Below are 57671 nucleotides of genomic sequence, written 5' to 3'. Positions count from 1 at the left end.
TCACCAGCGGCAACTTCGTCACCGCGCGGCCGATCGGCGTGGTCGATGGCGTCGATTACCACCACACCGGCGAAGTGCGGCGCATCGACCGCAAGGGCATCAATCGCCAGCTGGATGAGCGCAGCATCGTGCTGCTGTCGCCGCTGGGCTATTCGCCCACCGGGGAAATCTTCAACCTGGCCTGCGAAGACGTCGCCACCCGCGCCGCCATCGACCTGGACGCCGACAAGCTGCTGCTGTTCGGGGCCGAGAGCGGCCTGCTCGACGAGAACGGCCGCCTGGTCCGCGAGCTGCGCCCACAGCAGGTACCGCAGCACCTGCTGCGCCTGGGCAGCAGCTACCAGGGCGAACTGCTCGACGCCGCCGCCGAAGCCTGCAAGGCCGGGGTGCGCCGCAGCCATATCGTCAGCTATGCCGAGGACGGCGCGCTGCTCAGCGAACTGTTCACCCGTGCAGGCAACGGCACTCTGGTGGCCCAGGAGCAGTTCGAGTCCTTGCGCGAGGCGACCATCGAGGACGTCGGCGGCCTGATGGAACTGATCACCCCGCTGGAAGACCAGGGCATTCTGGTGCGCCGCTCGCGGGAGGTGCTGGAGCGCGAGATCGAACAGTTCAGCATCGTCGAACGCGAAGGCCTGATCATCGCCTGCGCCGCGCTGTACCAGATTGCCGACTCGGACTTCGGCGAGCTGGCCTGCCTGGCGGTCAACCCGTCTTACCGCCATGGCGGTCGCGGCGACGAATTGCTCGAACGCATCGAGGATCGAGCCCGGGACCAAGGCCTGAAGACCCTGTTCGTCCTCACCACCCGTACCGCCCACTGGTTCCGCGAGCGCGGCTTCGTGCCGAGCAGCGTCGATCGCCTGCCGGCCGCCCGCGCCTCGCTGTACAACTACCAGCGCAACTCCCAGGTGTTTGAAAAGGCGCTTTAACACTCGAGATTGCAAGAGCGGGCTGGCCCGCGCTGGCTTAACCCTGATCGCGGCCAAGGCGGAGTGCCGCCCAACCGCTCCTACAGGGTATGCGTCAGGCTTTACCCTAGAACCCCCTCTAGGGAATCTGCTCCTGCTGCTCCTCGGGCAGCTGCGGGTCGACCTGCAGCCAGGGCAAACCGCTCTGCACCCAGATATGTCGATCCGCCGGGGCCTGCTCCGGGTGGTCGAGGGTGGCGACGGTTACATCCAGGGTCTGTGGGCTGAGGCGGGTGAACAGGGTCAGGTGCGCACCACAGGTCGGACAGAAACTGCGCGTGCAGGTGGCCGACGAGGCGTACTCGGTCGGCGTGCCGGCCAGCCACTGGAAGCTCGCCAGAGGCACCGTGATCCAGGTGGTGAGGATGCCGCCGCTGCTGCGCCGGCAGACCGAACAGTGGCAGTGGGCGATATCCGTCAGGGGCGCGGCGAAGCGATAACGCAGGCGGCCACAGTGGCAACCGCCGCTGTGCAATAAACTCATGGTTTTATCCTCCCTCTTCCGCCTGCTGCTTGCGTCGCCCGCCCGGGCTGCTCAAGATGGGCCCCTTGTGCCTTAACAGGTAGTTTTTCATAGGGCTGTTAGACGGGGATTGTCGTGCTCGAATTGCTGCTGGCCTTATGGCCCTTGTTCGCCCTGATAGTCGCCGGTTATCTGCTGCGCCGCCAGGCCTTTCCCAACGAGGCGTTCTGGCCCGGTGCCGAACGGCTGAACTACTTCATCCTGTTTCCCGCCCTGCTGCTAAACAGCCTGGCCACCGCTCCGCTGGATAATCCCGCGCTACCGCGGCTGGCCCTGGCGGTCATGCTGGGCCTGGGCCTGGCCTGGCTGGCCCTGCTGCTGGTGCGCCGGGTGCGGGGCTGGCCGGCGGGGCGTTTCGGGGCCTTCAGCCAGGGCACCCTGCGCTTCAATACCTACCTGGGCCTGGCCGCAGTGGGCAGCCTGTTCGGCCAACAAGGCCTGACTATGGCCGCGCTGATGCTGGCCCTGATGGTACCCACGGTAAACGTGCTGTCGGTCTGGTCGCTGACCGCCGAGCGCGGCGTCAGCGCGCGCAGCCTGCTGCTGCCGATCCTGAAGAATCCGCTGATTCTCGCCTGCCTGGCCGGAGCCCTGATCAACCTCAGCGGCCTCGGCCTGCCTGGCGGCAGCGAGCGCCTGCTCTGCCTGCTGGCCGCCGCCAGCCTGCCGCTGGGCCTGCTCTGCGTAGGCGCGGCATTGAAGCCCGAACAGTTGAGCGGCGAAGTTTCGGCCCTGTTCTGCAACAGCCTGCTGCGTCTGCTGGGCATGCCGCTGCTGGCCTGGGCGGTGGCCTATGGGCTGCAGTTGCCCGCGATGGAGAGCACCCTGCTGGTGCTGTTCTTCGCCCTGCCGACTGCCCCTACCGCCTATGTGCTGACCCGCCAGCTGGGCGGCGACAGCCAGCTGATGGCGGGCATCATCACCCTGCAGACGCTGTTGGCGGCCGCCAGCTTGCCGCTGTTACTGCTGCTGCTCGGTTAAGGCGGCGTCTCTGGCCTGCAGATAACTGTCGAGCAGCTGCTGGTAGTGGCCGCTGCCCTGCAGGGTACGCAGGCCCAGGTCGAACTGCTCGATCAGCCACGCCCCCTGCGGGTGGTTGCGCGGCACTATCAGGTGCAGAGTGCTGTTGTTGATCGCACTGACGGAGCGGCGGAACCGGCTCGGATCGGCACCGGTCAGCTGCAACGCGGTTTCCCCCAGGTGCCGGTCGGAGATAAAGAAATCATCCCGCCCGAGCAGCAGCAGGCGTGCGCACTCCTTGAGACCGATTGGCGAATGGCGAGTCAGCAAGCCCTGGTCGAGCAGCGCCTGAAGAACTCTCGGCGGTTCCCAACCCAGGGGATAACAAAAGCGCAGGCCCTGCAGGCTGCCCGGATCGTCCAGCTCGATGGGCTCGGCGGCGCGGCTGAAGATATGCTGATTGGCAAGAAACAGGGCGGCGGAATACAGGTATTCCCGCTCCCGCTGCGGCGTACGGACATAGGGGTAGGTGGCGTCGTATTCGCCCTGCAGGGTCCTCAGGTAGCCGCGGTTCCAGGGCCGCCAGTCCAGGCTGTGGGTGAGGCCGCGTTCGCTCAGCACCGCCGCCACCACCTGGGTCAGCATGCCGCCCCCCGGCAGCGCCTGGCCGGTAAAGGGCGCATAGTCGTCGCCGGTGACCAGGCGCAGGTTGTCGGCCTGGGCGCAGAGGCACAGGCTCGACAACAGGTAGACCAGCACACGCTGCAGCATCAGGCCAAGATCCAGGTGCTATGGCTTTATTCGAGGGTAAACCACTGTACCTCGACCCGGCGGTTCTGTTCACTGTCCTGGCCCAGGGGTTCTTCCCAGCCGCGCCCGACCAGTTCGATGCGATCGTCGGCGATGCCCGGGTGACGGGCCCGCAACGCCGTCTTGACCGCCAGGGTACGCTGGCGGGACAGCTCCATGGCCTTCAGCGCCATGCTGCGCACCAGCGCCGAACCGCCCTGGCGTTCGAAGTCGGCGACCATGGCGTTATCCACATGGCCGCGCAACAGGACGATGGAGCCGGGGCTGACCTGGAGAAACTGCTTGATGGTGTCCAGGTAGGCCTGATTGTCCTTGGCCTGGTTGTCCAGGGCCGCCGAGTTGGCCTCGAAGAAGAAGCGGATGTCCTTGCTCAGCAGCGCGTCGCCTTCCAGAGCGACCTTGCCGCTGGTGCGGATCGGTGCGATGGCAATGCTCTGGCCCTGGAACTGACCGTCCTGCTGCAGCGCCTTGAGGTGCGTCAGGTCGGAAAAGCGCTCCGGGTCGGCGGGGTTGCGGATCAGCGCCCCATAGGCCAGTACCGAGGACTGGAAAATGCCCTGGAAGGAGCCGGCCGAGTCGATGCTGCCGTCGAAGAACGCCAGGTTCTCCGGCAGGTTGCTCAGGTGCACCTTGCTCAGCTCGTCGAGGGTTTCCTCCTCGGTCCAGCCGAATGCCTGGGCGACCACCCCGGCGTGGCTCTTGGGATCGTCGCGTAGCAGGCGGTTGCCTTCCAGCAGGCCATGCACCAGGCCTTTGACGATCTGCGGGTGGGCGTTGGCGAAGCCCTTGTTGACCACCAGAATATCGGCCACCACCAGCAGGTTGCGGTTGGACACCAGCATCTTCGCCGCGCCGGCGGATTCGGCCACGGCCTGGTCGGTGCGCGGCGACCAGCCGACGCAGCCATTCAGGCGCTGCTCGCCGGCCAGTTCGGCGACATAGGCATCGCAGGCGATAAAGGCATCCTCGTAGAATACCAGGCCCAGCTCGTTGGGCCCCGGACGGGCCTCGAGATCGCGCAGCACCTTGACCGCCACGCCGGCCTCGCTGGCCAGGTAGCGAATAAAGAACTCGCTTTCATTGAACTGGGTGGCGGCCAGCACCTTGCCCTTGAGCTGGTTGACGCTGGCGATGCTGCTGTCCACCACCACCTGGTCGGCCCCGCGAGAGAAGGCGATCTGCGCCGGTACCGTGACCTCGAACTGGCGGCCGAGCACCGCCAGCACATCGGCGGTGGTGGCGACAGCGGCCATCTGGCCGTTGTTCAGCGCCGACCATTCCTCGCTTTCGCCCTTGCTCAGGCGCAGCTGAAAGCCATATTTCTTGGCGAAGAAGGAGTCGGGGTTGGGCGCGAGACCACCGTTGGCGACGATCAGGCCGCCGTAACCGGCGTACTCGCTCATGTCGACATCGATGATGTTGTTCTTCATCTCGTAGGGTGCGGCCGATTGCAGGGTCGGTGTGCCGCTGACCGGCTCGATCGGCTCGGGCCCGGTGCTGCCGCCTAGGCTCGCGGGCAGGCCGCCAAGCAGGCTGCCGCCGTCTTCTTCGAGCATATCCTTGCTGACCAGCCAGGCTCCCAGCCCCAACAGGCCGATCACCAGCAAGATGGTCAGCAGCTTGCCGGCGGCGTTGCCGCACTGGCGCTGCCCGGGTGTGGATAGATACATGACGCTTCTCCCTGTCGGATGCGAGCCAGCGGCTCGCCTATCAAAAGTGTTCACAGCCTGGACCGCTTCCCGGATTGCATCCGGGCTACGGTCTGCGACCACGTAGGGTGGATGACGCCTTTTTCATCCACCATCGTCGATGGTGGATGGATGAAGCGTCATCCACCCTACCCGGATCCGTGACCCGGATAAGCCTGGGTGCAGCAGCCCATCAGTGGCGAAGCGACTGGCCTTGCGTCGGCTGGTCGCCCTGGCCCTGCAAGACATAGCGCGGCAAGGCCTGGTGTTCGGTGAGTTCGAGCACGCCGAGCAGGTCGCGCTGGCTGTTGAGCCAACGGCTGGCCTCGTTGAATGAGCTGGTCAGGGCATTCAGTGCCACGCCGATCTGCTCCTCATCGGTGGCCAGCAGGGTCTGCTCGCGGATCAAGGCAATCTGCTGCTCGATACGCTGCAATTCGGCGTCCACATGCTCCTTGCGCCGCAGGCCTTCGACATGGGCCGCCTGGCGCGCGTCAATCACCTGCTTCTGCTGCTCCAGGCTACGCCGCAGCTCGTCGTTCAGTTCGCTGGCGGCCAGGCGCGCGTCGATCTGGTCTTCCTGCTGTTGCAGCTCGGTGCTGTCCCGGGCGGCGGTATCCACCACCCCATTCAGTGCCTGGCCGGCGACCAGCAGGCGCAGGTTGAGCCACACCAGCTGCTCCAGGCTGGAAGCATGGGAGGCCATCAACGGCGAGCGCGCGAGCAGCTGCAGCACCTCGCGGGCCCGCGCCTCGACCGCCTGCTGGCGGCCGCGCTGGCTGGCATCGAGCAGGGCCAGGGTGGCCTCGTAGCGCTGGCTGGCGGGATCGGCCGGCTGCGCCTGCTCGGCGTCCACCGTGCGGCGAAACCGCGCGCTACCGCTCAACAGCAGCAGATAGCCCAGTTCCAGGCCGGCCCCCAGCACCCAGAACCCCGGGCTGACAAAGGCCCCGAGCAGGCCGAACGCGGCCAGGCCAAACCAGTTCGGCGGCAGCGGCATGCCCAGGGGACGGGCGTTGAAGGCGGCCCAGAGATAACGCCCGGCGCTCATGGACTGGTGATCTCCTCGCCAAGATGGCGCAGGGATTCGGGCACGAAGGCCATATCGGTGGCCTCGCGAATGGCGATACTCATCTGCAGGCGCAGCACCTGCTCGGCCACCGGTGGCTGATAACCCTGCAGGCAGTGTTCGAGTGCCGCCAGGGGTTCCATCTGCGCGGTGCGTACCTGGCGGTAGACCTTGACCGCCAGGGCCTCGGCCGCGCCCGGGGTAAGCAGCAACGGCAACGGCAGTTTCACCAGCGCCTTGCTTTCCAGCTTGAGTTCGAAGCGTTTGAGCAGGGCCTTGAGCAGCGCCGCGCTTTCCGCGACCGTGGTGGTCGGCAGCAGCGGGATCTTCACGTCGACCCGGCCCGGACGCTTGAGGTCCACCTCAATCAGATCGGGGCGCGAGGAGGCGAGAATCCAGATCACCTTGCCGCGGTTGTCGGCGTCGCCCATTTCCTGGGCGATCATCGAGTACAGGCGTCCGGACAGGCCGCTGTCGCCGCTGCCGCCGTCGCGCTTGCCGAGGCTCTGGTCGGCCTCGTCGATAAACACGATGCAGCGGCCGAGGCCGCGGATCAGGCGGAAGATCTTCTCCAGATTGCCTTCGCTGGAGCCGACCCAGCGGTCGCGGAAGTTCTTCAGCTTGACCACCGGCACCCCGGCCTCGCCGGCCAGGCACTCGACCAGGTAGGTCTTGCCGGTGCCCACCGGGCCACAAAAGATATAGCCCTTGGGCAGTGCGCGCAGGTCGGCGGCCTGCCACAGCGCCATGTCCTGACGCAGCCAGACCTTCAGCGCGTCCTGGGCGTGGTAGTCGTCCAGGGTGCGTTTCGACTCGATAAATTCCACCAGGCCGGCGCTGTCGATTTCCACCAGCGCCTTCTTCGCTTCGGCCCAGTCCCGGGCACCGAGCACCCGGCCCTCATGGGCGCGGCGCTTGACCAGGCTGGCCAGGGCGCTGAGGCTGACCCCGGCCAGGGCCTGCACCGTGCCGTTGTCTTCGTCGGCAAAGGCAGCGGGATGGTCCAGGCGCAATTGCGCCAGGCACTGCCCCAGGCTGTCGGCGTCCGGCAGCGGCACCTGCACCCGGTCGATGCGCGGGTTACCCGCCACCAGCGGGTGCAGGTCGTTGAGGTTGTCGGCGATCAGCAGGCTGGCGAAGGCCATATCGGCGAACGGCGGCTCGGCGGCCCAGTCGCGCACCAGGCTGGCCAGGCTGGCGCTGGCGAAATCGCCCTGGCGGCTGGCCGGCAGGACCAGCTCGGCACCGCGCAAGATCACCGCCACATGCTCGCTGTCGCCACGGCCGAGGGCCTGCAGGTTGGCGCGGTAGCGCAGGTAGCGGCTGATCAGCTGCACCGCCTCGCGCGGGTCCAGCGGCCATTGGCTCTGCGCCGCGGCTGGCCACTGGGCAAAACGCTCGCCGCCGCGCAGCAGGCTGAGGCCGTTGCCGGGGTCGTAGAGAAAGACGATATCGAAGGTGCCAAGCAGCTTGGCTTCGAGGTAACGGGTCAGGCTGACCAGGCGACCGTCCAGGGGGAAACGGTCGGCGACGTTGCCGTACAGCACAAACTGGCCGTGTGCGGCGCTTTCATAGGCCAGGCGCAGTTCGGCGACCCAGGCCGGTACAGGCGATTGCCCGGCCATGGTTTATTGACTTTCCGACTGCGGATTACCGCCCATGCTGCGGTTGGCCGCCGGGGCCTCGCTGGCCTCCTGACCGGGCAGGCTGATGCCTTCCTTGGCAGCGAAGTCGGCCAGGGCCTGATCGGCCAGGGCGTCCATCTCGGCTTCCTTGAGGTTCACTTCGCTCATGTCCATCGAATCGCGGGCCATGCGCGCACGGCCGGCGGCCTGGGTGCGCTCTTCCTCGACCATCTCGTGCAGACGGTTGAGGGTGTCGCCGGAGCCGCCGATGGTGCTGACCATGCCGGCGGCCATCTCGTTCATCTCGGCCATGGCGGTCTTCATGCGCAGGTCGTTGATCGCCCCCTTGAGCGCCTCGATCTTGCTGCGCGCGGCGGCCACCGCCACTTCGCGAGCCTTGGTCAGGTTCTGGTAGGTCTCTTCGGCCTGGGCCAGCTGGCGGCGGTTCTCTTCCAGCTCGCGGGCCAGGTTCTGCAGACGCAGAGCGTTCTGCGCGGCGGCCGCCTTGTTGCCGGCGCGCAGGTGGGCGGTGGTGCGCGCGTGCAGTTCGCGCTCCTCGGTCTCCTGCTTGCGCACCTGGCTCATCAGGCGCTCGGCCAGGCCGGCGTGGGCGGCCAGGCCCTGGTTGAAGTTGGCGATCTGCTTGCGCAGGTTCTCCTGCTCCAGCTCCAGCAACGCCTCCGGGTTCTTGCGCTCGATGTCCTTGATAAACAGCGACAGCATGCCTTTAAGGATATTGGTCAGACGGGCGAACATGGTGTCTCCTTGCGCTAAGCGGGCAATCCATCGGTTACCGGCGCAATGCCGGGCAGGCTTGGCGCATTCTTGGCGAGCGCGCTCCGGGATGCAACCGTCGGTCGGCTATTGCGCCAGCGGACGTGAGCCCGTTGGCCATTTTGTGAACTGTCAGAATAGATCGAGTTGCCCAACCGGGTTGGCCTCGGGCGCTGGCGGGCGCGGCATGCCGACCCGTTGCAGACGCTGGGCCAGGCCCGCCGCCCGTTCGGCGCGGGTCGCCACCGCTTCGCCGAGGCGCGGCGGCAGGGCCCAGATTTCCACCTGGTGCTTGGCCCGGGTGATGCCGGTGTAGAACAGGCTGCGGCTCAGCAGCGGGCTGGGTTGTTCGGGCAGCACCAGCAGCACTTCGCTGAACTCCGAGCCCTGGCTCTTGTGCACGGTCATGGCGAAGGCGCTGTCGTGGCTGGGCAGGCGCGCCGGGGCGAAGGGCCGGTAGCCGTCCTCGCCCTCGAAGAACACGCGCAGCCCGTATTCGGTGTGCAGGCAGATGCCGATATCGCCATTGAACAGGCCCAGGGCGTAGTCGTTCTGCCGCACCATTACCGGCCGCCCGACGTACCAGCGCTCGCGGCTGGGCACCTGGCTGCGGCGCTTGATCCGCGCCTCCAGCGCTTCGTTGATGCCGGCCACGCCCCACACGCCTTCGCGCTGGGCGCAGAGCACGCGGAAGGCGTTAAAGGCGGCGAACGCGGTAGCCGGTTCGGCGCTTTTGGCGGCGGCGATAAAGGGCGCGTAGCCCTGGTCCAGGCGCTCCAGCAGGTCGCTGGGCGTCGGCGCGGCATTCCAGGCCAGGTCGCTGCGGTCTTCCTTGAGCAGATTAAGCGTGCCGCTGACATCGCCGCCGTTGATCCGCCGCGCCAGCTCGCCGATGCCGCTGTCGCCGGCGAACCTATGGCTATGGGTCAGCAACACCACGGCATCGCCCAGCTGCGAGGCGGGTTGGCCGACCGCCACCTGCTGGCCGGTGATGCGTTGCAGGTCGCCGGCGGCCTGGGCGTCGAAACCACGGCCCTCGCACAGTTCGGCGAATACCGCGCCGGCTTCCACGGCGCACAGCTGGTCCTTGTCACCGAGCAGAATCAGCCGCGCACTGGGCGGCAGGGCGTCGAGCAGTTTGGCCATCAGCGCCAGGTCGACCATCGAGGCTTCGTCCACCACCAGCACATCCAGGGCCAGTGGGTTGGCCGCGTGATGCCGCACCTGCGGGCTGTCGCCCCGGCTGCCGAGCAGGCGGTGCAAGGTGCGCGCCTCATCCGGCAGCGCCGCCTTGATCGCCTCACTGACCGGCAGCGCGGCCTTGGCATTGCGGATCGCTTCGGCCATCCGCGCGGCGGCCTTGCCCGTCGGCGCGGCCAGACCGATGGCCAGATGCTCACAACCGGGTTGTTCCAGCAGGGCCGCCAGCAGGCGCACCACGGTGGTGGTCTTGCCGGTGCCGGGGCCGCCGGAGATCACCGCCAGCTTGCGCCGTACCGCCTGAGCGGCGGCCAGGCGCTGCCAGTCCGGCTGTTGCTGGTTAAAGGCGAACAACCGGCCCAGGCTTTCACTGAGCTGCGCCTCGTCGACCTCGGGCAGGTCGGCGGCGCGCTGCAGCAGCTGGGTTGCCAACTGACGCTCGTAGGCCTGGTAGCGGGCCAGGTAGAGACGGCCACCGTCGAGAATCAACGGGGTGAACGCGCCATCCGCGCCGACCAGGGCCGAGGCTTGCAGCTGCGCCTGCCAGTCGGCCAGCGCCGGCACGCGGAACTCGTGCTCGGGCCAGGGTCGCTGCCCGGCCAGCCGCGCCAGGGGCAGGCACACATCGCCCTGGTCCAGGGCCATGCAGAGCAGCGCCGCCGACGCCAGCAGCACCGGCGATGCCGCCGGTTCGAGGCGCTGCAGGCTGTCGACCAGGGCACGCTCCAGCGGGCCAAGGGGCAAGTCAGCAAGATTCATATTGCCCTCCCGTACGGTGGATGACGCTTCACCCATCCACCGTTAACAGTGGTGGATGAAAAGAGCGTCATCCACCCTACACAGACAATCCCTGTCGATCCCGTAGCCCGGATGCAATCCGGGGCATGAGTCAGACGGCGCGAAAACCTTTCCCGGATTGCATCCGGGCTACCAGGCAACATCATCTGCCCTCCGCGAACAACGCATCCAGCGCATCCAGCAGGCCATCGTCGGGCCGCGAAAAATACACCCCGGCGGCCGGCATACCGCGCAGAAACAGGTAATAGGCCCCACCCAGCTGGTGATTCTGGAAGTCGTCCAGACGCTGACGGAGGAAACGCCGCAGCGCCACCAGATAGATCAGGTACTGCAGGTAATAGTGCTCGGCGGCCAGGGCCTGCAGCAGGCGTTCGCCGCCGTAGTAGCTGGCGTCCGGGCCGAGCCAGTTGGACTTGTAGTCGGCGATATACCAGCGCCCGTCGTGCTCGAAGGTCAGGTCGATAAAGCCCTTGAGGAAGCCCTTGAGGCTGTCGAACTCCAGACGCGCCGCCGCCTCGCGCATGGGCGCGGCCAGGCCATGGGCCGGGTCGCAGAGAATCCCCCGCAGGCGCTGCACATCCAGCCCGGCGAGGGGGAAGGTAAAGCCCAGTTCGGGCAAGCGCCGGGTTGGATTTAGGCCAGCCAATGTCAGGCCCTGGCCATCCAGATTGGCGTCGATCACCTGCTGCAGCTGCTCAAGCGCCACGGCGCTCCAGTCGCTGCTAATGCCATGGCCGCTTAGCCCTGGTTCGATCAGCTCGGCCAGACCCGCCTTGCCTCTGGCCCAGTCTTCGAGGATCGCATGCAGGCAGGTACCGGCCCGTGCGCCGCGGGGGAAGGCGAAGAAACCCGTGCCCGGTTCGCTGGCATCCGGCATAACCAGACCGTCGCGGTCCGGGGCTTCCATATGCATGCCGGCGGCCAGCCCTGAGAAGCTGCCGATACGCCAGGCGCTGTGCAAGCTGCGTTGCAGGCTGGCGAGCTGATGCGGGGCCGGCGCGCGCTGCTCGCCGGCGGCGCTGACCTCGCCTTCACGCAACGGCTGGATGACCATCTGGCCCTGGCTGCTGGCGATCAGCTGCTCGACCTCCGCCCGCAAGCCCTGTGGGCTCAAGCTCTGCAGATGGCCGGCGAGCTCGGCCAGGGCATCCTCACCCGGCAACTGGCGGCCGTGCAGCAGCCAGGCCAGGGCGCTGCTGTGCAGGCCGCTGTCGCCGAGGCTGCCGTCCTTTCTGGGTTTGCAGTCCACTGGCCCCCAGTGCAGCCAGAGACGGTCACGGGCGCGGGTCAGGGCCACGTAGGTCAGCCGCAGTTTCTCGGCGAAGCGCTCATGGCGGGCGCGCTCGCGGTGCGCGTCGAACTGCTCGCCGCCCAGGTCCAGCAGCGGCGTGCCGTCGTCGGCGTGGCAGCTGATGTCCTCAAACTGGCGCAGCAGCGCGCCGTCCCACAGGTAGGGGCAGAACACCAGGGGGTATTCCAGGCCCTTGGAGGTGTGGATGGTGACGATCTGCACCCGCTCGGCATCGCTTTCCAGGCGCAACAGGGCGTCCTCGCCATGGGCTTCGGCGCTGCGCTGGGCGTTGAACCAGGCGAGCAACTGCTCCAGGCCGGGGCGCTGCAGGCTCTCGGTCTGCAGCAGTTCGGCCAGGTGCAGCAGGTTGGTCAGGCGGCGCTCGCCATCGACCAGGGCCAGCAGGCGCGGGGCGACCTGCTGCTCGTCCAGCCAGGCGCGAAAGGCGCGCATAAAGCCCTGTTGCTGCCACAGCTGGTGATAGCGCTCGGCGTCTTCGCGCTCACGGTCCCAGGCCTGGGCATCCTCGGCGCAGGCGGCCAGCACCTGCGCGCTGCGGCCCAGCAGGCGGCTGGCCAGGGCATAGCGCAACGCGCCTTCGCGGCCCGGCTCGGCATAGGCGGCCAGCACCGCGGCCAACTCGGCGGCCTCTTCGCTGTGCCAGACATTTTCCTTGCCGCGGCGCACGCTGGGCACGCCACGGGCGGCCAGTTCCGCGGCCACCTCGCCGGCCTGACGGTGGCTGGCGACCAATACGGCAATATCGCCGCCTTTTAGCGGTGTACGTGTGCCGCCCTGTTCGCCGCCTTTATTTTCAAAATACGCCTGGCCCTGACTGCTGGCGCTAAGCACCGCAGCGATACGTCGCGCCGTATCGCGCGCCACCAGGCTGCCGGCTTCGCCCTTGCCCAGATGGTCGTTATCCAGCCAGACCAGCGCCAGCGGTGCGTCGGCTTCGCCCTCAAGCGTCGGCAGCACCAGCTGCGGGCGCGGGCGCTCGCTGGCCCCGACCTGCTGATAGGCCAGGCCCGGTTCGGCAAAGGGCATAGGCCGGTCGAACAGCTGGTTCAGTGCGGCGATCAGCTCGGGGGTGGAGCGGTGGTTGGTGGCCAGGCTGTATTGCCGCGCGGCTTCGCTGCGGGCTTTGAGGTAGGTCGCCAGGTCGGCACCGCGAAACGCATAGATGGCCTGCTTGGGGTCGCCGACAAAACACAGGTCCCCATTGTCTTGGTAGATCCGGTGAAACACCCGGTACTGCACCGGGTCGGTGTCCTGAAACTCGTCGATCAACGCCACCGGGTACTGCGCGCGCAGGGTTGTCGCCAGGTGTTCGCCGCCCTCGCCCTGCAGCGCCTGCTGCAGCTTGTTGAGCAGATCGTCGAAGGCCAGCAGGCGCTGCGCCGCCTTGCGCGCCGGCAGTTGCTCGTTGAGCTGACCGATCAGCCGTACCTGCAGGTCAATCAGCCGTTGCTCGGCCTCGGGCTGCGCCGTATCCAGCGCATCGCAGAGTTCCTGCAATGCAGCGGCCAGCGGATTGGCCGGCGCTTCGCAGCCCTTCTTGCTGGCCTTGTTCAGGCCCTCGCGGGCCAAGCGGCGGTGCGCCTCGGTTTTGCTGAACAGCGCCGCGGCATCGCTGAAATAACCATCCAGCTCGGCCTGCCAGACACTCAGCTTGGCCGGGTTGCACATATTGCTCTTGAAGCCGTCGAAGGCCTTGAGCTGCGCCAGCCAGGCCGCGCTTTCACTTAGCCAACTGTCGCGCGCCTGCTGCCAGGCGGCGCGCAATGCGCTCATCTCGCTGCTGGCACCGGGTTGCGGCTCGATACGCAGATAGGGCTTGCCCAGGTGATTGCGCAGACGCTTGCGCAGGCTCTGCGGGGTGATCTTCTGCTGCACCAGAAAGGCCGCCCATTCCGGTTCGGCGGCGGCCAGCTCATGCCGCCAGAGGTCGGCGAGCAGGGCATCGATAATCTCACGGTCGTCATGGGTCAGCTCGTTGTCGAAATCGCCACCGGCCTCGAATGCGGCGTCCTGCAGCGCGCGCTGGCAGAAACCGTGGATGGTGAAGATCGCCGCCTCATCGAAGCCGTGCACCGCCAACAGCAAACGCCGATGGCTGGCCGGATCCGGATATTGGGCATGCAGATCGTTGAGCAACTGATCATCGCTGGCAACCCCGTCGTACACCGCCAGCAACTCGGCCAGCCGTTTGCGGATGCGCTCGCGCAGCTCGGCAGTGGCGGCGGTGGTAAAGGTCACCACCAGAATCTGGCTGACGCCGAGCTGTTTCTCCAGCAGCAGACGGGCATACAGCGCGGTCAGGGTCCAGGTCTTGCCGGTGCCGGCGCTGGCCTCGATCAGCGAGCGGCCGCTGAAGCTGTCCTGCAGCAGGTTAAGGCTGGCGCTGCTCATGCTTCGTCCTCGTCACTGCCGTGCAGGGCATCCAGGGCCGGGCCGTAGAGCTGCTCGGCGAGGGCCTCGAAGCGTTCGTCCAGCGCATCTATATCGCGGAAGGCCAGGGCGTTCCAGGGGTCCTGACCTTCGCCGGTCATATGGTCGTTGCCCTGCCACATCAGCCGCGCTTCGCTGCGGGCGGCGTCAATCGGCTCCTTGCGGCCCGGTTTGCGCCATTTGCGGGCGAAGCCGTGGCTGCATTTGGCAAACAGCGGCAGGGGTTCGCAGAGGGCACTCTTGTAGGCTTCCAGCCAGGGCAACAGCAGCCCACGGGCGTCGGCCAGCGGACCGAGTCGCCATTCGCTTTTCGGCGACAGCAGGCGGCTGTCGCGGCTGATGCCGGGCGTGGCGACGCAGCTAAGCAGCAAATGGCGCAACCAGAAGGGGGCCAGCTCCCAGGCCCCCAGATCGCGCAGGCGATAGTCGAACAAGCCTGCACTGGTCACGCCATCGAGCCAGCCATGGATGCGCACGCCGGCCAGTTGCAGATCCACCAGCAGCGGCTGCGGCGTATCCTCCGGGCGCTCGTCGAACAGGGTCGGGGCGAAGGCGCGGATCGGCCCGCGAATCTGCCCCCAGTGCGCCTGACCCAGCTCGCCCACCGGCAGCCAGCCGGAGGCGGCGGCCACCGCACGTTCCTGACGCTCGCTCCAGCCCTGCTCGATGGCCTGCAACGCCAGCTGGCGCAGGCCGTGCTGGCTGGTCCACTCGACGCTGAACGGCTCGTCGCCGGCCAGGGTTTCCTCTGCCTGCGCCAGACGCAGACCGAGGCGTTGTTCCAGCAGGTAGCGCGCCGGGTGCTTGAAGCAGTGGATCAACTGGCTCGGCTCGATGCTTAGCGGAGCGCCGCCCGGCCAGTCCTTGTCCGGCTCATCGAGCTTGCTAGCGAAGGGCGCAGGGGCCTCGACAGCCTGGCTTAGGCGCTGCGCGGCGCGGAACCAGGGCGCGGCAAAGCCGGCATGGCGGTTGCCGGCGAAGTTGCCTGGGGCGAAGGGCTGCAGCGGGTGCTGGTGGGTGATACGCGCGCTGGCTTTTTGCTCTGCGGTTGTCACTGCGGTGAGGTCGATCACATCCAGCAGCTCGCTGACCAGCACCGAGGGCGGCAGTTCGGCGTTGCTGCGCGGGTCGCGACCGACATAGCTGAGGTACAGGCCGCCACGGGCCGAGAGCAGGGTTTCCAGCAACAGGTAGCGGTCGTCCAGGCGGCGGGCGCGGTCACCGCGCCGGGGTTTCTGGCCGATCAGGTCGAAGCCGGCTGCCGGGGTGCGGCGTGGCAGCGCGCCGTCGTCCAGGCCGAGCAGGCAGACCAGGCGAAACGGCAGGCTGCGCATCGGCACCATGGTGCAGAAGGTCACCGCGCCGGTGAGAAAGCCGGAGGCGGCGCTGCCCTGCTCCAAGGCGGCGGTCAGCTGCTGGCGAATCAGCGCCAGCTCGATCGGCCGCTCGACCCCGGACGCATCGGCCTGCTCCTTGAGCGCGGCGCAGGCTTTGGACAACAGCAACAGGGTGTCGCCGGCCTCGCGCTCGTCGAACAGCTGGTCGACCAGCTGTTGCAGGCTTTGCGCCCATTCACTCAGCGGCCGTTGCCGTTGCAGACCCTGCGCCAGGGCGGCCAGGCGCTCGACAAAGCCGGCCAGGCGACCGAGCAGTTGCGCACGACCGCCTTCCAAAGCATCCAGCGGCCAGCTGGCCCCCAGCAGCGGCGCGCCCAGGCCGGCAAGCTGCGGCGGCGCGGCAAAGCCCAGCAGCAGGCGATCCAGGCCCTGCCGCCAGGTAAACGCGGCATCGGCCGGCAGGCCCAGCTGCTCGCGGTGCGCGCCGTCACGCCCCCAGCGCACCCCGGCTTCGCGCAGCCAGTCGCGCAACAGGGGTAAATCTTCGGCTTCGATACCGGCGCGGCGGGCGATGGCCGGCTGCTCCAGCCAGGCGAGAATTTCCTCGGCGGCGAAGCGGCTGTCCGGCAGCGCCAGCAGGTTGAGAAAGGCTTCGATCAGGGGGATTTCCGCGCGCAGGCTGCGGTCGGCCAGGCTGAAGGGGATTCGTGGCACGCCTTCGCGCGGGGCAAACACCGCTTCGATATAGGGCGCGTAACGCTCGATATCAGGGGTCAGCACCACCACCTGATCCGGGGTCAGGCCGGGGTCGGCGGCAAAGCGCGCCAGCAGCTGGTCATGGAGGATTTCCACCTCGCGCAGCGGCGAGTGGGCGATATGCAGCTCCAGCGAGCGGTCGTCCTCACGCAGCACCAAGCGCTCTTCGGCAGTGCGGGTGCGCAGGCGCAGAATATCGTTCTGCAGCGCCTGCAGCAGGCTGGCGTCGTGCAGGTCGTCATCCTCGGAATACAGGCCGATTTCCTGGCTGCCTTCACTGGAAGCCAGGCTGAACAGGCTGTCGAAGAAGTCGCGGCCCTGCTTACCCAGGCTCGCCAGTAGCGGGTGGCCGACATCCAGATACCAGTCCTCGGGGCTGGCCTCGGGTTGCCGCGCCAGCTCACGGATATCGCGAATCTCGCCCCAGGCCTCGCGGCACGGGTTGAGGGCGAAGATGATCACGTCCGTATGCCGCGCCAGGCCTTCCAGCACGCGCATATGGTGCGGCGGCAGCGAGCTGATGCCGAACACCACTACTCGCTCGGGCAAACCGGCGATGGGCTCGGGCTGATGCAGACGGGCGAGCAGCTCCTCGAGCAAACGGGCACGGTGCGGATGGCCGTCGCGGGTCAGCTCGCGCCAGAGCAGCGCCTGCCAGGCTTCGTCCGGGCCGAGGTCCTGCAGCTCGTTGCGTTCCCAAGCGGCCAGCCAGTCGTCGCGATACAGCAGGTATTGGTCGAATACGTCGGCGATCTTCACGGCAAGCGACAGCCTTCGCCGCTCATCGCCACCTTGCAGATAATGCGCCAGGCGTGGTGCCTCGGCCAGATTGGCTGGCTCGCACAGCCAGTCATACAGCCGCCAGCTCAGGCTGCTGGGACTAAAGGCCGATTGCTCCGGCAGCTGACCCAGGGCCAGGCGCGACATATCCCAGACGAACTTGGCCGGCAGTTGCACCTCCAGCTGCATGGCGATGCCCTGCTTGCGCGCCAGCTCCAGGGTCAGCCAGCGCCCCATGCCCTGACTCGGCACCACCACCAGTGCCGGCGCAAAGGGCTCGCGCATCGGCGTGGCGAGCAGGCGAGTGGCCAGTGCGCCGAGGGTTTCCAGGTCAGGGGCGTGATAAAGATTGAGCATCGGCTAAGGTCGCATCCGTTCAGTGGCGCTAGGTTAGCATGCGGCTTTGGTACGACAGTCGGTGTCGCGCCTAGCTGCTAGGATTCAGTGCAGACCAGCGGGAGGTGGGATGAGCGATACAGAGGAAGGCGGCGCGGTGGATGTGTTTCCCTATCTGCAGGCGCTCTACCAGCGCGGCGGCTCCGACCTGTTCTTCAGTGTCGGTGCACCGGCGCACATGAAACTCGAGGGTATCAGCCAGGCCCTGGATCAGCGCGTGCTCAAGCAGGGCGAGGTGCAACAGCTGGCCTATCAGCTGATGAACCAGAAGCAGATCATGGAATTCGAGCGCGACCTGGAGATGAACCTGGCGGTCAGCGTGCAGAACGCCGGGCGCTTTCGGGTCAACCTCTACTACCAGCGCGGCGAAGTGAGCATGGTGGTGCGCCTGATCAAGAGCAGCATCCCCAATTTCGAGTCTCTGGGCCTGCCCCGGCTGCTGGAGAAACTCAGCATGCAGGACCGCGGCCTGATCCTGGTGGTGGGCGCGGCGGGCTCGGGCAAATCCACCACCCTGGCGGCCATGCTCGATTTTCGCAACCGCCACAAGGGCGGGCATATCGTCTGCATCGAAGACCCCATCGAGTTTCTCCATGCGCACCAGCAGTCGATCATCGACCAGCGCGAGGTGGGCCTGGACACCCACAGCTTTGCCGACGCCCTGCACAATGTGCTGCGCGAGGCCCCGGACGTGATCATGCTCGGCGAGATCCGCGATGCGGCGACCATGCAGCACGCCCTGCACTACGCGGAAACCGGCCACCTGTGCCTGGCCACCCTGCACGCCACCAGCAGCAGCCACGCCATCGAGCGCATCGTGCGCTTCTTCCCCGAGGAGGCGCGTAAGCAGGTGCTGGCCGACCTGGCGCAGAACCTTCTGGCGGTGATCGGCCAGCGCCTGGTGCCGGGTCTGCAGCAGAAACGCGTGGCCGCCATCGAACTGATGCTCGGCACCCCCTATATCCGCGACCTGATCCAGCGCGACCAGCTCGGCGATCTGCGCGAAGCCACGGGGCGGGCCCTGGAACAGGGCCTGCAGACCTTCGACCAGCATCTCTATCGACTGCTGGAAGGCGGACGGATCAGCCTGAGCGAGGCGCTCAAGTTCGCCGATTCGCGCACCGACCTGAGCCTCAAGGTCAAGCTGGAGCGCGGTTTCAGCGCGGACGAAAGCGAGCAAAAAGTCATGCGCGATTTCTAGCAGACTGTTGCCGTTTCAGCACCAACCGCGCTGACAGCTCGCCGATTAGCAGCTATAGCTCAATACAGGGGCGCAGAAATATTGCCGGTGACGTCACCCGTCGCCAGCAGCCAATAATCGCCGGGCCAGGGAGGCTGCCGTTATGCTCACCCTGCTTAACCTTCTGTCCGCCGTCGCCCTGCTGATCTGGGGCACCCATATCGTCCGCAGCGGCATCCTGCGGGTGTACGGCTCGCACCTGCGCAAGGTGCTCAGCCATAACGTCAGCAAGCAACCGCTGGCCTTTGCCGCCGGCATCGGCGTCACCGCCCTGGTGCAGAGCAGCAACGCCACCGCCCTGCTGGTCACCTCCTTCGTCGCCCAGGGCCTGATGGCGCTGGCCCCGGCCCTGGCGATCATGCTCGGCGCGGATGTCGGCACCGCGCTGATGGCGCGGGTGCTGACCTTCGACCTGAGCTGGCTGAGCCCGCTGCTGATCTTCCTCGGAGTGATCTTCTTTCTCTCGCGCAAACAGACCCGCGCCGGCCAGCTCGGCCGCGTGGCCATCGGCCTGGGCCTGATGTTGCTGGCCCTGGAGCTGATAGTCGCGGCCGCCACGCCGATCACCGAGGCCCGCGGCATCCGCGTGCTGTTCGCCTCGCTGACCGGCGATCTGCTGCTCGATGCCCTGGTCGGCGCGCTGTTCGCCCTGATCTCCTACTCCAGCCTGGCTGCCGTGCTGCTCACCGCGACCCTGACCGGTGCCGGGCTGATCAGCCTGCCGGTGGCCATCGGCCTGGTGATCGGGGCGAATATCGGCAGCGGCGTGCTGGCCTTTCTCAACAGCAGCCTGCAGACCCCGGCCGGCCGCCGGGTGGCCCTCGGCAGCCTGCTGTACAAGGTGTTGGGGCTGCTGCTGGTGATGCCGTTGCTCGACCCCCTGGTGAGCTGGCTGGACAGCCTGAACTGGCGGCCCGAAGAGCTGGTGATCGGCTTCCACCTGCTCTACAACAGCCTGCGCTGCGTGCTGATGCTGCCCAGCGTCGGGCTGATGGCGCGCTTCTGCAACTGGCTGCTGCCGGATCGTGCCGAAGCCAATGGCGTGGCCCGCCCGCGCCACCTCGACCCCACCGCCCTGACCACGCCAAGCCTGGCCCTGGCCAATGCGGTGCGCGAGACCCTGCGCATCGGTGATCTGGTGGAAACCATGCTCAGCCATCTGCTGCAGGTGCTACAGGGCAACCAGCCGGCCTTGGGCAAGGAACTGCGCCGCCTGGACGATGATGTCGATGCGCTGTACAACGCTGTCAAGCTGTACCTGGCCCAGGTCCCGCGCGAGGAGCTGAGCGAACACGACAGCCAGCGCTGGGCCGAGATCATCGAGCTGGCGGTAAACCTGGAGCAGGCCGGCGACATTATCGAGCGCATGCTCGGCAAGGTGCAGGATCGCAAGACCGCCCAGCGGCATTCCTTCTCCGACAGCGGCCTGGAGGAACTCAACAGCCTGCATGCGCAGTTGCTGGCCAACCTGCGCCTGGGGCTTACGGTGTTTCTCTCCGGCGACAAGGAAAGCGCCCGTCAGCTGCTGCGCGAGAAGCGCCGCTTCCGCGCCCAGGAACGCCGCCTGGCCCACGCCCATGTCGGCCGCCTGCACCGCCAGGTGGTACAGAGCATCGAAACCAGCTCCCTGCACCTGGACCTGATCGGCGATATGAAACGGCTTAACTCGATGTTCTGCAGCAGTGCCTATGTGGTGCTGGAGGCCGGGGAAAGCGGTGCCCTGCACACCGAGGAGACGGGGGGCGAGTGAGGCCAGCACGGACCCGTCGACACAGACTCGAATCTGTGAACCTGTTTGCCTGGTCTATACCACTAGACTTTAGTTGGTTGGAGGGGGTTTAAGTCATGGGCTTTAGTTGATCGGTGCAATTGCAACAGTTTTGCCATCAACTTCCGCTAGTAATGCTCAACTCCAACAACAAAAGAGCGACTACCCCATGAAAACCCTCACCACGCTTGTCGCTGGTCTAGGCCTGTCCTTTGCCGCCGGCCAAGCCTGCGCCTGGTCCCAGCCGACCCACAAGAACATCGTCAAGGACGCCCTGGCCTATATGAATTCGGCCCAGGCCACGGCGCAGATGCGTCGCGCCTATCAGTTCTATGTCGCCGCCGCCGGCAGCGAGGCCCGGGCCGGGGAGATCCTCGGCCAGGCGGCCTACGACGTCGACGACTTCCAGGACACCCGCCTGGGCGGCTGGTGGGTCGGCTATGAACATGCGCCAGTGGCGGGGGCGGCGGCCTCGCTGGTCAACTACACCTCCTACTGGCACTTTATCAATATGGCCCGCCAGGGCGATGTGCACGGCAACGACCATGGCGGCTACGACTACCGCTACCGCAAGGTCGACGGCAGCTGGAGCGGCGATGTCGACTGGTACGCCATGGTCTACCTGTACAACCGCGAGCTGAAGAAGAGCGACTTCGACAGCACCGAGGCGCACTACCGTCAGGGCAGCTACTCCGATTGGCAGGCGCATTACGGCGACTTCCAGACCGCCGCCTTCCAGCCCATCGACAACCTGGCCAAGTACTGGTTCGACCAGTTCAGGAACGCCCCTTCGCTGCAGACCATCGGTTATGCCCTGCATGCCACCGGCGATGTGGCGCAACCGCACCACGCCTGGGTGACCTCGGGCAACGGCCACTCCGGCTGGGAAGGCTGGGTCGACGACCATTACTTCAGCGAAGGCCTCAACGATATGAGTGCGGTGGCCAGCCGGGTCGGCAGCTATGACCCGCAACAGCCGATCCGCGACCTGCTGACCCAGACCGCACAAGTCGCCTACCAGCGCCCCGAGCCGCTGTACGACACCAGTTACGCCACTCGTTTACGCATCGCCAAGGAGCTGATCCCGGAGTCCATCGCGCTGACCGTCAGCGTGCTGACCAAGGGAGCCAACAGCTTCCACGGCCAGGGTGGCCTCTAAGGTGCGGCTGTTGCTCCAGCGCGCCGTGCTGGGGCTGGGGCTGACGGGCATCTGCCTGTCGGTCCTGGCCGCCCAGGACCTGCGCATCGATGGCGAGCGTCTGCCCGGCAAGAGCATCGAGGTGCTGGAAAAGGCCATGAGCCGGGTCAAGTTCAACACCGACCCGCGCCAGCTGCGCAACGGCCTGGCGGAGAACCACCTGCTGGCCCGCGAAGTGGAAGCGGAGCTGAGCCCCAAGTACCGCCGCGACCTCGATGCGCTGGTCGAGCGCGAGGCGGCCAACCTGATCGAGCAGGTCTACGGCCGCCAGTTCGATCACGAGGTACGGCCATTTTTGCGCCAGCCGCAAGCGCTTGGCGGCGAGCGCCTGCGCCAGATCCTCGCCGCGCCGCAGCAGGGCGTGGTACTCGACAGCCTGCAGCTGAGCGCCGCGCAGCAGGCCGAGGCGCAGGCCCTGGTGTTGATCGTCTGGCAGTTTCCCGGCGGGCCGCCGCGCGAGCTGAACCTGCTGCAGCTGTACCGGGACGACAATGTTCAGGGTCAGGTTGAGCTGCAACAGGGCAACCTCGCCTATCTGGCCGAACAGGTACGTCAGCAGGCACTGCGCGACTACCTTTGGTATCAGCTGGGCGAACAGGGCTTCAGTGCCGCCGAGCAGGCTGGGCTGCGCCGGTTGGTACGCGACAAGCTGGTGCGCCACAAGTACCTGCACCAGCTCGGCCTGCACAACGACTTCCACCATGAAACCGACAACCTTAGGCAGCGCGCCGCCCAGGTCGGCGAGGCCGATGCCCAGGCGTACTATCGGCGCAACCTGCAACTGTTCCGCAATGTGGTCCGGGTCCAGGCGGCGCATATCCGCCTGGCCGATCAGGCCACGGCCGACCGGGTGTACGACGAACTGCAGCAGGGCCTGGATTTCGCCGAGGCGGTGCGCCGCTATTCCCTGGCCGCGGACAAAACCCACACGCCGCCCGGCGACCTGGGCCCGATCCACGCGCAGGATGGCCAGCTGGACTTCCTGCGCAAGGCCGCCCTGCTGCAGAAGGCCGGCAGCATCTCCCAGCCGATGCTGATCGACGCGGGCTTCGAGATCGTCCAGGTGCGCAGCCGCGAGGATCACCAGCTGCCGCTGAGCGACCCCAGCGTGCGCCATGAGGTCAACCAGGCGGTGGCCAAGGAACAACTGACCCGCGAGTTCCAGCAGCGGCTCGATGCCCTGCTGGCCAATGCCCGGGTGGAAGGCCTGTGAAACGCTGGCTGGCCGGGGCCTTGTGCGCGACATCGAGCGCGGTGGGGCTGAGCCTCTGGCTGGAGCCGGGGGCGGCACCGCCTGCCCCGCAGGCTGTAGCGGTGCCGGTCGCGCAGCGCCCGTTGGCAGCGCCAGCAGGGCCTGCGCCGCGGCCGATGCCGGTGACAAGCAGGGACGAGCCTGCGCCGCCGGACGTTGCCAGACCGCCGGAGCCCGGGCTGAATGCCCGGGAAGCGCAGATGCTGATGCAGTTGATGGCCGAGCAGGGCGACCCGCGCAGCCCGCCGCTGGGCAGGCTCGAAGCGCGGCAAGCGGCGTCCCCGAGCCAGCTCGCCGACCCGGGGCAATACCGCGCCTTCGAGGAGGAACAAAGCCGCGCCCTGATCCAGGCCTATGTCGGTGGTGTACAGCAGATTCCGGCAATCCGCGCGCGCATCGAACAGGCCGCACAGGCCGGCGAACGCAACGCCGTGGAGATCGACGAAGCCCGCGCGGCCCTGGCGCAACTGGAGATGCTGCAGGATAAACTGCAGCGCGAGGCCCCCGAGCTGCTGCCCTGAGCCCACCGACAGCCCTGAACCGAAGTGCGCGGAGCCGGCGGGCGTATCACTCAGGCCTGTACGGTTTTCACCTCAGGCACGCGTCGCCGCCGTTGCAGCCAGACCACCAGGCCGAACAGCAGGAAGCCCGGCAGCCACATCAGCTCCTTGGTCCAGCGCTCGGTGGGGGCCAGTACCTTGAGGATCTGCTGGTCGAACTCCAGGCCCGCCTCGGCGGCCGGGCTGCCGAAGCTGACGCTGTCGATCAGCAGCTTGCCGTCCTCTTCATAGGTCTGCATGCCGAGCTTTTCCAGACGCGCCGCGCCCGTCTCGCCATCGGGTACGGGCAGCAGCAGGGCGAACTCGCGGGGATCGCCGACGGCGTCCTCGCCCCTGATGCGCAGGCGCAGCTGGCTGCCGGCCTCGACCTCGCCCAGGGCCTGGGCCAGCTGTGCCGGCGGAATATCGCGGTAAGGGTCGTGGGCGATATCCATCCAGAAGCCCGGACGGAACAGGGTAAAGGCCACTAGCAGCAGCAGCAGGCTTTCGTACCAGCGGCTGCGCACCAGGAAATAGCCCTGGGTGCCGGCGGCGAAGATCAGCATGGCGACGGTGGCAATGACGAAGATCAGCACACCATGCCAGAAGTCCACATCGATCAGCAGCAGGTCGGTGTTGAAGATAAACAGGAACGGCAGCGCCGCAGTGCGCAGGCTGTAGTAGAAGGCCATCAGCCCGGTCTTGATCGGGTCGCCCTTGGACACCGCGGCGGCGGCGAACGAGGCCAGCCCCACCGGCGGCGTGACGTCGGCCATGATGCCGAAGTAGAAGACGAACAGGTGCACCGCGATCAGCGGCACGATCAGGCCGTTCTGCTGCCCCAGGGCCACCACCACCGGGGCCAGCAGACTGGACACCACGATGTAGTTGGCGGTGGTCGGCAGGCCCATGCCGAGGATCAGGCTGAGCAGCGCGGTGAGCAGCAGCATCAGCATCAGGTTGCCCATCGACAGCAGCTCGACCACATCGGCCAGCACCAGACCGACCCCGGTCTGCGACACCGCGCCGACAATCATCCCGGCCGCCGCGGTGGCGATACCGATGCCGATCATATTGCGCGCGCCGGCGATAAGGCCTTCGCGCAGGTCGACCACGCCGTCGATAAAGTTGCCGTGCTCGTGGCTGCCGTCGGTGCGCAGCCAGCTCAGCAGCGGACGCTGGGTGAGCAGGATAAACACCAGCATCACGCTGCCCCAGAAGGCCGACAGGCCGGGGGACAGGCGCTCGATCATCAGGCACCAGACCAGCACCACCACCGGCAGCAGGAAGTGCAGGCCGCTGAGCAGCACCGGACGCGTTTCCGGCAGTTTGTCCAGGGGCGCATCGGGGTCTTCCGCGGGCAGCGGCGGGACACTCGCGGCAATCTTCAGCAGGCCGATATAGAGCGCCGCCAGCAGCACCCCGACGACCCAGCTGAAGCCTTCGCCAAGGGCCGGCTTAAGCCAGCCGAGGCCGTAATAGACGCCCAGGGAAATACCGCTGATCAACGCCGCGCCGAACGCCAGGCCGGTCAGGCGACGTAGCCAGGGGTGCACCGGGCCGCTGCGTGGCAGGGCGGTGAGGCCGAGCTTGAGGGATTCCAGATGGACGATATAGACCAGCGCGATATAGGAGATCAGCGCCGGCAGAAAGGCGTGCTTGACCACCTCGACATAGGGAATGCCGACGTACTCGACCATCAGGAAGGCGGCCGCGCCCATCACCGGCGGCATGATCTGGCCGTTGACCGAGGAGGCCACTTCCACCGCGCCGGCCTTCTCCGCGGAGAAACCGGTGCGCTTCATCATCGGGATGGTGAAGGTGCCGGTGGTCACCACGTTGGCGATCGACGAACCGGAAATCAGCCCGGTCATGCCCGAGGCCACCACCGCGGCCTTGGCCGGGCCACCGCGGAAATGCCCGAGCAGGCTGAACGCCAGCTGAATAAAGTAGTGGCCGGCCCCGGCGCGTTCGAGCAGGGCACCGAACAACACGAAGAGAAAGACGAAGCTGGTGGACACGCCGAGGGCGATGCCGAACACCCCTTCGGTGGTGATCCACTGGTGGTTGGCCAGGGCGTTGAAGCTCACCCCGCGATGGGACAGCAACCCCGGCATATAGGGCCCGGCCAGGCTGTAGACGAGAAAGATCAGGGCGATGATCGCCAGCGGCGGGCCGAGGGCGCGGCGGGTGGCTTCCAGCAGCAGAGGGATGCCGATACAGGCAGTCACCAGGTCGGCCGTGGTCAGGCTGCCGGGACGCTGAGCCAGCTGCTGGTAACAGATAAACAGGTAGGCGGCGCTGGCGGCGGCCACCAGACCGAGGGCGATATCGAGCAGAGGCACGCGGTCGCGCGGCGAACGCTTGAACGCCGGGTAGGCGAGAAAGGCCAGCAGCAGGGCGAACGCCAGGTGGATGGAGCGGGTTTCGGTGTCGTTGAGCACACCGATGCCAAAGACGAACGGCAGCGGCGAGGCGATCCACAACTGGAACAACGACCAGAGCAGGGCCAGGCCGGCGATCGCCTGGGCCATGGGGCCCACGGGGAGGCGGGCACCGACATCCTGGGCGATCAGTTCTTCGGTGGACAGTTGCTTGTCATGCATGGGGCGAACCTGCATTCGAGTAATCGGAGAACGGCAAAACCCGCAGCCGTGCAGCTGCGGGTTTGCTTATCTGGAAACACTAGCCCGTTTATAGGCAAGGCGAGTCGTCAAACCGGTTTTCGATCTGCCGAGCCAGAGCCATGCAAGGCGCTACGTCAGTAACGCCTCCGGCTGCTCAACACAGGCGTGAAACGCAGCGCAGCGGAGTAACAGCCGCAGGGCCGACGCGCAGCAGATCGTCAGCAGGTTTTTACATCCAGCCACGTTCCTTGTAGTAGCGCACCGCACCTTCATGCAGCTCGGCACTGAGGCCGACCTTGATCATGTCTTCTTCCTTCAGGTCGGCAAATGCGGGGTGCAGACGCTTGAAGCGCTCGATGTTGTCGAAGACCGACTTGACCAGTTGATAGACCACTTCCGGGCTGGCCGAGGCCGAGGTGGAAAGCACCGCCTTGCCGCCGATCGACGGGGTTGGCGCGTCGTTGCCCTTGTACACGCCACCGGGGATATCGGCCTTGGTGTAGTAGCTCTTCTCGGCCAGCAGCTTGTCGATTTCCGCACCGGTCACCGGCACCAGTACCGCGTCGGTAGTGGTGGTGGCTTCCTGGATGGCACCGTTGGGATGACCGACGAAGTAGGTCATGGCGTCGATGTTGTTGTCACCCAGGGCGGAAGCCTGCTCGGCCGGCTTCAGCTCGGCGGCCAGGGAGAAGGCGGAACGATCCCAGCCCTTGACCTGCATGATCTCTTCCAGGGTGTCGCGCTGCCCGGAACCCGGGTTGCCGATATTCACCCGCTTGCCCTTGAGGTCGTCGAAGCTGGCGATCTTGGCGTCACGGCGGGCGAGGATGGTGAACACCTCGCTCTGCAGCGAGAACACCGCACGGATGTCCGCCATCGCGCCTTCCTTCTCGAACGGCGCGACGCCGTTCATGGCCTTGTACTGGTGATCCGACTGCATGATGCCGAAGTTGAATTCACCACTGCGGATGCCATTGACGTTGGCCACGCCGCCGCCGCTGGCGGGTGCGTTGCACTTGATGCCGTGGTCGGCTGCGCCACGGTTGAGGAAGCGGCAGATCGACTGCCCGGCGACGTAGTAGACGCCGGTCTGACCGCCGGTGCCGATGGTCACGAATTTCTCTTCGGCCTGTGCCGCGCTGCTCAGGGTGATACCTGCGAGTGCGGCGGACAGGGCCCATGCCAGGGATTTGCCTTTCATGGGGTGTTCTCCTTTTCTGTTTGTTATTTAAACCGGTCGAACCTTGTGGGCCACAACCGGAGGGACGAGAGTCTAACCGCTCGGTCAGAAGTTGCACGGCGTAATGGCGCCGCGCTGGTAACCGGGTATTAACCGGCCGTTTGCACGACCTGCGCCTGCTACCGCGTGCGCCCAGTCTCGACCGCCACGCCGGGCTTGTGCAACGTCCTGTTCAGCTAGACGCCTAAAAACTACCCTCAGGCCACAGCTTTGGGCAGAATCGGTCGATGACAAACTCACCACTCGATTCGCAACACACCTCCGTCAGCGCCAGCATCACCCTGGCCGTATTGCATGCCGCCAGCCGCATGGGTCTGGCGCGCAGCCAGCTGATGCGCGAGTGCGGCCTGGACGACAGCCAGCTCGGCGACCCCGACGCCCGCGTACCCTTCAGCACCCAGGAGCGTCTGTGGCAGGCGTTGAGCCGCATGCCCCATGACGAACCCGGGCTGGCCCTGGGCAGCAACCTCGCCCCCGGCCCGTTCAGCGTGCTCGGTTACCTGCTACAGAGTAGCCCAACCCTGGGCGATGCCCTGGCCGCCGGGCTGCGTTACCAGCGCCTGGTCGGTGAAGGCGGCGAAGTGCAGCTGCACGAGCAGGGCGATGAGTTGCAGTTGCTGTATCGGCCCCTGCACCCGGACCTGCCCGCCACCCGCACCCGGGTTCTGGCTTTGATGGCCTGTTGGGTGCAAATGTTCCAACCGCTGCTGGATGACTGGCAATTGCTCCGGGCGCAGTTCGTCCACGCCCAGCCGGCGGAGCTGCAGGCCTACCGGACGGTGTTCGCCTGCCCGCTGCAGTTTGCCGCCGCCGACTATGGCCTGATCCTGCCCAGGGCCCTGGCCGACGCGCCGCTGATCCAGGCCAACCCGCCGCTGCAGAACCTGTTGCGCCAGCATGCCGAGGCCCTGCTCGCCCGCCTGCCCAGTGCCGGCCTGAGCGCCCGGGTGGTGGCCCTGCTCGGCGAGCAGCTGGCCCGCGGCGAACCGGATCGCGCCGAGCTGGCGCGCCATCTGCACCTGAGCGAACGCACCCTGCAGCGACGCCTGGCGGATGAGGGCTGCAATTACCAGCAACTGCTCAATGACACCCGCCGCCAGTTGGCCGAGCACCACCTGCACAGCGGCAAACTGCCGGCCGCGGAAATAGCCCTGCTGCTGGGCTATTCCGAGCCCAGCGTCTTCTTCCGCGCCTTTCGTCAATGGACCGGGCTGACCCCGGGGGAATACCGCAACCGGCAACAGCGCGACTAGCGCTGTGGCGAGTCAGCGCTGGCCGGTCATGCCCTGCGCCTGGAGAAACGCCAGAAACGCCTCCCGCGAGCTATAGCGCGGGGTGTAGCCGAACCCCTGTTTCAGCCGGCTATTGCACAGCACCGGGCGATAGCGCAGAAAATCCAGCTGCTCCGGGCCGTACTGGCTCAGCCCCAGGGGCTTGAGCAGGCCCAAGGCGGCGCGCACCAGCCAGGCCGGCAGGGCGCGGTAGGGTTTGCCGAGCAGCGTGGCGATTTCCCGCAGCGACAATGCGCCATCGCCGGCCAGGTTGAAGATCCCCTCGCGCCGCTCGCGCAGACCGCGGCAGATGATCTCTATCACGTCCTGATCCCAGATAAACACGAAGCGGCTGTCGCTGCCGCGAATGCCCAGCACTGCGGGTTTCTTGAACAGGTCGCTGATCGGGTTGTTGACCTGCTTGCCGAGGATGGTGCCCGGACGCAGCACCAGTTGCTTGAGCTGCGGCTGGTGCAGGCGGGCGGCGGCCAGCAACCGCTCGATCTCGAGCTTGTGCCGGGCATAGGCGAACTGGGCATGGCCGCGCAGGGGCTGGTCTTCGTCCAGCCATTCGGCATTGCGCGGATCATAGCCGTAGGCGGCCCCCGAACTGGTGACAATCAGCTGCTCGACGCCCTGGGCCACGGCCGCCTGCACGATCGCCCGGGTGCCGCCGACATCGATGGCGTGCAACTGCGCCTCGCTCATGCCCGGCGGCGGGGTGATCACCGAGGCCAGGTGGACGATGGCCTGGGGTTTGTGGCGAGCCACGCACTGCTGCACCGCCTGGGTCTGGCTGATATCCAGCAGCACCGGTTCGATATTGGCCGGCAAGACGCCACCGGGTTGAGCGCGGATATCGGCGGCAATCAGCGTCCAGTGCGGCTGCTGGATGGCCAGCTGGTGGAGCAGTTGCTGGCCGATATAACCGGCCGCACCGGTGATCAAGACACGCATGCAGTACTCCGGGCGCAGTCCTGCGCAGATTGGCTGGTGGATGTGCGGGTTGTCCGTGCAGCCTAGAATGGCGGCTGCCAGACGGCAGTGGCAGGCCGGGCCAGTGGCCGTGACCATTTGCGCCACGGGGTGGAATCTTTTGCCGGTGCGCCGCGCTATGCTTTGCACTTCGACTTATCAGCCCGGCCCAGGAGTAGTGCCATGCCCCGCAGGCAAACCGTTGGCCGTACGATCGCCATGCAGAGTGCCCGCCGATGACCTGGAAAGCCCTGCTGTCAGGCCTGGTCGCGCTGATCCAGCGGCACCCCGGGCTGGTGGCGATCTTCGGTTTTGCCTCGGGGCTGGCGAGTTTTATCCTGGTCGAACGCCAGGCCGAACTGGCCCAGGTACTGGCCGCGGTAATGCTGGTCAGCTGGCTGTGGCTGATCCTGGAAAACATCCTGCGCGAGCGCATCGCCCAGTGGTTCGGCTTCCAGCTGCCGCCGCCCCTGCTGCGCTACGCGACCCAGATGATCCACCAGGAAAGCCTGTTCTTCGTCCTGCCGTTCTTCTTTATCACCACCACCTGGAACAGCGGCCAGGCCCTGTTCAGCGGCCTGCTGGGGGCCGCGGCGCTGCTGTCGATCATCGACCCACTGTATTACCGCTGGCTGGCCCCCAAGCGCTGGCTGTTTCTCGCCTATCACAGCCTGGCGCTGTTCGCCGTGCTGCTCACGGCGCTGCCGATCATCTTCAAGCTGACCACCCCGCAGAGCTACCAGCTGGCGTTGGCGGCCTCGGCGGTGCTGTCGTTCCCCTCGCTGTTCGCCATCATCACCGTGCAGCGCTGGTGGCGCGGCCTGCTACTGGTCGGCCTGACCCTGGTGCTGGCCGCAGGCGGCTGGCTGGCGCGGGCCTGGGTGCCGCCGGCGACCCTGTGGCTGACCGAGGTGGCGGTGACCGTCCAGCTGGATAACCAGAACCGCGCACCGGGGCAGAGCCTCAAGCTGATCCGCGTGGCGCAACTGCGCAGCGAGGGGCTGTTCGCCTATACCGCGATCAACGCCCCGCGCGGGCTGAGTGAGCGGATCTACCATGTCTGGCGACACGATAGCGGCGAGGTCGAGCGGATCGCCCTGGATATCCAGGGCGGGCGCAAGCAGGGCTATCGCGCCTGGACCCACAAGCAGAACTTCCCCGAGCAGCCGGTCGGCAACTGGCAGGTGCAGGTGCTCACCGAGGCCGGGCAGATGATCGGCGTGCTGCGTTTCAAGGTAACGGAGTAGCGGGTAGGTTGGCGTTGAGGAGCAAAGCGACGAAGCCCAACGCGACGGCAAATCTCTGTTGGGCTTCGCTGCGCTCAACACCAACCTACGGCTTACTGAGCAGCAGGTCGTAGCCGAACACCTAGCCGAAGAACCAGTAGCACACGCCGATGGCCGCGAGTATCCCGGCGAAGTCGGCCAGCAGCGCGCAGCCCACGGCATGGCGGGCGCGCTGGATGCCGACCGCGCCGAAATACACCGCCAGCACGTAGAAGGTGGTTTCGGTACTGCCCTGCACCGTCGCGGCCAACAGGGCGGGGAAGCTGTCGACGCCGAAGGTCTGCATGGTCTCGATCAGCATGGCCCGCGCCGCGCTGCCGGAGAAGGGCTTCATCAGCGCGGTGGGCAGGGCGTCGATAAAGCGGGTGTCCCAGCCCAGCCACTGGGTCAGGCTGCGCACCCCGTCCAGGCCGAAATCCAGGGCCCCGGAGGCGCGCAATACGCCGATGGCACAGAGCATGGCCACCAGGTAGGGCAGCAGATTCTTGGCCACCTCGAAGCCTTCCTTGGCCCCTTCGATAAAGCTCTCGTAGACCGGAACCCGACGCCACGCGCCGACCAGCAGAAACAGCAGAATCAGGCCGAACAGGGTGAGGTTGCCCAGTAGCGAGGAGAGCGCCGCCAGCGCCGTGCTCGACAACCCCGCCAGCAGCGCCATAAAGCCACCCAGCAGCAGCGCCCCGGGGATCAGGTAGGCCAGCACCACCGGATCCCACAGGCGCAGGCGCTGGACCAGGGCCACGGCCAGCAACCCGGCCAGGCTGGAGGCACAGGTGGCCAGTAGAATCGGCAAAAATACCAGGGTCGGGTCGGCTGCATCCTGCTGCACCCGGTACATAAAGATCGACACCGGCAGCAGGGTCAGGGACGAGGTGTTGAGCACCAGAAAGAGGATTTGCGCGTTGCTCGCCACGGTCGCGCTGGGGTTGAGCTCCTGCAGGGCGCGCATGGCCTTGAGGCCGATCGGGGTGGCGGCATTGTCCAGGCCCAGGCCGTTGGCGGCGAAGTTGAGGGTGATAAAGCCCAGCGCCGGATGGCCGCGCGGCACTTCCGGCATCAGCCGCGCAAACAACGGGCCAAGGGCGCGGCCGAGCAGATTGACCAGGCCGGCTTTTTCGGCGATGCGCAGAAAGCCCAGCCAGAGGGTCAGGGTGCCGAACAGCACCACCATGATTTCCACTGACAGCTTGGCCATGGCGAACAGGCTTTCGACCATGGCGGCAAACACCGCCGGGTCGTCGCCCAGTAGCCAGCGCGCCAGTGCGGCGAGCGCCGCCACCACGAAAAACCCCAGCCACAAGCCATTAAGCATCATCCACCCCCAATCGATGCGCAGATGATAGCGCGGCTCAAGGTGGTGGCGTCGAGGTTGTGTGGTGACTGGCGGGGATCAAGCGGATAGGGTTCTGCCGTAGCATGCCGCTGCTATTGGGATTCAGCAGATCCGCAGCGCTATACCAGCGCCCACTTGCAGTGGTGCTGGTATAGCGACGTGGATAGCTAGCCCCGAGGGCGGCGGCCCATGATAAAGGAGACGACAAACAGCACCAGAAACACCACGAAGAGGATCTTGGCGATCCCGGTAGCCGTGCCGGCGATACCGCCGAAGCCCAGTACGGCGGCGACGATGGCAATGATCAGAAAGGTAATGGCCCAACTTAACATGGTCTTGCTCCTTGGCCGCTAGGGCCTGTTGAGGTACGGGGCAGGCGTGCCGCCCCGTCAGGGGTCACTGCAGGGAGTGCTTGAGGGCGAGCATGCGCTCATGGTTGGCGCGGACCTTGGGCATTTCTGCGATCAGCAGCGCGTGCACATCCGCCTCGGCGCTTTCCAGGGCATCCTCGAAGGCTTGCAGGATGCGGTCTTCGGCTTCTTCCAGTTGCGCCACATAGGTGGCTTCCTTGTCGCTGGCCAGGCTCGCCTTGGCATCGGCATAGACCTGACGCAGTTTGCCGATAAAGGTGCCGCCGCTGGCCGGGGCTTCGTGGCTGTCGACGACCTTTGCCGCGAGCGCGCGGATCAGCTCGGTTTTGCTCTGCGACATGTCGCGGAACAACACCTGCAGACGCACATCCGTCACGGCGTCGTGGGCATGCTGGTAAAACTGCTGGCCGTCCCGGGTGATTGCGATCAGTTCGTTCAGTTGTGCGGTCTTGTCGATCATCGTGTCACTCCTCTGGCGCGCATCGACTGCATGCTACTGGGCGGGTTGAGCGGCCCCAGGGCCGCTGCCCGGGTGGGTTAGCCGGCGACCTTCAGGGCGTCGGCATTGACCCCGCGAACACCGCGGATATTGCGTGCGGTTTCGACGGCCAGTTGCTTCTGCGCGTCGCTCGAGACGCTGCCGCCGAGGCTGACCTGGCCGTCCTTGGTGGTGACCGAGATGTCCAGGCCGTCGAGATTGCGGCTGTAGATAAAGCTGGATTTCACCTTGCTGGTGATCCAGGTATCGCTGATGGCCTGGCCGGCATCATCGGCGGCGTTCTGGGTCTTGGCTGCGGCAGTGGCTTCACCGCTGACGCGGATCTGGTTATCGACCTTGCGCACGCCATCGGTATTGCTCGCCAGGCTGCCGGCGAGGTCCTTGGCGGCCTGGCTCTGGGCATCACCACTGAGGGTGAGGTTGCCGTTGTCGGCCTGCACCTTGATATCCAGACCCTCGGTGTTGCTGTTCCACAGCAGCTTGGATTTCACCGTGGCCACCGTGGTGGCGTCGTTGAAACGCTGCGCCATGGTCGGTTTGCTGCTGGTCTGACTTTCGACGTTGGGGTCGACCTTGAGCTGGTTATCGACCTTGGTCACGCCTTCGATGCCCAGAGCCAGTTGCTCGGCCAGGTCACGTTCGACGTCGGTTTCGACGCTGCCGGTGAGCTTGGCACTGCCGTTTTCCACGTCCACGTCGATGGTGAAGGGATTGAGGTGGCGATTAAGGGCGAAGGTGGTCCAGATCGAACCTTCCTGGCGAGCCTCGGTAAGTTGACGACTGGTATCGCCCTCGGCGGCGAAGGCACTGAACGGCAGCAGGCCGATCAGGCCGGCGGTTGCGGTGGCCAGGGCCAGAGTTTTCAGCTTATGCATGGCAGTTGCTCCAATGGGTAACGATCAATCGGCCGCCTGTCGCAGCCGTTACCCATACATCGCAAGCCTCGTGCCAGCCTAAAAAATAAAAAACTCTTTAATTATCATCTGCTTATAAAAGCAACCCGACGGCTTCGGCGTGCAGCTTGCACGATCGCCTGACCAGCGCCGTGCAACTTGCACGACATCCCGAGGACTAAACCTTTGCACTCGGCTTATGGAGAAGGATATGCACGCAACGGCAATGGAACAGAACAACGGGCGCATTCTGCTGGTCGATGACGAGCCGGCCATTCTGCGCACTTTTCGCTATTGCCTGGAGGACCAGGGCTATCGGGTCAGTACGGCCACGACCGCGACCCAGGCCGATGCCTTGTTGCTGCGCCAGGTTTTCGACCTGTGTTTTCTCGACCTGCGCCTGGGCGCGGACGATGGCCTCGACGTGCTGGCGCAGATGCGTCTGCAGGCCCCCTGGATGCGGGTGGTAATCGTCACCGCCCATTCGGCGGTGGACAGCGCGGTGGATGCCATCCAGGCCGGTGCCGCGGACTATCTGGTCAAGCCCTGTAGCCCCGAGCAGTTGCGCCTGGCCGCCGCCAAGCAGCTGGAGGCGCGGCAGATGATCGAGCGCCTCGAGAGCCTGGAGGGCTATGTGCGCAAGCCCGGCACCGATCTCGACTCGCAGAGCCCGGCGTTGATGGCGGTGCTGCAGACCGCCCGGCAGGTGGCCGACACCGATGCCAATATCCTGATTCTCGGCGAGTCCGGCACCGGCAAGGGCGAACTGGCCCAGGCCATCCACCGCTGGAGCAAGCGCGCACAGAAGACCTGCGTGACCATCAATTGCCCGTCGCTAAGCGCCGAACTGCTCGAGAGCGAACTGTTCGGCCACAGCCGCGGGGCCTTTACCGGGGCCAGCGAGAACACCCTGGGGCGGGTCAGCCAGGCCGATGGCGGCAGCCTGTTTCTCGACGAGATCGGCGACTTCCCACTGATCCTGCAGCCCAAGCTGCTGCGTTTTATCCAGGACAAGGCCTACGAGCGCATCGGTGACCCGGTGACCCGTCAGGCCGACGTGCGGATACTCGCGGCCACCAACCTCAACCTGGACGAGATGGTGCGCGCGGGACGCTTTCGCGAAGACCTGCTGTACCGCCTGAATGTCATCACCCTGACCCTGCCGCCCTTGCGCGAGCGCCGCGAGGACATCCTCGAGCTGGCCGAGCGCTTTCTCGCCCGCTTCGTGGTCGAGTATGTCCGCCCCGCGCGCAACTTCAGCGACGAGGCGCGGGCGGCGCTGCTGGAGTACGCCTGGCCGGGCAATATTCGCGAACTGCGCAATGTGATTGAGCGAGCCAGCATTATCTGCGCCGAGGAACTGGTTCAGGTCAGCCATCTGGGGCTGAGCGTGGCGCACGGCCACAGCCAGCCCCAGATCGGCGATCCGCTGAGCCTGGAGGCGCTGGAAAAGGCCCATATCAGCGCCATCCTGGCCAGCTGCGAGAGCCTCGACCAGGCCGCTAAAACCCTCGGTATCGACGCCTCGACCCTGTACCGCAAACGCAAGCAGCTGAGCCTGTGACGCTGCGCAACCGCCTGCTGCTGAGCAGCGGCGCACTGCTGACGGTGGCACTGATCGGCCTGTTGCTGGGGATCTTCAGCGTACTGCAGCTGACCCAGGTGCAGAGCCAGGCGATGCAGCGCAACCTGCAGATTATCGACGCCAGCCTGGGCCTGCGTCAGGAACAGGGCAAGCAGGTGCTCCTGCTGCTGGCGGAAGACCTCGACCGGGCCGCGCTCAAGGCCTCCGACCAGCGCTTCCGGCAATGGCTGCAGCGCGCCGAAGAGAGTGCGATGGATGCCAGCGATCGCCAGGCCATTGCCCAGATCGAGCACGCCTACGCCCGGTTCGACGAGCTGCTGGCCAAGCCGCTCACCGTGCGCCGCCAGCTGCTCAGCAACGACCAGTTCGGCCAGACCATGGACATCCTCAGCGAACGCATCAATGCCGTGCAGCTGCGCTATGTCACCGCCGTGGAACAGGCGGAGGCCGTTTCGCGGCAGCGCGCCTGGGTGATCACCGGGTTGCTCGGGCTGATTGGCCTGGCCGTGCTGCTGATCGGTTTCGTCACCGCCCACGGCATCGCCCAGCGCTTCGGCCAGCCGATCGAAGTCCTCGCACGCGCCGCCGACCAGATTGGCCAGGGCGACTTTCAGGTCACCCTGCCGGTCACCCCGGTGGCGGAAATGTCCGCCCTGAGCCAGCGTTTCGGGCTGATGGCCGAGGCCCTGCGCGAATTCAAGAACAGCGACGTCGAGGCCCTGCAAGCCGAACAGCACCGTCTGCAGGCGGTGCTCGACAGCATCGACGATGGCCTGCTGATCTTCGACAGCCAGGGCCGCATCGAACACTTCAACCCGGTGGCGCAACGGCAACTGGGCTGGGACGCGCAGCACCTGGGCCGCGAGCTCGGCGAGGCGCTGCAGCGTCCCGAACTGAGCACGCAACTGCGGCAGGTCCTGCAGGGCGAGAGCCTGGATGGCGAGCTGGACGACCTGCAGATCGAGGTCGCTGGCGAGAAGCGCCTGCTGGCCTACAGCCTGTCGGCGGTCAGTCATAGCGAGGGAGCCTTTATGTGCGCGGTGATGGTGCTGCGCGATGTTACCGAGCTGCGCATGTTCGAGCGGGTGCGCAGCGAGTTCGTGCTGCGCGCCTCCCACGAACTGCGCACCCCGGTCACCGGCATGCTGATGGCCTTGTCCCTGCTGCAGGAACGCCTGGATTTCCCGCCGGGCTCCCGCGAGGCGGACCTGCTGAGCACCCTCGACGAGGAAATGCACCGGCTGCTGCGGCTGATCAACGATCTGCTGGACTTCTCGCGCTATCAGAACGGCCTGCAAAGCCTGGCGCTGTCGAGCCAGGCCCTCGAGCCCCTGCTGCGGCAGGCGCAGCAGCGCTTCAGCGCCCAGGCCGATGAACTGGGCGTGGTCATCAGCACCCAGCTGCAAGCCGGGCTGCCGCCGCTGCAGCTCGACCCGCTGCAGATCGAGCGGGTGCTCGACAACCTGATCGGCAATGCCCTGCGCCACAGCCAGCCGGGCGGCAAGATCCGTCTGCAGGCCCGCCCCCAAGGCGGGCGGGTACTGATCAGCGTGGAGGACAACGGCGAGGGCATTGCCCATAACCGCCAGGCGCGGATCTTCGAGCCCTTCGTCCAGTTCGGCCAGCGCCGCGGTGCGGCCGGCCTGGGCCTGGCCCTGTGCAAGGAAATCGTCCAACTGCATGGCGGCCATATCGGCGTGCGCTCGCAGGTCGGCCAGGGCGCGCAGTTCTACCTGCTCTTGCCGGTCTCGCCCGCCCCGGCGGCGGCAAGCCCATTGCCGCAGCTTTAAGCGAGCGGGACTAGCGCACCAGCGCCAGCGTTGCTACCCAAGCTTCAGTTCTGCATCTGCTGATTGAGCACCAGCAGCAGAGCGGCAGTTTCGGCATCCGGCTCGCCGTCGTAGTTGGCCTGGCGGTATTTCATCTGGAAGGCGGCGAGCACATTGCGCGTGGCCCTATCCAGCTCGCCGTGCTCCGCCACCTCATAGCCCTGGCGCGCCAGTTGCCCCTGGAACCAGGCCACGCTGGGCAGGCTGGCGCTAAACAGCGCCTGCTGGCGGGCCACCGCGGCGGCGTCCGGCCAGGGCAGCAGACCGGCCTCGGCCAGGCGCTGCCAGGGGAACAGCGGGCCGGGGTCGACCTTGCGCTGCGGGGCGATATCGCTGTGGGCGATGATGCTGCCGAGGGGCAGCTGGTGGCGCTGCACGATGTCCTTGAGCAGTGGGATCAGGGCATCGATCTGCGCCGGGGCGAAGGGCTGCCAGTAACGTCCGTTCGGGCCTTGGTAAAAGCCCTGGTTGACCAGTTCGATACCGATCGTGGTGCCGTTGAGCCAGGTGCGCCCCTGCCACTCGCTGACGCCGGCATGCCAGGCGCGACGGTCCTCATCGACCAGACGGTAGATGGTCGCGGGGCTGTCGCCGATCAGGTAATGGCTGCTCACCTCGCCCTCGGTCAGCAGTTGCAGGGAGCGCGCCAGGTCGGTGGAGGTGTAGTGCAGAACGATGTACTGCACCCGGCTGTTCTGGCCGACTGCGTTGTAGCGGGTATCGATGCGCGGCCCGCCGGCGCAGCCGGCGAGCAGGGCGAGACAGAGGGCAAGGCAGACAAATCTCATGGGCTGATATGCAACACGCTTTGCAGGTTGTCCAGCAGCATATCGACACTGAGCATGATCAACAGCATGCCCATCAGTCGCTCCACTGCGGTCAGCCCGCGGGGTCCGAGGAAGCGCTGCAGCCACGAAGCCTGCAGCAGGATAAATGCGGTCGCCGCCCAGGCCAGCAGCAGCGCGGCGTAGAGTTCCCAGAGCGGCCCTTCATGGGTATTGCGCAGGGTCATCAGCACGGCCAGGGCCGAAGGCCCTGCTACCGCCGGCGTGGCCAGCGGCACCAGCATGGGCTCGCCATCCGGCACATCGCCGAGCACGCCTTGCGGGCCGGGAAAGATCAGGCGCATGGCGATCACGAACAGGATGATACCGCCGGCGATCGCGGTTGCCTCCCTCGACAGGCCGAGGGCGCTGAGCACTTTGTCACCAAAGGTAAGAAACAGCAGGAGCAGGGCCAGGGCGAACAGCAATTCGCGCGCGGCGACCCACAGGCGGCGCTTGGCCGGCACGTTCTTCAGCGCGGCAATAAAGATGGCGATATTGCCGAAGGGGTCGGTGACCAGAAAAAGCAGTACGGCGATGCCGAAAATATCCATGGGCGAACTCCTCAACAGGTTGTCGCAGTCTAGTGGCCCGCACGGCGAGTGGGTTAACTCGAGTTCGGATGAGTGCGATTCTGAGACAAGGCGCTCGACGCAGTATCGGGGTATCAGGAGCCGAAACTGGCTCATTGAACGCGCCACACAGCCCACCAGGGGATAACACGCCTTTGGTGCGGCAGATTGCTAACGCCGGTCCAGTGCCAGGGCAGGGGCACATCCGCCCTGCTAGAATAAAGTGCTACATGAGCCCTGGCTCTGTATAGCTATTGTATGGAGCTGGAGGCCCGCCCTATGCGCGCGCTGTTGTGGTTCAAGCAGGATCTGCGCCTCGACGATCATCCCGCGCTGCAAGTCGGGCTGAGTGCCGAATGCCTGTTGCCCGTCTATATCCTGGAGCCGCGGCAATGGCAGGCGACCGCCTTCGGCATGCGCCGCATGGGCGTGCACCGCACGCGCTTCCTGCTGGAAAGCCTGGCGGCCCTGGATGGCGAATTGCGTCAGCGCGGCTCGCAGCTGCTGGTGCTCGAAGGCGAACCCGAGCAACTTATCCCGCAGCTGGTGAGCCGCTTCGAGCTGCAACAGGTAGTGACCCTGGAGGAAATCGCCCCGGACGAGCAAGCCCAGGTTGCCCGGGTGGCCGCCAGCCTCGGCGCGGTGCCGCTGTTGCAGGCTCCGGCCAATAACCTGCTGCGCCGGGAAGAATTGCCCTGCAGCCTGGCGCAGCTGCCCGCGCTGTTCAGCCACTTCCGCGCGCTGACCGAGGAACGCCTGCAGGTGTTTCAGCCACGCCATGCCCCGGACCATCTGCCGCCCTTGCCGGATGGCGCGCAGGCCCTGCTGCAGCCCATCCCGAGCCTGTCGCGGCTGGGCCTGGGGGAGCCGCTCAGCGTGCCCGCCAGTGCCTTCCCCTTCGCCGGCGGCGAGCCCGCCGCCCTGGCACGGCTGCGCGACTACCTGTGGAAGAGCCAGGGCGTGCGCCAGTACAAGGACACCCGTAACGGCCTGATTGGCACCGAGTATTCCTCGAAGTTCTCGCCCTGGCTGGCCAATGGCAGCCTCTCCGCCCGCCGGGTGGTGGCTGAATTACGCCGTCACGAGGCGCAGTTCAGCCGCAATGAATCGACCCAGTGCTTATGGGGGGAGATGCTCTGGCGCGACTTCTTCCGCTGGACCCTCGCGCGGCATGGCGCGGCCCTGTTCCAGGCCACGGGGCTGAAGGGTGGCGAAGCCGCGCCGCGGCCGCTCGACCGGCGCTTTCAGGCCTGGTGCCAGGGCTATACCGGCATGCCCCTGGTGGACGCCAATATGCGCGAACTGGCGGCGACCGGCTTTATCTCCAACCGCGGTCGCCAGGTGGTCGCCAGCTACCTGATCCATGATCTGCAGCAGGATTGGCGTTATGGCGCGGCCTGGTTCGAGGAGCACCTGATCGACTACGACCCGGCCAGTAACTGGGGCAACTGGGCCTACCTGGCCGGGGTCGGCAATGACCCGCGGCAACAGCGAGTCTTCAATGCCCTGCGTCAGGCCCGTCAATACGACCCCGAGGCGCATTACGTCAGCCTCTGGCTACCGGAGCTGCGCGAGGTGCCGCAGGCCTTGCGGCATACGCCGTTCCTGCTTGCCGATGGCCAGCTGCGCCGCCTGGGCTACCCTCAGCTGCCGACTATCCCGGAGAGCTGGAAGCCCTATCTGCACCATGTTGCCTGATGTCCCGGCGCTGTTCCGAAGGCCGCAATGGGCGCGCCCTTAGCAGGCCGTTGAAAAACGTAGGCGAGGCAGGCAAGACAAGGCAAAAACAGGCGAGGAAGCGCAGTTTACGAGCTGTTAATGAGCATTCCGAGCCTGTTTTTAACGCAGTATTGCCAACGCAGGTAGTTTTTCAACGACCTGTTAGCCCAGTTCGACCCTGTTGCGCCCGCCGCTCTTGGCGCGGTAGAGGGCCTGGTCGGCACGTTCGAACACCTTGTCGCTGCTGTCCGCGTCCAGGTTGAAGGCACTGAGGCCAGCCGACAGGGTGATCACCACCCGTTCGCCGCGGAAGTGGAAGGGGCACTGCTCGACCCCGTCGAGCAGTGTCTGCAGCAGTTGCCGGCCGCCGTCCAGTGGGGTGCTGGGAATCAACAGGACGAACTCCTCGCCGCCGAAGCGGGCGATAAAGTCGGTCTTGCGCATGCGTTTGGCCAGCTCGCCGGCGATGATTTTCAACACCTTGTCGCCAGCCAGGTGGCCATAGCTGTCGTTGATGCGCTTGAAATGGTCGATGTCCAGCACCGCCAGCAGCAATTCGCCGCCATAGCGCTTCCAGCGCGCCATCTCCAGCTCCAGGCGCTCGCTCCAGCCGGCACGGTTGGCCAGGCCGGTCAGCGGATCGATCAGGGCTTTCTGCCGCTGTTCCTCCAGATGGTCGCGGAAGTTCTGCGCCTCCTGCTCCATCTCGCTGACCTTCTGCCCCAGCGCCTGCAGCCGCAGGGCCACCTCTTCCTCGCGGCCATCACGATGGCGCTGGTGTTCGCTGACGGTCTGCAGCAGGCCATCCAGACGTGTCTCCAGGGACTGCTTGAGGCTCGGCAGGTCGGCCGCCTCCTGCACGCTGGCTTGCAGGCTGCTGACCTGCTCGCGCAATTCCAGGTTGAAACTGCGCGCGCTTTCCACCGACTCGCTGTAGCCCTCGTGGGCTTCGTTGAGGGTGCCGAGAAATGCGGCCAGGCGCTCATTGAGCTGCTTCAGGTAGCTGGCGAACTCGCGCTGACCGCTGTCGGTAACCGCCAGCACCAGCACGGCCAGGTCGTCCAGCACGGGCACCAGCTCGTACCAGTTCAGACCGCCACGGACCCGTTGGCGCAGGGCGTCACTCTGGGGACGATGGTAGGCCGGTAGTTCCAGTTCGTCGAGCAGGCCCAGCAGGCTGTCGCCTATATGCGGAGCCACGGCGCTGTAGCCGGGCTCGGGACGCTCCGGCAGGGCATAGCTCGGGTCGACCTCGGCCAGGCTCGCGTCGGCGACGGAGGTGTCGCGCCCAGCCTCATCCTCTATATCCGCCGCAGCCTCGGCCATGGTCTCGGCTGCCGCGGCCAGCACGTCTGGGAGTGCAGCGGCGCTGCGGCCTGGCACAGGCGGTTCGGGTGGCTCGGCTGGGGGTGGTACGGGTGGCAGGGGCGACAATTCTGCTGTAGCCGCTGGTGTCGCTGTTGCTGGCGGCGGCGCGACAGTGACGCCAGGGGCGGTTTCGGCTGCGGCCGCGGCATTGTCATGACGACCGAACAATCGCTGCAACAGACCGGGGCGTGCGCTATCTGGGCTACTCAGGGAAGCCAGAGCCTGTTGCTGCAGGCTGCTCAGCTCGCCGAGCAGGGCGGCGAGCTCCCGCGGCTGAGCGGCGCGCTCGGCAATGCTCCTGGCGAATTTTTTCAGCGCCTTGTGCACATCCCGAGGGGGCTCCAGGGCAAGCAGCTGGGCAGTCAGGTTGGTGACCCCGGAGATATTCTGTGCGACCCGTTCCTGGCGGTGTTTTTCCGAGTCCAGTACGGCTTTTTCCAGGCGCGGGATCAGGGCTCCAAGACCGCTGTCGATATCGTCGCGGCGCAGGATACCCCGCAGCTCCTGCATGCATTGGTCGACGGACTTGTCGCTGCCCTCGGCGGCCAGGGAGCTGCGTACCAGGCCGCGCCTGAGCAGATCGAGGCGGGCTTCCCAGCGGCGTTCCAGTTGCTCCTGTTGCTCCAGGCTTTGCAGGTATTTGCTTTTCCAGCGCTGGGCATCGTCGGTCATGGTTGCGCTTCGCTATTAGGGCTCTATCAGCATAGGCGTTGGCGGGCTGCAGAGTGAACTGGGCAAGCGAATCTGCATGGCCACGGGCAGGTGATCGGAAATCGCGTGTGACAGTACTTCACAGCGTTCCAGTTGCAAGCCCGGGCTGAGCAGGATGTGATCGAGACAGCGTTGCGGCTGCCAACTGGGGAAGGTGGCTGCGATCTGCGGTGCCAGCAGGCCCAGATCGCGCAGCGGCGAATGCTCCAGCAGATCGTTGGCGTGGGTATTCATATCGCCCATCAGCACCTGGTGCCGATAGTCGCCGATCAGTTCGCGGATATAGGCCAGCTGGCGAGTGCGGGTGCGCGCGCCCAGGGCCAGGTGCATCATCACCACCACGATGGCCTCGGCCCCTTCGCCCAGGCGCACCAGAATCGCACCCCGCCCGGAGGGACCGGGCAATGGGTGGTCTTCCAGCAGGGTCGGACGCAAGCGGCTGAGTACGCCGTTGCTGTGCTGGGCAAAACGCCCGAGGTTACGATTAAGCTGCTGGTACCAGTAGGGGAAGGCCCCCAGATGGGCCAGGTGCTCGACCTGATTGACATAGCCCGAGCGCAGGCTGCCGCCATCGACTTCCTGCAGGGCGACCAGGTCGAAGTCGCCGAGCATGCTGCCAATCCGTTGCAGGTTGCCGGCGCGCCCCGCATGGGGCAGCAGGTGCTGCCAGCTGCGGGTCAGGTAGTGGTGATAGCGCTGGGTGCTGATGCCGACCTGGATATTGAAGCTGAGCAGGCGCAGGCAGCCATCGCTGGGCCAGTCGCCGACGGGCGCACAAGCCGCGTTGACCCGTGGGTCGCACAGGCCAACGGTGCGGCTGGCGGGACGGCGGCGCAGCATCGGCGTGGCCGCCGCTTACTGGCTCGCGCGCTCTTTGCCAATCAGGTGATCGGCCACCTGCAGCACCTGCTGCGGGCCACCGGCGCTGCCGATGTCGAAGCGGTATTTGCCATTGACCACCATCACCGGCACGCCGCTGATCTGGTAGGCCATGGCCAGCTTCTTGGCCTTCTCCAGCTGGCTTTTCACCCCGAAGGAATTGTAGGTCTTGAGAAAGGCCTCCTTGTCGATGCCCTCGCCCGCGAGGAAGTCGGCCATCTCTTCCGGAGTCGCAAGCTTCTTACCCTGCTTGTGGATGCCATCGAATACGGCGGCGTGCACCTTGTGCTCGGCCTTCATCGCCTCGAGGGTGATAAACAGCTGGCCGTGGACGTTCCACATGCCGCCGAACAGGGCCGGGATGCGGACGAAATTGACGTCCTCCGGCAGCTGCTCGACCCAGGGGTTGAGGGTCGACTCGAACTGGTAGCAATGGCCACAGCCATACCAGAACAGCTCGACCACTTCGATCTTGCCCGGCTTGGCGAGCTGTACCGGACTGTTCAGCTCGACATACTGCTTGCCGGCTTCGAATTCGGCATGGGCCGTCGCGCCGAACAGGCTGGCCGCCATCAGGGTGGCACTGAGAATCAGGTTACGCATGCGTTACTCCTCGGTTATAAACGGCGCGCAGTGACGAACCATGGTTCGACCAGCGGGGTACAGGCGGGTTCAATCTATTGTAGCGATGCCTGCAACGAAAATGGGTGGCCTAAGCCACCCATTTTCTACTACAGGATTTTGCCTGCTGGCGCGATCAGTGCAGGCCTTGCACGAAGCTGGAAACCGCCTCGATATCCTTGTTGCTCAGCTTGGCCGCAATGGCGCGCATGATCATGCTGTCGCCGTCGTTGGTGCGGTTGCCTTCACGGAAGTCGGTCAGCTGCTTGGCCAGGTAGGTCGCGTGCTGGCCACCCAGTTTCGGGTAACCGGCGGCCGCCAGGCCGGCACCATTCGGCGAATGGCAACCGATACAGGCCGGCATGCCTTCGGCAAGCTTGCCGCCGCGGAACAGCGCTTCGCCGCGCTCGATCAATTTCGGATCGGCTGCGCCGACGCTCATCTGCTGACTGGCGAAGTACGCAGAGATGTCGGCCATATCCTGCTCGCTGAGGTTGTCCAGCAAGCCGGTCATCTCGACGATCGGGCGGGCTCCGGACTTGATGTCCTGCAACTGCTTGAGCAAGTAACGTTCGCCTTGCCCGGCCAGCTTGGGGAAGTTCGGGGCAGCACTGTTGCCATCAGCACTATGGCAGGCACCACATACGACAACCTTGGCCTGGCCGGCTTCGGCGTCGCCTGCGGCGTGGGCCAGGCCAGAAAGGCCCAGGGTCAACAGCAGACTCACGATTACTTTGTTCATCAGCTAATCCAATTTACGGCTAAGAGAAAGAGTTTATAAGCCGGGCTTACTCGGTCATCAACTTGATGACAGCTTGGTAATCCTCGGCCGAGCAGTCCATGCACAGACCGCGTGGCGGCATGGCCCCAAGACCATTGGTCACGCTCAGCACCAATGCATCCATACCTTTGGCCAAACGCGGCTCCCAGGCAGCCTTGTCGCCTTTCTGCGGCGCGGTTGGGATCTGCCCGTTGTGGCACACACCGCATGCGCGGGCGTACACGGCTTCCGGGTCTTGTGCGGCCTGGGCATTGAACGAGAGCATCAGTACACCGGCCACAATCAGCATTTTTTTCATCAGATCAACCTCATCAGGGAGGGGAACGTACCGCGTTCTTTGCGCGGATGATCTAAATCGTTCCCGTGAACACTTATCCAACGGATGGGAGAAAGCGCACACAAAATCTGCGCCATTATATACTGGCGTCATTGAAACTGAAACGACGCAGCTTGCCGCGCTGCATGTTGCAAGGCAGCCTGCGCGCTTATGTCGCAAGGGCAGCGCGCCTGCAACGCCCCTATACGCACGCCCTCACGGATACCCAGATGCAAGCCAAGAACCCCATTATCGGCCTGTGCCAACAGGCCAGCTTCCTTATCAGCGCCGCCAAGGTCGACCAGTGCCCGGAGGATTTCGGCCATGAGGTGGCCTTCGCCGGGCGCTCCAACGCCGGCAAATCCAGCGCCCTGAATACCCTGACCCACGCCAGCCTGGCGCGCACCTCGAAGACCCCGGGGCGCACCCAGTTGCTCAACTTCTTTCGCCTGGACGACGAGCGTCGCCTGGTCGACCTGCCGGGCTATGGCTACGCCAAGGTGCCGATCCCGCTGAAGCTGCACTGGCAGAAACACCTGGAAGCCTACCTGGGCAGCCGCGAGAGTCTGCGCGGACTGATGCTGATGATGGATATCCGTCACCCGCTGACCGAATTCGACATCCTCATGCTGGACTGGGCGACGGCCAGCGAGATGCCCATGCATATCCTCCTGACCAAGGCCGACAAGCTGGCCTTCGGCGCGGCCAAGACCGCCCTGCTCAAGGTCCAGCAGGATATTCGCAAGGGCTGGGGCGAGCGGGTCAGCATTCAGCTGTTTTCCGCCCCCAAACGCCTGGGGATCGAAGATGCCCAGGCGGTGCTGGCCGAATGGCTGCAACTGGGCGAGTTCGCCCTGCCGGACGATGAAGAGCCCCAAGCCTGATTAAGGTCGCCAAGGACGGCGAACATAGAAAATTGCCGGGCGCAATTTTTAACGCTGCGCAGCAGTGCTGCCCGAAGGGTGGCTGCCAATGGATGGCAAAGCATAAAAAAAACCCCGAACTTCTTATGGGGGAGGGAAGTTCGGGGTTTAAGTGTCTGAACCGCTAGGGCGGGGGTTCAGATGTCTGCCAACACTTAACACAACAAGGAGCATTGAAGGCTTTATGGGCCATTCGTAGTTTCTGACTGCCTGCTCTCAAGCAAAGTTCAGCTTTTTTCTTAAATCCATTAATTATAAAAAACAACCAATCAATTCTATTTTGTTTTATGCCTTGCGAGGCCTGGACCGCACCCCGCAGCACCGCTCACTGGCCGATCAATGCGCCTCGTCCCAGTTGTTGCCCACGCCCACTTCCACCAGTAATGGCACATCCAGCTCGGCGGCCGCGCTCATCAGCGCCTTGATCCGTTCGCTGACCTGCTCGACCAGATCCTCGCGCACCTCCAGCACCAGCTCATCGTGCACCTGCAGGATGACTTTGGCGTCCAGAGCCGACTCGCTCAGCCAGTTGTCCACCGTGACCATGGCGCGCTTGATGATGTCCGCCGCCGTGCCTTGCATCGGCGCGTTGATCGCCGTGCGCTCGGCCGCCTTGCGCAGCCCCTGGTTCTTGGCATGGATATCCGGCAGATACAGGCGGCGGCCGAACAGGGTTTCGACAAAGCCCTGCTCGGACGCCTGCTCGCGGGTGCGTTCCATATAGGCCAGCACCCCCGGATACCGGTGGAAATACACATCGATATAGGCCTGCGCCTGCTTGCGGTCGCAGCCGATCTGCTTGGCCAGGCCGAAGGCGCTCATGCCGTAGATCAGGCCGAAGTTGATCGCCTTGGCGCTGCGCCGCTGATCGGTGGTGACCTCCTTCAGGGGCACGCCGAACACCTCGGCGGCGGTGGCCTTGTGCACGTCGCGGCCATGGCGAAAGGCATCCAGCAAGCTCTCGTCCTTGGCCAGGTGGGCCATGATGCGCAGCTCGATCTGTGAGTAGTCCGCCGCCAGCAACTTGTAGCCCTTGGGCGCAACAAAGGCCTGACGAATCCGCCGGCCTTCGGCCGTGCGGATCGGAATGTTCTGCAGGTTCGGATCGGTGGACGACAAGCGCCCGGTGGCCGCCACGGCCTGGTGATAGCTGGTGTGGATGCGCCCGGTGCGCGGGTTGATCTGCTCTGGCAGGCGGTCGGTGTAGGTGCTCTTCAACTTGCTCAGGGAGCGGTACTGCATCAGCACCTTGGGCAGCTCGAAGTCCTGCTCGGCCAGCTCGGCCAGCACCGCCTCGGCGGTGGAGGCCTGGCCCTTTGCGGTCTTGCTGATGACCGGCAACCCGAGCTTCTCGTAGAGAATCACCCCGAGCTGCTTGGGCGAGGCCAGGTTGAACTCCTCGCCGGCGATCTCGAAGGCCTGACGCTCCAGGGCCACCAGCTTTTCGCCCAGTTCGTTGCTTTGCAGGCCGAGCAGCTTGGCATCCACCAGCGCGCCCTGGCGCTCGATACGCGCCAACACTGGCACCAGCGGCATTTCGATTTCCTGCAGCACCTTGGCCAGGCTCGGCTCGGCCGAAAGCTTGGCCCACAGGTGCTGATGCAGGCGCAGGGTGACCTCGGCATCCTCGGCGGCATAGGGCGCGGCCTGGGCCAGATCGATCTGGTCGAAGGTCAGCTGCTTGGCCCCTTTGCCGGCGATGTCCTCGAAGCGGATATTGCTGTGATCCAGGTATTTGAGCGCCAGGCTGTCCATATCGTGGCGGGTGGCCGTCGCATCCAGCACATAGGATTCGAGCATGGTGTCGAACGCCACGCCCTGCACCGCGATGGGCGTGCTGGCATTGGCGAGGATATTGATGTCGTACTTGGCGTGTTGGCCGACCTTGGCCTTGTTGGGGTCTTCGAGGATCGGCTTCAGTGCCTGCAGCACCGCATCGCGATCGAGCTGAGTCGGTACGCCCATATAGCTGTGGGCAACCGGGATATAGGCCGCCTCGCCGGCTTTGACCGCGAACGACAGGCCCACCAGCTGCGCCTGCTGCGCGTCCAGGCCGGTGGTTTCGGTGTCGAAGGCGATCAGCTCGGCGTTGCGCAGCTTCTCCAGCCACTCGTCGAACTGCGCCTGTTCGAGGATGCACTGGTAATCACCCCGGGGCGACGCGGCGGGTGCAACAGCGGCGGCTTCATCGGCAGCCGGCACGGCCGCGGTGGCCTCGGGCGCGGCGCTGGCTGAGGACGTCAGGGCAAACAAGTCATCGGCAGCAGCCGTGGCCTGCGGCTTGACCGCGGCGGCCGGGTTGCTGCGCAGCAGCTCATCGCGCCAGCTCTTGAACTCCAGCTCGGCATACAGCTCGACCAGCGCCGGCACATCCATCTGGCCGGGGTGCAGCGCATCGATCTGGATATTCAGCGGCACATCGAGCTTGATGGTGGCCAGCTCGTAGGACAGGTAGGCCATGTCGCGGTGCTCTTCGAGCTTGGCCGGCAGGGTCTTGGCCCCGCGGATCGGCAGCGCCGGCACCTTGTCGAGGTTGGCGTAGAGCACATCGAGGCCGCCGCCGATGCCGACCAGCAGACCCTGGGCGGTCTTTTCACCGACACCCGGGACGCCGGGAATGTTGTCGACCTTGTCGCCCATTAGCGCCAGGTAATCGATGATCAGCCCGGGACCGACACCGAATTTCGCTTTCACGCCATCGATGTCGTAGACGCTACCGGTCATGGTGTTGACCAGGGTAACGTGCGGGCAGACCAGTTGCGCCATGTCCTTGTCGCCGGTGGAGATCACCACGTCGCGGCCCTCGCCGGCGCACTGCCGGGCCAGGGTGCCGATCACGTCGTCGGCCTCCACGCCTTCGACGCACAGCAGCGGGTAACCCAGGGCCTTGACGCTGGCGTGCAGCGGCTCGATCTGCACCCGCAATTCGTCCGGCATGGACGGCCGGTTGGCCTTGTACTCGGCGAACAGCGCATCACGGAAGGTGCCGCCCTTGGCGTCGAACACCACCGCGAAGGGGCTGTCCGGGTACTGCTTGCGCAGGCTCTTGAGCATGTTCAGCACACCCTTTACCGCCCCCGTGGGCAGGCCCTTGGAGGTGGTCAGCGGCGGCAGGGCGTGGAAGGCGCGGTACAGGTACGAGGAACCGTCGACCAGAACGAGAGGGGCTTGGCTCATGAAGGATCAACCTTTTCGGCGGGGGCGGCGCTAGAATGAACGCACCGTTGACGATAAAAGGGCAAGGTTACCATGCGTACACTCAATAGCCTGTTGTTGGCTGGCCTGCTGGCATGCTCGGCATCCGTGGTGCAGGCCGAGGACCCGGTCTCCGCCGACCCGGACGTGACCATCCGCCAGGAAGGCGACAAAACCATCCAGGAATACCGGGTCAATGGTTTCCTCTATGCGATCAAGGTCATCCCCAAGAGCGGCAAGCCCTACTTCCTGGTGCGCGCCGACGGCAGCGATGGCAACTTCGTCCGTTCCGACGATCCGGATATGCTGATCCCGGCCTGGGAAATCTTTAGTTGGTAAATATTGATGTCTGTTTTTACACCGCTTGAGCGCCACGAGCTCGAGGACTTTCTCGCCCCCTATGGCCTGGGTCGCCTGCGCGATTTCCAGGGCATTGCCGCGGGCAGCGAGAACAGCAACTTCTTCGTCAGCCTGGAGCGTGGCGAGTTCGTTCTGACCCTGATCGAACGGGGCCCCAGCGCCGACCTGCCGTTCTTTATCGAACTGCTCGACGTGCTGCACGACGCTGGTCTGCCGGTGCCCTATGCCCTGCGCACCGACCGCGGCGAGGCCTTGCGCAGCCTGGCGGAAAAGCCGGCGCTGCTGCAGCCGCGCCTGCCCGGCCAGCATGTGCACGACGCCAACCCCCATCACTGCCAGGAAGTCGGCAGCCTGCTGGCGCGCATTCACCTGGCCACCCGCGACCAGGTGCTGGAACGCCAGAGCGACCGCGGCCTGGACTGGATGCTGAACGAAGGGCCGAGCCTGGCCCTGCAGTTGCCGGACAGCCAGCTGCCGCTGCTGCGCGACGCACTGGCGGAAATCCATGCCCTGAAGCCGCGGATTCTGGCCCTGCCACGGGCCAATCTGCATGCCGACCTGTTCCGCGACAATGTGCTGTTCGACGGCAACCACCTGAGCGGGGTAATCGACTTCTACAACGCCTGTGCGGGGCCGATGCTCTACGACCTGGCGATTGCCCTGAATGACTGGTGTTCCCTTGCTGACGGCAGCCTCGACGGCAAGCGCGCCCAGGCCCTGCTCGGGGCCTATGCGGCGCTGCGGCCGTTCACCGCGGCCGAGGCCGAATTGTGGCCGAGCATGCTGCGCATCGCCTGCGTGCGCTTCTGGCTGTCGCGCCTGATCGCCGCGCAATCCTTCGCCGGCCAGCAGGTGCTGATCCACGATCCGGGCGAGTTCCAGCGACGCCTGGCCGAGCGCCAGCAAGTGGATCTAGCGCTGCCGTTCGCCTTCTAGAACCTGTCTACGATCTGCTGCGCGTCGGCCCTGCTGCGTTAAAAACAGGCTCGGAAGCTCATGTACAGCTCGTACACTCCGCTTCCTCGCCTGTTTTTGCCTTGCATGGCTCTAGCTCGCGAGATCGTAGGCAGATTCTTAGCCCCGAGCGCTGGCTACAGCGCCTCTAGACACCCGGCCAGCTCATTGGCCAGATTTTCCAGCAAGGCTTCATAGCCGCCGGCATCGACTGGCAATGCGCCGCCCATGGCATCCAGTTCGGCCAGGGTGACCGGTAGACCGGCGCTCAGGGTTTCGGCCAGGCGCGGGCGCAGCGGCGGTTCGCTGAACACGCAGGAAGGTCCGCTTTGCTGCAGACGCGTACGCATGGCGGCGACATGGCGGGCACCGGGCTGCACTTCCCCCAGAACACTGAACACCCCAGCATGCTTGAGACCATAGGCGGCCTCAAAGTAGTCGTAGGCCTCGTGGAAGACAAAATAGGGTTTGCCGGCCAGGCCGCTCAGGCGGCTTTTCAGGCGCTGATCGAGGGCATCCAGGCGCTTGCCAAAGACCTGGGCGTTGGCCTGGTAGCGTGCGGCGTTGGCCGGGTCGATGCCAGCCAGGTCGGCGGCCATCTTCGCGGCGACCACCCGGGCATTGTCCGGCAGCAGCCACAGGTGGGTATCCAGGCTACCCGGACGATGGGCGTGATCATGCTGGTCGGCGACCTCTGCGGAAGGGTGCTGGTCATGCTGGTCGTGCTCGTCATGGGCCTCCGCCGCCGGCTCATGCGCCTTATGGCTGTCGCCGAAATGACGCAGGTGCAAGCCCGCCAGATCCTGGGTGGCCACTGCTGGTTTGGCGCGCCCGACCAGCACCCGCGGCAGGAAGCTTTCCAGGTCGGGGCCGACCCAGTACAGCAGGTCGGCTTCGCGCACGCGGCGCACATCGGAGGGGCGCAAGGCGTAATGGTGCGGCGAGGCACCGGGCGGCAGCAGTACCTCGGGGCTGCCGAGATCGTCCTGTACGGCCGCGGCAATCAGCTGCAGCGGCTTGATACTGGTCAGCAGGCGCACCTCGGCCAGGGCGACGGAACTGCAGAGCAGGGAAAGGAGCAGCAGACTGCCAAGGGAAAAAAGACGCGACACGGGGAGCACTCAAACAGGAAGGAACGGGTAATATAATAACGTCTCTTGCCTTATTCGTCGTTGCCCATGACCCAAGCACCTCTGGCTTCACGCCCACATGACCACTCCCACTGCGTCAGCCATGCCCTGGCCGAGGCGGAAAGCATCTGCACGCGCCAGGGTTTGCGCCTGACCGCCCTGCGCAAGCGGGTGCTGGAATTGGTCTGGCACAGCCACAAGCCCCTCGGGGCCTACGATATTCTCGGCGTACTGAGCGAACAGGACGGCCGCCGCGCCGCGCCACCGACCGTCTACCGCGCCCTGGATTTCCTCCTGGAAAATGGCCTGGTGCATCGCATCGCCTCGCTCAACGCCTTTGTCGGTTGCAGCCACCCGGAACACCCCCACCAGGGCCAGTTCCTGATCTGCCGCAGCTGCCATGCCGCCATCGAACTGGAGCAGCCGGCGATCAGCGAGGCAATTGTCGCCAGCGCCGCCGCGGTGGGTTTTGCCGTGGAAGGCCAGACCGTGGAAGTGGTCGGCCTGTGCGCCGGTTGCCGGGAGTCGCTATGAGCGATGCACTGATCCGTCTCTCCGGTATAGGCGTGACCTTCGCCGGACAGAAGGTGCTGCAGGACGTGCAGCTGAGCGTCAAACCGGGAGAGATCGTCACCCTGATCGGCCCCAACGGGGCCGGCAAGACCACCCTGGTGCGCGCCGTACTCGGCTTGCTCAAGCCGGATAGCGGCAGCGTCTGGCGCAAGCCCAAGCTGCGCATCGGCTATATGCCGCAGAAGCTGCATGTGGATGCCACCCTGCCGCTCTCGGTGCTGCGTTTTCTCCGCCTGGTGCCCAGCGTGAAGCGCGAGCAGGCCCTGGCGGCGCTGGCCGAAGTAGGTGCCGAGCAGGTGATCGACAGCCCGCTGCAGAGCATTTCCGGCGGCGAACTGCAGCGCGTGCTGCTGGCCCGCGCCCTGTTGCGCGAGCCGCAGCTGCTGGTGCTCGACGAGCCGGTACAGGGCGTCGACGTCAGCGGCCAGGCCGAGCTGTACCGGTTGATCACCCAGCTGCGCGACCGCCATGGCTGCGGCGTACTGATGGTCTCCCACGACCTGCACCTGGTGATGAGCACCACCGACCAGGTGGTCTGCCTCAACCGTCACGTCTGCTGCTCCGGCCACCCCGAGCAGGTCAGCTTCGACCCGGCCTTCGTCGAGCTGTTCGGCCAGGACGCCAAGAGCCTGGCGATCTACACCCACCATCACGACCACGAGCACGACCTGCATGGCGCGGTGGTCAGCGAAACGCCCGCCGGCCTGAGCATCAAGGGCCCGGTCAAACCCCATATCCACGGAGACGATTGCAAGCATGGCTGATTTCCTGCTCAACGCCCTGCTTGCCGGCCTGGCCCTGGCCCTGGTCGCCGGCCCCCTGGGTTCCTTCGTGGTCTGGCGGCGCATGGCCTATTTCGGCGATACCCTGTCCCATGCCGCCCTGCTCGGCGTCGCCCTCGGGCTGATGCTCGACGTCAGCCCGACCCTGGCGGTGACGGTGGGCTGCGTGCTGCTGGCGGTGCTGCTGGTTACCCTGCAGAGCCGCCAGCCGCTGGCCTCCGACACCCTGCTCGGGATTCTCGCCCACAGCACCCTGTCCCTGGGTCTGGTGGTGCTGAGCTTTATGCGCGATGTGCGCATCGACCTGATGGGCTACCTGTTCGGCGACCTGCTGGCCGTCGGCCCCACCGACCTGGCCTGGATCATCGGCGGCAGCGCCCTGGTGCTGGTGCTGCTGGCGCTGCTGTGGCGGCCGCTGCTGGCAATCACCGTGCATGAGGAGCTGGCCAAGGTCGAAGGCCTGCCGGTGGCGGCCATTCGCCTGAGCCTGATGCTGCTGATCGCCGTGGTCATCGCCGTGGCCATGAAGATAGTCGGCGTGCTGCTGATCACCTCGCTGCTGATCATCCCCGCCGCCGCCGCCCAGCGCCACGCCCGGACCCCGGAGCAGATGGCCTTCGGGGCCAGCCTGCTGGGTATAGTCGCGGTGTGCGGCGGGCTTAGCCTGTCCTGGTTCCAGGACACCCCGGCCGGGCCGTCGATCGTGGTGTCCGCCGCCAGCCTGTTCCTGCTGAGCTTTGCCCTGCCCCGGCGCATGGCCTGAAAGATTGGTTCTGGCGGATGCCGCCGTGTAAACTTGCGCGTTTTTTGCACAATGCGAGACGCGCAGTGAGCGGATCGTTGGCTTTTCGGAGCCAGGCGCTCGCCCTGGTTCTCATCCAGGCCGGCTGACCGCGCACCGCACTGCGCCAGGTCCTCAGCCCGCTGGGTTAAGCGCTAGGCGAGCCCATAAGCCGGCTTACTCGATCGCGCCCATGGACGCTGGCCAGACGGCCCCGGACAGACGCGAAACTAATGCAATTTAGCTATAACCATAGGTCTACAAAGATTTTTGCGGCCTAAACAGTGCCGGGTAGACTACGCAGCCTCCGCGCCTACCCGGCCGTTCAAGCAAACCCAAAAGGTTTAACCCGTGATCAACTTCTATCAGGTGCACAAGGCGTATCGCGTCAGTGGCCAGGATATTCCCGCCTTGCGGCCCACCGATCTGCAGATCGGCCGAGGCGAAGTGTTCGGCATCATCGGCCACTCCGGTGCCGGCAAGAGCACCCTGCTGCGCCTGATCAACCGCCTGGAAACGCCTTCCGGCGGGCGCATCGAGATCGACGGCGAAGAGGTCACCGCCCTCGATGCGGCGGGCCTGCGGCGCTTCCGTCAGCGGGTCGGGATGATCTTTCAGCACTTCAACCTGCTGTCCTCGAAGACCGTCGCCGACAACGTCGCCCTGCCGCTGAAACTGGCCGGTGAGCTGTCGCGCAGCGCCATTGCCGCCCGCGTCGCCGAGTTGCTGGCACGGGTTGGCCTGCAGGATCACGCCAATAAATACCCCGCGCAGCTCTCCGGCGGGCAGAAACAGCGCGTCGGCATCGCCCGCGCCCTGGCCACCGAGCCGAAGATCCTGCTGTGCGACGAGGCCACCAGCGCCCTCGACCCGCAGACCACCGCCTCGGTGCTGCAGTTGCTGGCCGAGATCAACCGCGAGCTGGGCCTGACCATCGTCCTGATCACCCACGAGATGGACGTGATCCGCCGGGTCTGCGACCGCGTGGCGGTGATGGATGCCGGCACCATTGTCGAGCTGGGGCCGGTGGCCCAGGTGTTTCTGCACCCGCAGCACGCCACCACCAAGCGCTTCGTCCAGGAAGCCGAGCAGGTCGACGAGAACGAGCAGCGCGACGATTTCGCCCATGTACAGGGCCGCATCCTGCGCCTGACCTTCCAGGGCGAGGCCACCTATGCGCCGCTGCTGGGCAGCGTGGCGCGGGAAACCGGAGTGGATTACAGCATCCTCGCCGGGCGTATCGACCGCATCAAGGACACCCCCTACGGCCAGCTGACCCTGGCCCTGACCGGCGGCGATCTCGACGCGGCCCAGGCGCGTTTCGCCGCCGCCGACGTACACCTGGAGGTGTTGCGCTGATGGACGCCCTACTGACCCGCCTGCTGCCCAATGTCGATTGGGCGGAAATCGGTTACGCCAGCCTCGACACCCTGAGCATGCTCGGCGGCTCGCTGCTGTTCACCGTGCTCCTCGGTCTGCCCCTGGGGGTGCTGCTGTTCCTTACCGGCCCGCGGCAGATGTTCGAGCAGAAGGCCCTCTACGGTGGTTTGTCGCTGCTGGTGAATATTCTGCGCTCGGTGCCTTTCGTGATCCTGCTGATCCTGATGATTCCCTTTACCGTACTGGTTACGGGCACCTCGCTGGGGGTCGCCGGGGCCATTCCGCCGCTGGTGGTGGGGGCCACGCCGTTCTTCGCGCGCCTGGTGGAAACCGCCCTGCGCGAGGTGGACCGCGGCATTATCGAGGCGACCCAGGCCATGGGCGCGAGCACCCGCCAGATCGTGCTCAATGCCCTGCTACCCGAGGCCCTGCCGGGCATCTTTGCCGCCGTGACGGTCACCGCCATCACCCTGGTGTCCTACACAGCCATGAGCGGTCTGATCGGCGGCGGCGGCCTGGGCGATCTGGCGGTGCGTTACGGCTATCAGCGTTACCAGCCGGACGTGATGGCGGTGACGGTGATTCTGCTGCTGGTGCTGGTGCAGATCCTGCAAAGCGTCGGCGACCGGCTGGTGGTGCACTTCTCACGTAAATAAACGCTTTTGTAGGAGCCCGCTTGCGGGCGATTTTCAGCACAACAGATCGCCGGAGTGCCGGACCACAGCAAGCGGACTCCTACCCTGACATATCGCGGCCACCCGCCGCCCAAACCCTATTCAACAAGGAGCTTTATGATGAAAAAACTGATCGCTGCAGTCGCTGCCCTGGCAGCCTTCTCCGCCCAGGCCGAAAGCCTGAGCGTGGCGGCCACTGCCGTCCCCCACGCGGAAATCCTCGAGTTCGTCAAACCGGCCCTGGCCGCAGAGGGCGTGGAGCTGAACGTCAAGGTCTTCACCGATTACGTGCAGCCCAACGTACAGGTCGCCGAGAAGCGCCTGGATGCCAACTTCTTCCAGCACCAGCCGTATCTGGATGAGTTCAACAAGAGCCGCGGCACCGAGCTGAGCAGCGTCGCCGGCGTGCACGTCGAGCCCTTCGGTGCCTACTCCAGCCAGCACAAGAGCCTGGCCGACCTGCCCCAGGGTGCCAACGTGGTCATCCCCAACGACGCCACCAACGGCGGCCGTGCCCTGCTGCTGCTGCAGAAGGCCGGGGTAATCACCCTCAAGCCGGAAGCGGGCATCCTCGCCACGCCCAAGGACATCGCCGAGAACCCGAAAGCCATCAAGGTGCGTGAGCTGGAAGCGGCGACCCTGCCGCGGGTGCTGACCCAGGTCGATCTGGCGCTGATCAACACCAACTACGCCCTGGAAGCCAAACTCAACCCAACCCAGGATGCGCTGATCATCGAGGGCAGCGACTCGCCCTACGTCAACATCCTGGTGGCTCGCCCGGACAACAAGGACAGCGCCGCCATGCAGAAGCTGGCCAAGGCCCTGAACAGCGCCGAGGTGAAGGCCTTTATCGCCGAGAAGTATCAGGGTGCCGTGGTTCCGGCGTTCTAAGCAGCGACGTTACCTGCACCCTCTGCCAAACCCCGCCCCGTGCGGGGTTTGTCGTTTATGACCGGGCGGCGGCCTCGCGCAGGCAGTCGAGCAGGCATTCCAGGGCCGGCTGGCGCTGGGCGCGGCGCAGTACCGCGACCAGCTCGCGGTGGAAGGTCAGCTCACCCAGCTCGATCACCCGCAACTGCGTCGGCCGCTGCAGCCACAGGCCGGCACGCGGGATCAGCGATACGCCCAGGCCGCACTCGACCATGCGCACGATGGCTTCCAGCTCGTCCAGCTCCAGTGCTTCCTGCACGGCCAGGCGCTGCTCGCGAAGAAACTGGCTGACCCGTCGGCCGCCGAAGGAGCGCCGGTCGTAACGCACGAAGGGCTGTTCGGCGAGGATCTGCAACGGATCGTCCGCGCTCACCGCGAGCGGGGTGATCAGCACGAAAGGCTCGCGGGCCAGGCTGATCTGCAGCAACTCCTTGGGCAGCTCGAACGGCGGCTTGATCAGCAGTGCCAGGTCCAGCTCACCGGCATCGATCTGGCTCAACAGGTTCAGCGACACCCCCGGCACCAGCTTCAGCTCGACCCGCGGGGCGGCCGCGCGAAACGGCGGCAGCGCTTCGGGCAATAGACCGGTTTGCACCGTGGCAATCGCGCCGACCTTCAGCTCGCCCTGCCACTCGGCCGCCGCGGTGGGCAGGGCCATCTGCCCATAGAGCCCGAGCATCTGCTCCGCCAGGGGCAGGGCATGCCGGCCGGCGGCATTGAGCACCGCCGAGCGCCCGCTGCGGTCGAACAGGCGCACGCCCAGGCCCTGCTCCAGCACGCGCATCTGCGCACTCACCGCCGACTGGGTCAGGCCGACCTGCTGGCCGGCCGCGGCGAAGGTGCCATGGCGGGCCACCGCCACA

General features: G+C 65.8%; 47 protein-coding genes (2 of these 47 cut by a window edge). 21 read left to right on the top strand and 26 right to left on the bottom strand.

Annotated features, from left to right (window positions below; all coding sequences use genetic code 11):
• Nucleotides 1-932: the 3' portion of an amino-acid N-acetyltransferase gene (gene argA / locus AACY13_RS21990; RefSeq protein WP_339463724.1), read on the top strand. Its footprint begins 367 nt before the window's first position; only the last 932 of its 1299 coding nucleotides appear in the window; its start codon lies beyond the left edge, outside the window; the stop codon is at nt 930-932.
• A gap of 118 nt (nt 933-1050) precedes the next feature.
• On the opposite strand, the gene AACY13_RS21985 is transcribed toward argA, so the two are convergent.
• Nucleotides 1051-1455, bottom strand: coding sequence for a GFA family protein (locus AACY13_RS21985; RefSeq protein ID WP_339463723.1), 405 nt, complete (start codon nt 1453-1455; stop codon nt 1051-1053).
• 114 nt (nt 1456-1569) lie between these two features.
• Here AACY13_RS21985 and AACY13_RS21980 point away from each other — a divergent pair, with 114 nt between their 5' ends.
• The gene (locus AACY13_RS21980) at nt 1570-2475 is read left to right on the top strand and encodes an AEC family transporter (protein ID WP_339463722.1); all 906 of its coding nucleotides are present in this window, start codon (nt 1570-1572) and stop codon (nt 2473-2475) included.
• Here the strand turns inward: AACY13_RS21980 and AACY13_RS21975 are convergent.
• The 8 genes from AACY13_RS21975 to recC all read right to left on the bottom strand — a co-directional run bounded on the left by AACY13_RS21975 (nt 2455) and on the right by recC (nt 17390).
• Complete coding sequence (locus tag AACY13_RS21975) at nt 2455-3225, bottom strand: substrate-binding periplasmic protein (protein ID WP_339463721.1); 771 nt, start codon at nt 3223-3225, stop codon at nt 2455-2457. The genes AACY13_RS21980 and AACY13_RS21975 overlap by 21 nt on opposite strands.
• 26 nt (nt 3226-3251) lie before the next feature.
• Complete coding sequence (locus AACY13_RS21970; protein WP_339463720.1) at nt 3252-4934, bottom strand: phosphate ABC transporter substrate-binding/OmpA family protein; 1683 nt, start codon at nt 4932-4934, stop codon at nt 3252-3254.
• Nucleotides 4935-5145: 211 nt separating this feature from the next.
• Nucleotides 5146-6003, bottom strand: a complete 858-nt coding sequence (locus AACY13_RS21965) for a hypothetical protein (protein ID WP_339463719.1) — start codon at nt 6001-6003, stop codon at nt 5146-5148.
• Complete coding sequence (locus AACY13_RS21960; protein ID WP_339463718.1) at nt 6000-7646, bottom strand: AAA family ATPase; 1647 nt, start codon at nt 7644-7646, stop codon at nt 6000-6002. The genes AACY13_RS21965 and AACY13_RS21960 overlap by 4 nt, the downstream gene beginning before the upstream one ends.
• Nucleotides 7647-7649: 3 nt before the next feature.
• A complete protein-coding gene (locus AACY13_RS21955) occupies nt 7650-8402 on the bottom strand; it encodes a PspA/IM30 family protein (RefSeq protein WP_339463717.1) in 753 nt (250 codons plus the stop codon).
• 150 nt (nt 8403-8552) lie between these two features.
• Entirely contained in the window at nt 8553-10379 is a 1827-nt protein-coding gene (gene recD, locus AACY13_RS21950) for an exodeoxyribonuclease V subunit alpha (RefSeq protein ID WP_339463716.1), read from the bottom strand.
• Nucleotides 10380-10560: 181 nt separating this feature from the next.
• Nucleotides 10561-14121: an exodeoxyribonuclease V subunit beta gene (gene recB, locus AACY13_RS21945; RefSeq protein WP_339463715.1), complete on the bottom strand. Its 3561-nt coding sequence runs from the start codon at nt 14119-14121 to the stop codon at nt 10561-10563.
• Entirely contained in the window at nt 14118-17390 is a 3273-nt protein-coding gene (recC, locus tag AACY13_RS21940; protein ID WP_339463714.1) for an exodeoxyribonuclease V subunit gamma, read from the bottom strand. Before recC ends, recB begins: the two co-directional genes overlap by 4 nt.
• Before the next feature lie 109 nt (nt 17391-17499).
• On the opposite strand from recC, the gene AACY13_RS21935 reads away from it, so the two are divergent.
• From AACY13_RS21935 to AACY13_RS21915, 5 genes are all read left to right on the top strand, one after another.
• A complete protein-coding gene (locus tag AACY13_RS21935; RefSeq protein WP_339463713.1) occupies nt 17500-18630 on the top strand; it encodes a PilT/PilU family type 4a pilus ATPase in 1131 nt (376 codons plus the stop codon).
• A gap of 142 nt (nt 18631-18772) precedes the next feature.
• Nucleotides 18773-20419 carry a Na/Pi cotransporter family protein gene (locus AACY13_RS21930; RefSeq protein ID WP_339463712.1) on the top strand — a complete coding sequence of 549 codons (1647 nt, stop codon included), beginning with the start codon at nt 18773-18775 and terminating at the stop codon, nt 20417-20419.
• Between the two features lie 187 nt (nt 20420-20606).
• Nucleotides 20607-21596 carry a hypothetical protein gene (locus AACY13_RS21925; RefSeq protein WP_339463711.1) on the top strand — a complete coding sequence of 330 codons (990 nt, stop codon included), beginning with the start codon at nt 20607-20609 and terminating at the stop codon, nt 21594-21596.
• Between the two features lies 1 nt (nt 21597).
• The gene (locus AACY13_RS21920; protein WP_339463710.1) at nt 21598-22848 is read left to right on the top strand and encodes a peptidylprolyl isomerase; all 1251 of its coding nucleotides are present in this window, start codon (nt 21598-21600) and stop codon (nt 22846-22848) included.
• A 239-nt stretch (nt 22849-23087) separates the two neighbouring features.
• Complete coding sequence (locus AACY13_RS21915) at nt 23088-23408, top strand: hypothetical protein (protein ID WP_339463709.1); 321 nt, start codon at nt 23088-23090, stop codon at nt 23406-23408.
• A 50-nt stretch (nt 23409-23458) separates the two neighbouring features.
• Here AACY13_RS21915 and AACY13_RS21910 read toward each other — a convergent pair whose 3' ends face one another.
• Together AACY13_RS21910 and AACY13_RS21905 are read right to left on the bottom strand one after the other, a co-directional pair.
• A complete protein-coding gene (locus tag AACY13_RS21910) occupies nt 23459-26032 on the bottom strand; it encodes a TRAP transporter permease (RefSeq protein WP_339463708.1) in 2574 nt (857 codons plus the stop codon).
• 250 nt (nt 26033-26282) lie between these two features.
• Complete coding sequence (locus tag AACY13_RS21905; protein WP_339463707.1) at nt 26283-27254, bottom strand: TAXI family TRAP transporter solute-binding subunit; 972 nt, start codon at nt 27252-27254, stop codon at nt 26283-26285.
• A 266-nt stretch (nt 27255-27520) separates the two neighbouring features.
• Between AACY13_RS21905 and AACY13_RS21900 the strand changes: the two genes are divergently transcribed.
• Nucleotides 27521-28546 (top strand): AraC family transcriptional regulator, encoded by a 1026-nt coding sequence (locus tag AACY13_RS21900; protein ID WP_339463706.1) that lies wholly within the window; start codon nt 27521-27523, stop codon nt 28544-28546.
• A gap of 12 nt (nt 28547-28558) precedes the next feature.
• Here the strand turns inward: AACY13_RS21900 and AACY13_RS21895 are convergent, their stop codons facing one another.
• Nucleotides 28559-29521, bottom strand: a complete 963-nt coding sequence (locus AACY13_RS21895; RefSeq protein WP_339463705.1) for an NAD-dependent epimerase/dehydratase family protein — start codon at nt 29519-29521, stop codon at nt 28559-28561.
• A gap of 254 nt (nt 29522-29775) precedes the next feature.
• Here AACY13_RS21895 and AACY13_RS21890 point away from each other — a divergent pair, with 254 nt between their 5' ends.
• The gene (locus AACY13_RS21890) at nt 29776-30786 is read left to right on the top strand and encodes a DUF5924 family protein (RefSeq protein ID WP_339463704.1); all 1011 of its coding nucleotides are present in this window, start codon (nt 29776-29778) and stop codon (nt 30784-30786) included.
• 121 nt (nt 30787-30907) lie between these two features.
• Here AACY13_RS21890 and AACY13_RS21885 read toward each other — a convergent pair whose 3' ends face one another.
• The 4 genes from AACY13_RS21885 to AACY13_RS21870 form a co-directional block, all read right to left on the bottom strand.
• The gene (locus AACY13_RS21885; protein ID WP_339463703.1) at nt 30908-32137 is read right to left on the bottom strand and encodes a nucleoside recognition domain-containing protein; all 1230 of its coding nucleotides are present in this window, start codon (nt 32135-32137) and stop codon (nt 30908-30910) included.
• A gap of 188 nt (nt 32138-32325) precedes the next feature.
• Entirely contained in the window at nt 32326-32490 is a 165-nt protein-coding gene (locus tag AACY13_RS21880) for a DUF1328 domain-containing protein (RefSeq protein WP_325508869.1), read from the bottom strand.
• Between the two features lie 64 nt (nt 32491-32554).
• Complete coding sequence (locus AACY13_RS21875) at nt 32555-32989, bottom strand: ferritin-like domain-containing protein (protein WP_339463702.1); 435 nt, start codon at nt 32987-32989, stop codon at nt 32555-32557.
• A gap of 77 nt (nt 32990-33066) precedes the next feature.
• A complete protein-coding gene (locus tag AACY13_RS21870; protein WP_339463701.1) occupies nt 33067-33903 on the bottom strand; it encodes a BON domain-containing protein in 837 nt (278 codons plus the stop codon).
• Between the two features lie 244 nt (nt 33904-34147).
• Here AACY13_RS21870 and algB point away from each other — a divergent pair, with 244 nt between their 5' ends.
• Together algB and AACY13_RS21860 are read left to right on the top strand one after the other, a co-directional pair.
• On the top strand, nt 34148-35485 hold the full coding sequence (gene algB / locus AACY13_RS21865) for a sigma-54-dependent response regulator transcription factor AlgB (protein WP_445262605.1): 1338 nt from the start codon (nt 34148-34150) through the stop codon (nt 35483-35485).
• A complete protein-coding gene (locus AACY13_RS21860; RefSeq protein WP_339463699.1) occupies nt 35482-37296 on the top strand; it encodes a KinB sensor domain-containing domain in 1815 nt (604 codons plus the stop codon). The genes algB and AACY13_RS21860 overlap by 4 nt, the downstream gene beginning before the upstream one ends.
• A 44-nt stretch (nt 37297-37340) precedes the next feature.
• On the opposite strand, the gene AACY13_RS21855 is transcribed toward AACY13_RS21860, so the two are convergent.
• On the bottom strand, nt 37341-38123 hold the full coding sequence (locus AACY13_RS21855; RefSeq protein ID WP_339463698.1) for an N-acetylmuramoyl-L-alanine amidase: 783 nt from the start codon (nt 38121-38123) through the stop codon (nt 37341-37343).
• Nucleotides 38120-38713: a MarC family protein gene (locus AACY13_RS21850; RefSeq protein ID WP_339463697.1), complete on the bottom strand. Its 594-nt coding sequence runs from the start codon at nt 38711-38713 to the stop codon at nt 38120-38122. Before AACY13_RS21850 ends, AACY13_RS21855 begins: the two co-directional genes overlap by 4 nt.
• 297 nt (nt 38714-39010) lie before the next feature.
• Here AACY13_RS21850 and AACY13_RS21845 point away from each other — a divergent pair, with 297 nt between their 5' ends.
• Entirely contained in the window at nt 39011-40429 is a 1419-nt protein-coding gene (locus AACY13_RS21845; RefSeq protein ID WP_339463696.1) for a DASH family cryptochrome, read from the top strand.
• A 183-nt stretch (nt 40430-40612) separates the two neighbouring features.
• Here AACY13_RS21845 and AACY13_RS21840 read toward each other — a convergent pair whose 3' ends face one another.
• The 5 genes from AACY13_RS21840 to AACY13_RS21820 all read right to left on the bottom strand — a co-directional run bounded on the left by AACY13_RS21840 (nt 40613) and on the right by AACY13_RS21820 (nt 45108).
• Entirely contained in the window at nt 40613-42490 is a 1878-nt protein-coding gene (locus AACY13_RS21840; protein ID WP_339463695.1) for a GGDEF domain-containing protein, read from the bottom strand.
• Nucleotides 42491-42505: 15 nt separating this feature from the next.
• Nucleotides 42506-43369 (bottom strand): endonuclease/exonuclease/phosphatase family protein, encoded by an 864-nt coding sequence (locus AACY13_RS21835; protein ID WP_339463694.1) that lies wholly within the window; start codon nt 43367-43369, stop codon nt 42506-42508.
• 15 nt (nt 43370-43384) lie between these two features.
• Nucleotides 43385-44011: a thiol:disulfide interchange protein DsbA/DsbL gene (locus AACY13_RS21830; protein WP_339463693.1), complete on the bottom strand. Its 627-nt coding sequence runs from the start codon at nt 44009-44011 to the stop codon at nt 43385-43387.
• 154 nt (nt 44012-44165) lie between these two features.
• Nucleotides 44166-44771 (bottom strand): c-type cytochrome, encoded by a 606-nt coding sequence (locus AACY13_RS21825; RefSeq protein WP_339463692.1) that lies wholly within the window; start codon nt 44769-44771, stop codon nt 44166-44168.
• 46 nt (nt 44772-44817) lie between these two features.
• Nucleotides 44818-45108, bottom strand: coding sequence for a c-type cytochrome (locus AACY13_RS21820; protein ID WP_339463691.1), 291 nt, complete (start codon nt 45106-45108; stop codon nt 44818-44820).
• Between the two features lie 248 nt (nt 45109-45356).
• Between AACY13_RS21820 and yihA the strand changes: the two genes are divergently transcribed.
• Nucleotides 45357-46010 (top strand): ribosome biogenesis GTP-binding protein YihA/YsxC, encoded by a 654-nt coding sequence (yihA, locus tag AACY13_RS21815; protein WP_339463690.1) that lies wholly within the window; start codon nt 45357-45359, stop codon nt 46008-46010.
• A 375-nt stretch (nt 46011-46385) separates the two neighbouring features.
• On the opposite strand, the gene polA is transcribed toward yihA, so the two are convergent.
• Complete coding sequence (polA, locus tag AACY13_RS21810; protein ID WP_339463689.1) at nt 46386-49226, bottom strand: DNA polymerase I; 2841 nt, start codon at nt 49224-49226, stop codon at nt 46386-46388.
• A gap of 72 nt (nt 49227-49298) precedes the next feature.
• On the opposite strand from polA, the gene AACY13_RS21805 reads away from it, so the two are divergent.
• Together AACY13_RS21805 and AACY13_RS21800 are read left to right on the top strand one after the other, a co-directional pair.
• Nucleotides 49299-49583 (top strand): DUF2782 domain-containing protein, encoded by a 285-nt coding sequence (locus AACY13_RS21805; RefSeq protein ID WP_339463688.1) that lies wholly within the window; start codon nt 49299-49301, stop codon nt 49581-49583.
• Nucleotides 49584-49589: 6 nt separating this feature from the next.
• The gene (locus AACY13_RS21800) at nt 49590-50540 is read left to right on the top strand and encodes a homoserine kinase (protein WP_339463687.1); all 951 of its coding nucleotides are present in this window, start codon (nt 49590-49592) and stop codon (nt 50538-50540) included.
• 155 nt (nt 50541-50695) lie between these two features.
• Here the strand turns inward: AACY13_RS21800 and AACY13_RS21795 are convergent, their stop codons facing one another.
• Complete coding sequence (locus tag AACY13_RS21795) at nt 50696-51679, bottom strand: zinc ABC transporter substrate-binding protein (RefSeq protein ID WP_339463686.1); 984 nt, start codon at nt 51677-51679, stop codon at nt 50696-50698.
• A 57-nt stretch (nt 51680-51736) separates the two neighbouring features.
• On the opposite strand from AACY13_RS21795, the gene zur reads away from it, so the two are divergent.
• The 6 genes from zur (at nt 51737) to AACY13_RS21765 (ending at nt 56769) form a co-directional block, all read left to right on the top strand.
• Entirely contained in the window at nt 51737-52222 is a 486-nt protein-coding gene (gene zur / locus AACY13_RS21790) for a zinc uptake transcriptional repressor Zur (protein ID WP_339463685.1), read from the top strand.
• Nucleotides 52219-53025 carry a zinc ABC transporter ATP-binding protein ZnuC gene (znuC, locus tag AACY13_RS21785; protein WP_339463684.1) on the top strand — a complete coding sequence of 269 codons (807 nt, stop codon included), beginning with the start codon at nt 52219-52221 and terminating at the stop codon, nt 53023-53025. Before zur ends, znuC begins: the two co-directional genes overlap by 4 nt.
• On the top strand, nt 53018-53806 hold the full coding sequence (znuB, locus tag AACY13_RS21780; protein ID WP_339463683.1) for a zinc ABC transporter permease subunit ZnuB: 789 nt from the start codon (nt 53018-53020) through the stop codon (nt 53804-53806). Before znuC ends, znuB begins: the two co-directional genes overlap by 8 nt.
• Before the next feature lie 369 nt (nt 53807-54175).
• The gene (locus AACY13_RS21775; protein ID WP_339463682.1) at nt 54176-55183 is read left to right on the top strand and encodes a methionine ABC transporter ATP-binding protein; all 1008 of its coding nucleotides are present in this window, start codon (nt 54176-54178) and stop codon (nt 55181-55183) included.
• Complete coding sequence (locus tag AACY13_RS21770) at nt 55183-55860, top strand: methionine ABC transporter permease (RefSeq protein ID WP_339463681.1); 678 nt, start codon at nt 55183-55185, stop codon at nt 55858-55860. Before AACY13_RS21775 ends, AACY13_RS21770 begins: the two co-directional genes overlap by 1 nt.
• Nucleotides 55861-55998: 138 nt before the next feature.
• The gene (locus AACY13_RS21765) at nt 55999-56769 is read left to right on the top strand and encodes a MetQ/NlpA family ABC transporter substrate-binding protein (protein WP_339463680.1); all 771 of its coding nucleotides are present in this window, start codon (nt 55999-56001) and stop codon (nt 56767-56769) included.
• A 55-nt stretch (nt 56770-56824) separates the two neighbouring features.
• Here the strand turns inward: AACY13_RS21765 and AACY13_RS21760 are convergent, their stop codons facing one another.
• Nucleotides 56825-57671, bottom strand: the 3' portion of a protein-coding gene (locus tag AACY13_RS21760) for a LysR substrate-binding domain-containing protein (RefSeq protein ID WP_339463679.1). 23 nt of this gene lie beyond the right edge of the window; only the last 847 of its 870 coding nucleotides appear in the window; its start codon lies beyond the right edge, outside the window — the gene reads right to left on this strand; the stop codon is at nt 56825-56827.

Source organism: Pseudomonas sp. EA_105y_Pfl2_R69, from assembly GCF_963970915.1.
Lineage (GTDB): Bacteria > Pseudomonadota > Gammaproteobacteria > Pseudomonadales > Pseudomonadaceae > Aquipseudomonas.
This window is presented reverse-complemented; position numbering and strand designations above follow the sequence as displayed.

Bases quoted from the DNA above. Each gene is read 5' to 3' on its own strand.
- AACY13_RS21935 (WP_339463713.1), top strand. From the start codon at position 17,500: ATGAGCGATACAGAGGAAGGCGGCGCGGTGGATGTGTTTCCCTATCTG.
- AACY13_RS21850 (WP_339463697.1), bottom strand. From the start codon at position 38,713: ATGGATATTTTCGGCATCGCCGTACTGCTTTTTCTGGTCACCGACCCC.
- AACY13_RS21880 (WP_325508869.1), bottom strand. From the start codon at position 32,490: ATGTTAAGTTGGGCCATTACCTTTCTGATCATTGCCATCGTCGCCGCC.
- AACY13_RS21885 (WP_339463703.1), bottom strand. From the start codon at position 32,137: ATGCTTAATGGCTTGTGGCTGGGGTTTTTCGTGGTGGCGGCGCTCGCC.
- AACY13_RS21925 (WP_339463711.1), top strand. From the start codon at position 20,607: ATGAAAACCCTCACCACGCTTGTCGCTGGTCTAGGCCTGTCCTTTGCC.
- AACY13_RS21915 (WP_339463709.1), top strand. From the start codon at position 23,088: ATGCTGATGCAGTTGATGGCCGAGCAGGGCGACCCGCGCAGCCCGCCG.
- znuC (WP_339463684.1), top strand. From the start codon at position 52,219: ATGAGCGATGCACTGATCCGTCTCTCCGGTATAGGCGTGACCTTCGCC.
- AACY13_RS21895 (WP_339463705.1), bottom strand. From the start codon at position 29,521: ATGCGTGTCTTGATCACCGGTGCGGCCGGTTATATCGGCCAGCAACTG.
- AACY13_RS21970 (WP_339463720.1), bottom strand. From the start codon at position 4,934: ATGTATCTATCCACACCCGGGCAGCGCCAGTGCGGCAACGCCGCCGGC.
- AACY13_RS21955 (WP_339463717.1), bottom strand. From the start codon at position 8,402: ATGTTCGCCCGTCTGACCAATATCCTTAAAGGCATGCTGTCGCTGTTT.
- AACY13_RS21985 (WP_339463723.1), bottom strand. From the start codon at position 1,455: ATGAGTTTATTGCACAGCGGCGGTTGCCACTGTGGCCGCCTGCGTTAT.
- recC (WP_339463714.1), bottom strand. From the start codon at position 17,390: ATGCTCAATCTTTATCACGCCCCTGACCTGGAAACCCTCGGCGCACTG.
- polA (WP_339463689.1), bottom strand. From the start codon at position 49,226: ATGAGCCAAGCCCCTCTCGTTCTGGTCGACGGTTCCTCGTACCTGTAC.
- AACY13_RS21910 (WP_339463708.1), bottom strand. From the start codon at position 26,032: ATGCATGACAAGCAACTGTCCACCGAAGAACTGATCGCCCAGGATGTC.
- AACY13_RS21890 (WP_339463704.1), top strand. From the start codon at position 29,776: ATGACCTGGAAAGCCCTGCTGTCAGGCCTGGTCGCGCTGATCCAGCGG.
- recD (WP_339463716.1), bottom strand. From the start codon at position 10,379: ATGAATCTTGCTGACTTGCCCCTTGGCCCGCTGGAGCGTGCCCTGGTC.
- AACY13_RS21800 (WP_339463687.1), top strand. From the start codon at position 49,590: ATGTCTGTTTTTACACCGCTTGAGCGCCACGAGCTCGAGGACTTTCTC.
- AACY13_RS21835 (WP_339463694.1), bottom strand. From the start codon at position 43,369: ATGCTGCGCCGCCGTCCCGCCAGCCGCACCGTTGGCCTGTGCGACCCA.
- yihA (WP_339463690.1), top strand. From the start codon at position 45,357: ATGCAAGCCAAGAACCCCATTATCGGCCTGTGCCAACAGGCCAGCTTC.
- algB (WP_445262605.1), top strand. From the start codon at position 34,148: ATGGAACAGAACAACGGGCGCATTCTGCTGGTCGATGACGAGCCGGCC.
- AACY13_RS21765 (WP_339463680.1), top strand. From the start codon at position 55,999: ATGAAAAAACTGATCGCTGCAGTCGCTGCCCTGGCAGCCTTCTCCGCC.
- recB (WP_339463715.1), bottom strand. From the start codon at position 14,121: ATGAGCAGCGCCAGCCTTAACCTGCTGCAGGACAGCTTCAGCGGCCGC.
- AACY13_RS21855 (WP_339463698.1), bottom strand. From the start codon at position 38,123: ATGAGATTTGTCTGCCTTGCCCTCTGTCTCGCCCTGCTCGCCGGCTGC.
- AACY13_RS21975 (WP_339463721.1), bottom strand. From the start codon at position 3,225: ATGCTGCAGCGTGTGCTGGTCTACCTGTTGTCGAGCCTGTGCCTCTGC.
- AACY13_RS21845 (WP_339463696.1), top strand. From the start codon at position 39,011: ATGCGCGCGCTGTTGTGGTTCAAGCAGGATCTGCGCCTCGACGATCAT.
- AACY13_RS21830 (WP_339463693.1), bottom strand. From the start codon at position 44,011: ATGCGTAACCTGATTCTCAGTGCCACCCTGATGGCGGCCAGCCTGTTC.
- zur (WP_339463685.1), top strand. From the start codon at position 51,737: ATGACCCAAGCACCTCTGGCTTCACGCCCACATGACCACTCCCACTGC.
- AACY13_RS21870 (WP_339463701.1), bottom strand. From the start codon at position 33,903: ATGCATAAGCTGAAAACTCTGGCCCTGGCCACCGCAACCGCCGGCCTG.
- AACY13_RS21825 (WP_339463692.1), bottom strand. From the start codon at position 44,771: ATGAACAAAGTAATCGTGAGTCTGCTGTTGACCCTGGGCCTTTCTGGC.
- AACY13_RS21770 (WP_339463681.1), top strand. From the start codon at position 55,183: ATGGACGCCCTACTGACCCGCCTGCTGCCCAATGTCGATTGGGCGGAA.
- AACY13_RS21900 (WP_339463706.1), top strand. From the start codon at position 27,521: ATGACAAACTCACCACTCGATTCGCAACACACCTCCGTCAGCGCCAGC.
- AACY13_RS21965 (WP_339463719.1), bottom strand. From the start codon at position 6,003: ATGAGCGCCGGGCGTTATCTCTGGGCCGCCTTCAACGCCCGTCCCCTG.
- AACY13_RS21930 (WP_339463712.1), top strand. From the start codon at position 18,773: ATGCTCACCCTGCTTAACCTTCTGTCCGCCGTCGCCCTGCTGATCTGG.
- AACY13_RS21840 (WP_339463695.1), bottom strand. From the start codon at position 42,490: ATGACCGACGATGCCCAGCGCTGGAAAAGCAAATACCTGCAAAGCCTG.
- AACY13_RS21820 (WP_339463691.1), bottom strand. From the start codon at position 45,108: ATGAAAAAAATGCTGATTGTGGCCGGTGTACTGATGCTCTCGTTCAAT.
- AACY13_RS21960 (WP_339463718.1), bottom strand. From the start codon at position 7,646: ATGGCCGGGCAATCGCCTGTACCGGCCTGGGTCGCCGAACTGCGCCTG.
- AACY13_RS21805 (WP_339463688.1), top strand. From the start codon at position 49,299: ATGCGTACACTCAATAGCCTGTTGTTGGCTGGCCTGCTGGCATGCTCG.
- znuB (WP_339463683.1), top strand. From the start codon at position 53,018: ATGGCTGATTTCCTGCTCAACGCCCTGCTTGCCGGCCTGGCCCTGGCC.
- AACY13_RS21875 (WP_339463702.1), bottom strand. From the start codon at position 32,989: ATGATCGACAAGACCGCACAACTGAACGAACTGATCGCAATCACCCGG.
- AACY13_RS21905 (WP_339463707.1), bottom strand. From the start codon at position 27,254: ATGAAAGGCAAATCCCTGGCATGGGCCCTGTCCGCCGCACTCGCAGGT.